Here is a 57,671-nt window from a genome sequence, read left to right on the forward strand (position 1 = left end):
ATCCTGTTTCTGGGGTAAGTGTGTCATTTTCAGTCACCGCAGGCGGCGGGAGCGTGTCTCCAACATCTGCCACCACCAACAATAACGGACGCGCACAGACGACACTCACACTCGGCGATGACCCCGGCGAGAACACCGTCCGCGCAAGCGTGACAGGCGTGTCACCCGTTACGTTCAAAGCCACGTCAGGGGCAGAGGTGCTGCTCAACGCTTCACAACGTCCCCCGATGTATTGGATTAGCAGAAACGAAGGGAAACTCTACAGGCTCGTTGACGACGAGATTGAGAGTCTCGCCCCCAATCTTACGGGGATTACGAACGTCGCTGTGGATGCGGCAAATAACGTCTTGTATCTGAGTGTGCAAACGGGTGAGAACCGCGGCGACATCCGGCGTGCGAACCTGAACGGGGGCAACGTCCGGACGCTAAAGACGATCACTGCTGTGCCACGCGGGATTACCGTTGACGCTACAGGCGATACCCTCTACTGGGCGAACTCACGCGGGCGTATCCAGAGCATGCAGACGGCGGGTAGCACGAAGTTGACGAACGTGTTGGAGAACCTTCGCAACCCGACGATCGTCGTCTCTAATGGACATCTGTATTGGACGGAGTCTATCGGCAGGATCCGTCGGATTGATCTCACAGACGCACAGTTAACGATCCAGAACATCGCTACAGGTTTAGGCGAGCCGTTAGGACTTTCCGTTGCGAAAGGGAAGGTTTACTGGATAGAACGGAACGCTGACGGCAGCGGGAGTCTGAATCGGTCGAACCTTGACGGGTCTAACGCGCAGGCGTTGAAGACCTTCGCCTCGGGTGTGCCGACCTCGCTTGCTGTGGATTCTGCGGACAACAAGATTTACTGGACGAAGGGTGCCGGTAAGATTCAACGTTCCAACCTTGCGGGTAAGTTCGTCCGAGACGTTGCTTCGGGTCTGATGGGTCCGACAGGTATTGCGTTGAGCATTGCAGTGACCGATGGCACGACTGCCGTGGCGACTCCAGGGACTCGGAATACGCAACAGACGAACAACGATCAGACGACTTTCTCGCGATATGATATCAACCGCGACGGTGCGGTGAATAACGCCGATACGCGGGCAGTTGCCGCAGCGATCGGACAGAGCGGTGCAGACATCGCGAATCCACGCACAGATGTGGATGGCAACGGCATGGTGGATGTAACCGACATTATCCTCGTTCTCGGTAACCTCGACGACGATGTCGCTGCCCCGACGCTTGCGATTGATATGAAGGCACTTGATATCGACTTTGATCGGGTGCAGGAACAGGTTGAGGTGTTGTTGGCATCAAGTGATGCGTCGATTGCGGCGCAGCGTGCGTTGTTGTATCTGCAACACTTGTTGGCATCCGCACGTCCTGACGAGACGGTGTTGTTGGCGAACTATCCGAACCCATTCAACCCGGAGACGTGGATACCGTATCACTTGGCGGAAAGCACGGATGTGAAAATCAACATCTACGATGCGCAAGGCGTGTTGGTGCGTGCGTTGACCGTGGGTCATCAATCGGCGGGTTACTATACCTCTCGGAGTCGTGCGGCGTATTGGGATGGTCGGAACGCATTCGGTGAACGCGTGGCGAGTGGAATCTATTTCTACCAGTTGGAAACCGATGAAATGTCGCCGCTGCGGAAGATGGTGATTTTGAAATAGCAAATAGCCGTCAGGGGTCAGGGCGGATTGCTACGCAATCCTTTCAGCGATCAGAAAGATAGGCGGCAACCCCAAGGGTTGCCCCTACGCAACGGTGGGTATCCACGAAGGTAGGCACAAGACCTACCCCTACTTTATAACGCTTGCGTCTTTGCTGATGGCTGACGGCTGAAAGCGAAACGAAGTGAAGCGTGCTGACGGCTAATCGGCACGTCCTGGGATGACGCTAAACTCACCCTGTCTTTTTAGGACGACATTAACCTCCTAAATTCAAACTAAATGCTGGCGGTCAGGGGGCCATGCGCGCAACGCGCGGAACTGACCAAACCTAATGTAGCGATGAGAACCGTCGACACTCTCATCGCTACGTTTTATTAAAGACCTGGGACGACACTGCCAATGGACGCGGTTCACAACGGATAACAGCCAACCGGCAAAGGCGGCTGAAGAGGAGGGGAAGATGCGTAGTAATTCAAAAGGCAGGATTCTCGCAGCCTGTGAGATGTCTTTCAAGGGGCGGAGCAATGCTGAGATTGCGTCCCACTTCAAGGTCACAGATTCGACGGTGTCTCGTTGGCGGCGGCTCGAGCTCTGGATTGATTTTGAAAAAGAGTTGGTTGCTGCGTATAAGGCGGCAGCCCTTCAGAAACATCAAGGCACCGATGCGGACACCGACCCGGCGTAACTCCCAAAAAAAGTCCTTCCGTCTTTTATAAGCATCAGGGGAGTACATATTTCGTTGAAGTTTCCTGCAAATGCCGCCCGTACGGGGACCGTGAATTTTGGGGGGGCGCATTTCTACAGAGATGTCACCCCTATAGGGTTGAAAAAATAATACCCTCCACTCCCGCTGGCGAGATTTGCGGCCTGCTCGCCCTGAGCCCTATGACATCTTTCGTCTATGGGCGGAAGAATAACCCTTGACGCAATATACCCTCTCACGTTAAAATTAGTAGCGGAGGATAACATCTATGTTGTCAAAGGGTATATCGTTCGTTGCCTGTTTTCTAATCGTTATAGTGGGTGCTGTGTGTGATGCTGTCGCGCAAACCCCACAAGACCTTTACGCCCGCGCTATGCAAGCCGCACGGCAAGGCGAATATCCACAGGCACTCCAATATCTTCATCGCGCTGTTGATTTAAACCCAGACTTTGCCAAAGCACACGCCGCTTTAGGCACAGTTTACCTCCAACTCGGTGACTTTCCCGCATCTGAGAAGGCACTTGCACACGCGATGCGTATGGCCCCTGATCTGGTTCAGGCTAAGTCCAATCTCGCCTTGCTCTACGCGAGAACCGAACGCTTTGATGACGCTATCCGGGTTTATCAAGACCTTATTCAAAAGCACCCCGAATCATTGCAAGTATGGTTGGGTATCGCCTCTGCCTATCAGCAGGCGGATCGATATAAAGAGGCGATTGAAGCCTATCAGGAAAGCCTTAAACGTTCCCCCAACCACACCGCCGCGATGAGCAATCTCGCCTCTTGTTATGAAGCCGTCAAACAGGAGGGACAAGCAATCCGCTATTACAAAGCTGCCTTAGCACAAGACCCCAACCTCTCTATGGCAAATGGGAACTTGGGTGCTATCTATCAAAAACAGGGGGAATTGGATAAGGCACTCCCGCTTTTAGAAAAGGCTGTCCGACACGATCCGCGGTTTACTGCCGCACGGTATTGCCTCGGCTTGGTTCTCACGAAAAAGCGTCAATTCCAACGTGCCGCTATGGAATACCAGCGAGTTATTGCACAACAGAACGATCACGTCGGTGCCTACTATAACCTCGCCCAAGCACTCTTCCGACTCAAACGACCTGAAGAGGGAAAGCAGGCGATGGAAATCTACTGTCGCCTCAACGCGATCGCACAGGAGATTGAAGACCGCGAACGCGCCATTCTCATTGAACCGAATAACCCGCTGAAACAGTATCAACTTGGGCTTGTTTATGCGAAATACGGGAAGTTTCCGAAGGCGATCTCGGCGTTTCAGACAGCCTTAGCGTTGGATGCCAAGGCGCACTATGCACTGAACGCCTTAGCGCGACTTTACATTCTGCAAGGGATCGAGTCGCAGGATGCTATCGCACACGCTGAAAAAGCGTTTCACCTTACACAATCACCGCAGTATATGCACACACTCGCTTTGGCTTATTTTCAAGCAGGCAAGCGTGAAAACGCCCTAAAAGCAATTCAGACTGCAATCGAAATGGATCCTGAAAACGATGCCTTTCGACAGACCTTGACCAAAATGAAGGAGGCAGATGAAAAGACAAAATAAAGGTATAAATATCTGTCTACTTGTCCTCATCGCGATTTTTGCACCAAGTGATGCAACTTCACCTGCAGCAGCGGACACAGGTATTCAGTTTGTTGATGTAACACAGGCGGCGGGTATCCACTGGAAGCACACAGATGGACGAAGTGGACGGAAATATTTTATGGAGACGCTCGGTTCGGGTGCCGCTTTTTTTGATTATGATGCTGATGGTGATGCCGATTTGTATTTCGTTGACGGCGCGCCACTCCCCGGATATGTCCCTCCAGAAATTCCAACCAATCGACTCTATCGCAATAACGGTGATGCCACCTTTACGGATGTTACCAAAATAGCCGGAGTCGGAGATACCGGTTACGGACACGGATGTGCTGTCGGCGATTACAATAACGATAGTCACCTGGATCTCTATGTCACGAACTACGGCATGAATCGGCTCTATCGCAACAACGGGGACGGCACGTTCACGGAGGTCGCCGAAACCGCAGGCGTGACCGAGCCGCGTTGGAGTACCAGTTGTGCATTCGCTGATTATGACCGTGATGGCAACCTTGATCTCTACGTCGTCAACTACATCGTTTTTGATATCGCCGAGAATCCATGGTGTGGACTGAAAGAGAAGGGGATTCGTGCCTATTGTGAACCCGATAATTTCCCTGCCCAATCCGATACGCTTTATCGCAATAATGGTGATGGCACGTTTACTGACGTTACCAAATCTGTCGGAATTTACAATACGACTGGCAAGGGGTTAGGCGTTGTCTGGGGCGACTATGATAACGACGGGGCACTTGATATTTACGTCGCAAATGATTCTACAGAGAACCTTTTCTACCGCAATAACGGTGATGGCACTTTTGAGGAGATCGGTTTCATGGTGGGTATTGCGCTCAGTGAGGATGGTGCCCCTGAAAACGGTATGGGAACCGCATTTGGCGATTGGAATAACGATGGATGGTTTGATCTCACTGTCACCAATTATGCTGACCAGACAAATACCCTCTATCGTAACGATGCAGACGGTTTTTTCACAGACGCAACTACCACCACAAAAACAGCACAGATTACCTATCCATACCTCGGTTGGGCAACCGCCTTCATTGATTATGATAACGATGGGTATCAAGATCTCTTTGTCGCTAACGGGCATCTGCACGAAAATCTTGCAGAACTCGGACAAGAAGGCACCTACGGGCAGCGTAATCTCCTTTTCAAAAATAACCGGGACGGCACTTTTACTGAGGCCTCTGAAGCCCTCGGTACTGGTATGAAGTTGGAAGACGTAAGCCGTGGGGCTACTTTTGCAGACTACGATTTAGATGGCGATATTGATATTGTTGTAACAAATTCCAACGCGCCCCCTCGACTGCTCCGTAACGACGGTGGTAACCGAAAGAACTATCTACAGATTCGCTTGATCGCAGCGAACGGTTCTACGGATGCAATTGGCACACGTGTTAAGGTAACGACCGGCGAACTTACACAGGTACGTGAGGTACAGAGTGGAGATGGTTATCTCTCGCAACGGGATCTCACGCTTCATTTCGGAATAGGTGATTATGAACATGTAGACAGTGTTGTAGTTCGTTGGCAAAACGGGGTCGAACAGTTAATCAGCGGTGTCGCTGCGAATCAGATACTTCTTCTTGAGGAAAGCGGAGATGAATAGCGTGGAAGATGCTCTTGAACGCCATTATTGGAAAGCGGTGACTTTACTCGTGATACTGATTTTGGCTGGAACTGGCTTTTGGGGAGTGCGGCGGTTCGCACCAGCCGTATTTCTCGGAGAACCGGATCTAATTGCTGTGCCGAACACGGAACACCCGCAAGATCGCACAACAAAATCTGCTATATCGAACAAACCCGTGCTTCTCAATATCAATACTGCCTCTACGGAAGAACTCCAAACCCTTCCTAACATCGGTGAGCGACTGGCGGAAAGAATTATTGACCATCGCACACAGCACGGTGATTTCACCAGTGTGGATGCCCTCCAAAATGTCAAAGGTATCGGACCGAAGACTATAGAGAAACTCAGACCCTTTGTTGATGCCATGGTGGATCCTGAAAATAAATAAACATCCTCTCCTCCCCGGTAGGGTCTTTGCGAATCAACACGGAATGCGCGTGTGGCATTCCGTGGGGTGTTTCTGCGGATTTCTTCAAGGTTTCCTAACTTCGCCGGGGCAGAGCGTCCAATTAATTCTAAAATCTACCATAAATAGTTATCATAAAGCCGAAAAATATGGTGAATTGTTACGTGGAAACCTCTTAACTGACTGCTGATGGCTGATCGCTGCCATCTATTATACCCTTCTCTGTGAAAATGTAGTGTACGGGGAGGTCCCACGTTTGCGGGCATGTATCTTCAACAATCTGCACCTGATACGCCAATCCTACCCTAACAGCATCTGGACACTTCGTGAGGAACCTGTCATAGAAACCCTTACCGTATCCGAGGCGATAGCCGTTAGCATCGAAAGCGATACCGGGGACAATGATGAGCTGTAGCTGCGAGACTGGGAGAATTGGACAGGCCGCATTCGGTTCTAACAGACCGTAGCGGTGCTGAACGAGTTCTGTTTTGGGGTTCCGAATCTGGCGAGGCGTGAGTTCTAACTGGTGTGTATCTACTACAGGTGCACAGACTATCTTCTCTTGGTGAAGCAAGATATCCAACAAACTGAACGTTTCCACTTCACTTTTCATGCTCAGATAGAGCATTACAGTATCGAAATCTTCGTTCTGTATCCAACTGACAAGGAAGTTGATGATCCTTCGGCTAAGTACCGATCGGACTTCTTGCGCGAGTCCATCGCGACGTTGGAGGGTTTCGGCGCGGATACGTTCCCGTTCCATCTCTCGTTCCATTTACTACTTGTGATACCGCACTTTTCCGCAAACTTCTATGGTATCAACAATTGCCATGATGACGGCATCAACCGGTTTGTTGCTGGTCACATTGGTCTGCCGTGCTGAGCTACCCGTTGCAACAAGCACAATCTCACCAATACCCGCACCGACCGCATCCACGGCGACCGTATATTTTCGGTCGACTTCGCCATTTAAATCTACGTCTTGGACAACCATCAACTTACTGCCAATCAATTTTTCATCTTTCTGCGTCGCGACGACTGTCCCTGTAACTTTTCCAAGGATCATTTAAAAACCTTTCACATTAGGCGTGCCTTTTTATTTTTCCCATCACCGAATTTGAGATAGTTCACTTTGGTCTGTCTATGATAATTATACACGAAATTCGTTGAAATTTCAAACCATAATCTAAAGTCTATCTCATAACGCTGTTTTTTTCGAGGTTCTCTGTGTCTCAGAAAAGTGCATCCGAAAATATGTATAAACAGTTGAGTGGTTTTTGGTTATTAGTTGTTGGTTGTTAGTATTTTACGAAGGCGTTTTCCTTAAAAGGAAACATATATCGTCCAAAAACTGAAGCCAAGTCCAATTGAAAACGGGCACATAATGTGTTAAACTATTAATTATTGTCGTCTTTGCGAGTTTCTTTCCGAATACAACACTTCCCCAAATCGGAGGACTAACTTGAGTCGAAATCATGCGGATGTCATCGTTATCGGCGGGGGCATTATCGGGTGTGCTATCGCTTACAACCTCGCTAAACGAGATATCCAACCGCTTCTCATTGACAAAGCTGCTGCCGTCGGCACAGAAGCCTCATGGGCAGGTGCAGGGATTCTCACCTCACACGCCTCAACACATGAGCCGTATCCAGAACTCTGTCGCGCCAGTCTTGCCCTCTACCCGGCGTTAGCGGAAGAACTCCGCGCAGAGACGCAGATAGATATTGAATTCATTCGGGCTGGAACGCTCTCAGTATTCTTCAATCCAACTGAAGCAGCAGGACTCATCGGTCTCGCGGACCGCCGTGTAAAAAACGGTTTTTCAACCGAAGTCTTGACATCCGAGCAAGCGTGGGAATTAGAGCCAGCACTTTCGCGATCAATTGTCGGTGGGGTGCTGTTTCCCGAAGATGCACAGGTACGCAACCCGAAGATGGTGACCGCACTCGCAAAGGGTGCAGCGAAATTTGGGGCGAAATTCCAATTGGGAAATCCTGTCACCGGCTTTGTCCGAGAAAGTGACCGTGTTGTTGGGGTTGTTGTGAACGGTGAAACCTTATACGCTGACACATTTGTGATTGCTAACGGATGTTGGGCAGGTGAACTTACTGCGGACCTTGGTGTTCCAATGCAGATTGGACCCGCGAAGGGACAAATAGTCCTCATTGAAGCGATGCCACCGCTTTTCGAGCGGACAATTGATGGACTCGGCATCTACATCGTTCCGAGAGCAGACGGCAAGGTCCTGCTCGGTGCAACAGTCGAATTCGTCGGCTATGACAAAAGCACAACGGTTGAGGGCACCAAGCAGATGATTGATGCAGCGCTCGCTATTGCACCTCAGTTGGCACAGGCTACCTTTGTCCAAACGTGGGCAGGTTTGCGTCCGTACGCCAGAAAAGGTCCCCTTCTCGGCTATCTACCCGGATACGACAACGTCGTCTTGGCGTCCGGACATTTCAAAAACGGGATTCTTCTCGCACCCATTACTGGGCAGGTTATAGCGGAACTCCTCACGACTGGGAAACCTTCATTGTCACTGGAACCGTTTCATCCAATTCGGGTGTAAGGAATATCTCTACACATATCTCCGAACGTGGCAGCAGCGGTCTAAGTATTTTTTTTAATTTTAAATGAATTTTTTCCGAATCTATGGATTAAACTCTTAATAGTTTTTTATGGTGAAATAAAAAAGGCGGTTAAATACTGTCCCTATCTGATGATTTAACCTAAAAAGGAGAGGTTACAAAATGCGTCAATACGTTTTATGTTTAGCAGAGGCAATGCCTCACGATTGGAGAATTGGAAAGAGTGTATGGAGTAGCGGGACCGGAGGAAAAGTGCGAGATTGTAATTTAGGAGACCGCACCTCCTTGAAAGCGCGGGCATTTAACACTGCCAGTGCGTTCCGTTGTTGGATTAAGACTCGATTATGGAGAAGGCACAGACCGAGGAGTGAACAAGCAGGCATCCTCCACTATGGAAGGAAGGGAGGGTTGCGCGCCTTCGCTTGATACGCTCCTCTTTGAGGAGACAAGCATGTTACAGACTGATGAGCAGTTGATGCTCTCTGTGAAAGACGGAAACAGAGACGCATTCCGAATTCTAACCGAACGTCATTACGCAAACACTTTAAACTTTATCTATCGGTTCGTTAAGAACCGGCCGCTTGCGGAAGATCTTTGTCAAGAGACGTTTCTACGGTTATGGCGCTGCGTACCAACGTACCGCCCAATCGCAAAATTCAGAACCTTCCTTTATCACATTGCCAAAAACCTCTGTTTGAAGCAGTTGGCAAAAGAGAAAAGGAAACCTCAAATAGAATCATTGGATGTACACTATGGAGATGATGATGAAAACTTTCACCCAATCGTTGTTGCTACCGCAGACACACACTGTTCACCAGAGGCACTGCTCATTGCCAAAGAGACTTATGAGGCGATTCAGACTGCAATCAATAAACTGTCGAAAGAACACCAAGTCGTGTTTCGGCTAACAGAACTTCAAGGATTATCTTATCAAGAAGTTGCTGAGATCGTCCAATGTCCGATTGGCACCGTTGCCTCCCGCAAAAATGCTGCGATTCGGCAGCTTCAAAAGTTTTTGGCACCTTATCGGGCAGCCTATGACTGATAATCTTTAGGCTTGAAATATATAATCTTTTTTGCACTCTGGCGTCCAATCTCACGCCAGAGTGCTTTTTTATAAAACAATTCAGTGGACAATTGGGATAAATTGGTGTATGATGTGAGATGGATTAAACAGGAGAACCAGCCACTTTGTTTTCAAACCTTCAGATCACGCATAGGGACATAACACAATGCAAAGCACTCCCTTTGAAGTCAAGGCACTTACTTTCGATGTCTTCGGCACAGTTGTAGACTGGTATGGTTCAATTGTCGCTGAGGGTGAAAAATTTGGAGAGACCCACGGTATTGATATTGATTGGGCACAATTTGCTCTGAAATGGCGTGCCGGATACGGACCCGCAATGAATAAGGTGCGACAGGGTGAATTACCGTGGCAGAACATTGACACACTGCATCGGTTGATTTTGGATGATCTTCTTGATGAGTTTAATATTACTGGCTTGACTGAAGCCGATACAGACCATCTGAATCGGGTCTGGCATCGGCTCAAGCCGTGGCCCGATGCTGTCAGTGGCTTAACGCGGTTACGCAGGCGATATGTTGTTGCTACACTCTCTAACGGCAACGTCGCACTGCTAACGAATATGGCAAAATTTGGGGAACTTCCGTGGGACTGTATCCTTTCTGCCGAATTAACGGGGCATTATAAACCAGACCCCGAAGTTTACGAGACCGCTGCTGCCCTACTTGGCTTATCTCCGAATGAAGTCATGATGGTCGCCGCACATCCTGGTGATCTCCGTGCCTCCCAAGCCGTCGGTTTTCAAACGGCACTCGTCCCACGTCCATTGGAGTATGGACCCGGTAGGGTTCAGGAAGTGACTGCGCATCCATCTGACTTGGTTGCCAATGATTTTAACGAGTTGGCAGACCTATTAGGCATAGCATAGTTTGTAAGGAGGATTAAAAAGCCGAAGTCGTCTCGCCAACAGATGTTCAATGGCGCGTCTCCGAAAAGGTCCAAGCCTATCTGGATGCCGGCACCCAAATGGTATGGGTTGTTGAATCTGTCATGAAAACAGTAACAGTATATCGTTCTAAAACAGACATTAAGGTGTTTAGGGGTACCGATACACTTACCGGTGAGGATGTTGTGCCGGGGTTTTCTTGTCGAGTTGCCCAACTTTTTGAATAGGATACAGTGGGAGGTCGCGAGCTGGGGCTCACTCCTACGAAAGAATTGGAGAATATATACATTATGGATAAAATCCGAATTGCTTTTATCGGTTGTGGTGGCATGTCTTCGCAATTGCAGCAGTGTATACCGATGGTGCCGGCGTTTGAATTCGTCGCTACCTGTGACCTCGTTAAAGAAAAAGCAGAATCCAATGCCCGAAAGTTCGGGGCACTCCGTCATTATACGGATTACAACGAGATGTTTGCAAATGAGGATCTCTACGCAGTCGCTGTTGTCGGTAGACCCGAGGATAAACTCCATCGAGACATCGGTATTGCTTGTCTCCGCCGCGGGTATCACATCTACACTGAGAAACCTCCTGCGACTACTGCTGAAGGCGCGAAAATGCTTGTTGATGCGTCAAATGAAACCGGTAAGACAGGCATGGTAGGCACAATGTGGCGGCATGCACCCGCACACCAGATTGCCAAGCAGCTGATGGACGAAGAAGAGTTCGGTGCGGCATGCCAGTATCATACACGCTATCTCGCCCCAGGTCCGCGGCTTCAGGAGGCGGGGTCCCCGTTTGCGTGGCCCTTCATGCTTGATCAAGTAATCCATCCGACCGATTGTATGCGTTTCTTTATGGGACAAGTCAGTGAAGTTTATGCGACGGGGACGGTTGATACAGCATCCAGCACTGTGTCGTTATCTGTGAACCTCCGCTACGAGAACGGCGGCATCGGGACGATGACCCTCGGCACTGGTCCCGTTTTAGAAGCGATGGTTTTCATCAAAGGCACTGGCAATCAAGCAATTCAGGTGTTGGAAACGCGCCAATTGCGCCGTTACCGTATGCCGACATGGCTCGGTGAGGGGGGCGGTTACGCTGATACACCGACTGAAACGTGGGATCTCAACACCGCATATCATGGTATTGGTAGACCCGGCTATCTCGAAGAGATGCAACATTGGGCAAAGTCGTTGCAAGAAGGGACGCAACCGCATTCCAGCCTTGAGGATTCCTATCAGAATATGCGCGTTTTGGAGGCGATTAGCCGTAGCGTTGAAACAGGAGAGGTTGTTCAAATTTCTGCCTGACTTGTAGAGAAAATACCTACTATGGACTGGGCACCGCGGGTCAAACCCATTAAAATCCGTCAACTTTACCGATATGCTCGACTCGGCATCTATGAAGATACACTGCTACACGATGTCGGTTGGGAACTCTACGCTCGCTGTGCAGACATCGCCACAGTCGCCGATGTTTATCGCGAGGGACGTGTGCCATGTCCAAAATGCAGAACGAAGATCACGCGCCGGATTGACCCGCTCTTTAGTAAAGGCGAGGGGGGAACCCACGAACACTGGTTTCACTGCCCCCACTGCACCGGACGACTCCTCTGGCGCGACTGCCGTCAAGCCCTCCGAGACACCCCGCGATGTTTTGATTGTCGCGCCGTTCTACAGAAAGAAGTTGTGTTGCGATGCACCTGTGGTAAAACATGGTCCCAGGAAGCCTATAAGCAGTCGGTGAGAACCCGTGTCCTCTTACCCTGTCCTCACTGTCTTGAGCTCGTCCGTAGACCGGATCCACCGCCAGTGGAGCGAACCTCCAGAAATTGGCGATCCGATCCTGAGTTGCAATGTCCCAAATGTCAAAGCGTCGCACTCCATCAGCACGGTAATATTGAATGTACCGTCTGCGGCTACAAACGGCGATGGCGGGATTACCGAAAGAGTCTAAAAAAGAAGGATGAAAAACTCGAATGTCCGAATTGTGAACATGCCTTCAGGTGGCAGGAGTGGCGCAAAAGTGTTCGGTCCCTACGGACTGGGAATCCACAACCCGCTCGTGAGTTCGTTAAAAAATGGCGCAAGTGCCGCACACCACAACAACGTATGATACAAATTGACACGCTACTCCAAACCCTGCACGGTAGAGGTCCATTGGCTCCGTTATTTATTGATAGTGGTGAACAGAAAATTCGCCAAATGCTTGACGACTTGGCATCATAGTTTTAAACGTTACCCAGAGATATATGTTATGCAAGATTCTATTACTAAACCGCAATGGGCAGAGGAAAATTCCCAAGATTTCATTGACTACGGCAAATACTTCGTCCCTGACCGAGAGATCCAAATTGATTGCATTTGTGAAGTGATTCCATCTCCATCGAAACCCACTTATATTCTCGATCTCTGTTGCGGTGCTGGACTCCTTACGCGGGCACTGTTGGATAGGTTTCCTGAATGCCACGTCTACGGTTTAGACGGTTCTCCGACAATGCTTGCTCACGCCGAAAAGGCACTTGCTGCTTATGGAGAGCGTTTTAAGACACACCTCTTCGATTTAGCTGCAAGCGATTGGCGCGAATTGCTTGTCCCCGTCCATGCTATTGTATCTTCTCTGGCGATCCATCACTTAGATGCTGTTGAGAAACAAACACTGTTCAAAGATATGGCATCGCTCCTGATGCCGGGTGGCAGTTTCATTATCGCTGATCTGACTGAGCCGATGGATCCTTTTGGACAAAGGCTTGCAGCGAAGGCTTGGAACGAAGCCGTGCGTCAACGTTCACTGGATTTGGATGATGATTTGAGAGGATATGAACAGTTTTGTGAACTGGGTTGGAACCATTACGCACAACCCGAACCCGACCCAGATTCGATTGATAAACCGTCATCTTTGTTTGATCAACTTAAATGGCTTGATGAAGCCGGATTTGTTGATGTTGATGTTTTCTGGATGAAGGCTGGGCATGCTATCTTCGGAGGTCGCAAGCCGAACCCAGAATCAAAATGAACGATTGCTAATCGAAATCGACAACTCAGGAGGAAGACCATGAAAGTTCTGTTTCTTATAACTTGCATTATGAGTTTGATAATGCCTACTGGTACGCTTGGGGCACAGAATCTGGCACTGGAATTAGATGGGGCAACAGCTATCGAAGTGCCAAACAGCGACAGTTTAAATCCCAAAACCGCGATAACGATAGAGGCGTGGATGAACATGAGTAAACCGGTCGGTGAGTGTCTTGCAAAGGACTGGGGCGGTCAAAGGGATTACATTTTTCCAGAGATTGTCCAAAACGGGACGGGATTACGATTTGTCCTTTGGCCCGGCACAAAAATCCTTGATGTCCCTGGATTGAAGCCGAACGAATGGCAACATGTCGCGGGTGTCTGGGATGGTAAGGAGATGCGGACATATATTGATGGCGAAGAGAAGGGGGCCGCAGCTTTTGGAGCAAAGGAATTAGCGGCAACCGATGCTTCCCTGTATATCGGGGTCGGTGATAGTCAAAATTGGTTCTGTACAGGTGCCATTGATGAAATCCGTATCTGGGAAGTTGCTCGCACCGAAGAAGAGATTAATGAATTTATGATGAAAGTCCTCAACGGTGATGAAAAGAGTCTAAACGCGCACTATACTTTCGATGCGGGTGATGCTAACGATAATACCAAAAACGGAAATGATGGCAAGGGTGGATTTGGAAAGCCAAATTATATTGATGTCACCAATGATCTTGACCTTGAGCCACTTTCTGTTGAGCCAGGTGATAAGTTGGCGACAACGTGGGCATGGGTGAAACGGACCCAGTAACTAATTTCACTAAGGAATAAAAATTGTATCAACTTTCAGATAAGATTCTTTCGTTTTATAGACAGACACAAGAGGCAAACAGACTTACAACTAGTGTCAAAGGGCAACTGGAGTTCGTACGCACCCAAGAGATTATCACACGCTATCTACCCGCACCACCGGCAGTGATCCTGGACATCGGAGGTGGTTCGGGACCCTATGCCTGTTGGTTAGCAAAGGAGGGCTACGAGGTCCACCTCGTAGATCCTGTAGATACACACATTGAGCAGGCGAAAGCAGCATCAAATCAACAATCCGAACACCCAATTGTGAGCATATCGCTTGGCGACGCGCGGGCACTGCGTTTTTCGTCTATGTCTGCGGATGCTGTGCTATTATTGGGACCGCTTTATCACCTCATTGATAAGAACGAGCGGTTGCTCGTACTCAGCGAGGCATACCGCGTATTGCAAGAGGGTGGGGTTATGATTGCTGCCGGTATCTCACGCTTTGCGTCCATGCTCGACAGTTTTTTTGAGGGTCGATTCAGGAATCCTATTCACGTGGACATTGTTCAAAACGACCTTGAAACGGGTTACCATCAGAACCTGACCGAGGACCTTAAGTACTTCACAGATGCGTATCTTCACCGTCCCGAAGCACTCAATTCTGAAGTGGTTGCAGCCGGTTTTCAACATCAAGCGACGCTTGCTGTAGAAGGACCAGCGTGGCTTTTTGAATCGTTTAAAGATTATTGGACAGATCCTGAGATGCGTTCTGTTGTTTTGGATCTAATTCGCAGGATTGAAGCGGAACCGTCGATACTCGGCATGAGTGCGCATATCCTTGCAATAGGAACCAAATAGGACGATATAATTTACCGCTATCCGCTGGTGAGGTTTCCTAACCTCACCTTATAGTGTATAAGTTAAGGTGATTAATAATGCCTGAAGGTCAGGTTGTTGAGAAAACAAAAACACTCGCTACAGTTGAGTCGCTGCAGGTGGATTTTAAAGCACTCGGTATTGAAAGGGGAATGGTCTTATTAGTCCACTCATCCTTGAGTGCGATGGGATGGGTTTGCGGCGGTGCTGTCGCTGTTATCCTCGCACTTCAGGAAGTCTTAGGCGAAGTGGGAACACTCGTAATGCCGACCCACTCAACCGACCTGAGCGATCCGAGCCAGTGGGAAAACCCCCCTGTACCGGAATCGTGGTGGCAAACCATACGCCAGACGCTGCCCGCCTACGATCCCGATTTGACTCCGACCCGTTCAATGGGCAAAATCGCCGAAACCTTCCGAAAACAAAAGAACGTTCTTCGCAGTGTGCATCCGCAGAGCTCCTTTTGCGCAAGTGGGCCCCAAGCATCTTACATCATAAGCAACCACTCCTTGGCGTTTGGCATGGGCGAGAATTCACCGCTTGCCAGAATCTACGATTTGGAGGGTTCTGTCCTGCTTCTCGGTGTCGGGCATTCGAGCAATACCTCTATACATCTTGCAGAATACCGAGCGGACTTTCCAACCAAGCGCGTTGTGCAGGAGGGTGCCCCGATCTCGCAAGAAGGTTCAAGAACCTGGACTACCTTTGAAGATATTGATGTAGACGATTCAGATTTCCATCGCCTCGGTGAAGATTTTTTGCGTTCTGACGCGGGCAAAGTAGTTCGGCGTGGCAAGGTCGGCATCGCAAATTGCCAACTCATGCCACAACGTACTATTGTGGACTTCGCTGTTGATTGGCTTGTGGGAAATAGGAAGAACCGATAACTAACAAAAAATTGAACTTTTCTTTTTGTATGTGTTATACTATGAATACGGAAAAAAGAGAAGTACCCCATCTACGGAGACCGACACGAATAGATGCGAGGAGAAATTCAGATGGAAAAAATAAAAGAACTTCGCATATCCAACGATGCGATGAACGATCCAGAAGAGTTGCGGCACCGGATCTCAGAAGAAGGGTATCTCTTCTTCAAGTGCCTACAAGATCCCGACAAACTCTGGGCGTTACGGCGAGAGATGCTAACGACAATGCAGAAGGGCGGTTGGCTCGTCGCGGGGACCGACCCGATGGACGGCATCGCTGATATTTCGACCCAATGTACCGAAGGCGATCCCGAATATACAGACGTGTACCATGAAGTCTATAAATTAGAAGCGTTCCACCGTTCCGGTCACTGGCACGAAGTCGTCGATATGGTGGAAAAGATTGTCGGTAGAGAGGTGCTACCGCATCCGCAAAAGATTGCGCGCCTCTGGTTCCCGAAGTACACGGCACATACAACCCCGATCCATCAAGATTTCGTCCACTTCCAAGGCAATTTCCAGACCTATACCTGTTGGGCACCCGTCGGAGATTGTCCGATTGAGTTAGGTGGCTTAGCAGTCCTACCCGGATCACATAAGATCAACAAGGTCATGGAACACCACTTTTCGCTCGGTGCTGGCAGTCTCTGCGTTAATGAGGACGAATTGTCGGGTGAATGGCACTCCACGAACTATGAAGTTGGCGATACCCTTATTTTCCCGGCTTTGACGATCCACAAGGCACTGCCAAATTTGACCGAAGACCGACTTCGCGTGTCGCTCGACAACCGCTATCAGGCTGTCGATGACCCGATCGCTGAGCACATGCTTGAACCGCACCTGAATATTTTCAACTCCCTTACGTGGGAACATGTCTATCAGAATTGGGAGTCCGATGCGTTCCAGTATTATTGGAAAGACCTTGACTTGACGGTCATCCCAAGAGATTTCAGTTACGGAAACAAAGGATTTGAGGAAGCTTTAGAACTGGCAAAAGGTGGAGACGAACGCGCTATCTTACACTTAAATCGGGCACTCAAGCGGGATACTACAACTGAGTTGGCACAACGGGCAGCAGCAGTTTTGCAGGAGGTTGAGATCGGGGCAGCCGATTAAAGACGGACATTATCCCATGGCTTATAGTAATTTCACCTTACAAACAGTCCGGGAGAAATTCCAGTTAGAAACGGTCGAATCCGCAAACATCTTTTCTGACATAGAACCCGCGCCACCGAGCGAGGCACTTATTGCGGAATTGGAGAAAAAGGTGCAGCTGGCGGTCGCTATAAGAACAGAAAAGGCGCGCTCGGAACTTATTGTGACCAATGTTCTCGTTGAACTCCGTGAGCAATTCGATCGTCGTATCAGCCTGTTTTCTGGTATCGACTTCAGCGTTGACCCCGAACAGGGATTAACAGGCACTTGCGATTTTTTGATAAGTCTGTCGCCAGAGCAATTTTATTTAGAAGCACCTATCGTTGTGCTTGTTGAGGCAAAGAATGCCGATCCAACGCTTGGCATCGGGCAATGCGTTGCTGAAATGATCGCAGCGCAACACTTTAATCACCAGAAAGACAATAATATTCCTTGCATCTATGGGGCTACTACTACTGGGACAGAATGGTTGTTCCTCAAATTGGAAGGGCAGAAACTTTACATTGACATGGCAGTGTATCCAATTGAACGGTGCGACAAAATCCTTGGTATCCTCTCGAGCATGGTTAATCAAACGGCATGAGGTATTAGTGAACTTCCATTACAAAGACATCGTGCCGTGGGGTAGGTCGTTCGACGAATACCTTGACATGTTTAACCTCTCCGAAGAAGACTTGACGCTGGACATCGTAGGTGTAGGCGACGGTCCCGCTTCATTTAATGTTCGGATGTACCAACGTGGCACACCGATAATCTCCGTAGACCCAATCTATCGATATTCAGAGGCGGAATTGCGCCAACGCATTCAGGAAACCCACGAGGATGTCATCGCCCAAGCCCGCCGAAATCAGGACAAATTTGTCTGGACAAGATTCTCGTCTGTTGATGAATTAGCGGAAATCAGGATGCAGGCAATGGACGAATTTTGCCAAGATTTTGAATGTGGCAAGCAACAGGGACGATATATCAACGCATCCCTCCCGAATTTATCCTTTCCCGATCGACACTTTGACCTCGTACTCTCCGCACATTTCCTCTTTTTCTACTCCGCAAACAGAGATCTGACGTTTCACCTTGATGCCGTGCGAGAACTACTTCGCATCGGAACCGAGGTGAGAATTTTTCCTATCGTTGATGTCAACAGCAACCCTTCCCCTTTCTTATCACCCGTTATCCACGAACTTGAAAAAGATGGGATTACGTGCTCGGTTGCGCGCGTCCCGTATCACTTCCAAAAAACAGGGAATGAAATGCTGCGAGTAAAATCGTACTGATAGACTACCACTTGTGTGTCGGCGTTTCCGAGAGGTTTTTCATGAATTCATACGTCCAATCCACAGTCCGATAACCGCAGTTGCTGTAAAAGAGGAATGCGCGATGGTTATCCCAGGCAGTACTAATCGCTGCATGCCGGTATCCGATCTTCTTCATCTCTTGCAGCGCGTATTGGAGCAGGTAACGCCCTAAACCTTGCCCTTGAAAATCGTCTTCAACACCGAGCCAAACCGTATGAAACCAATCTTGGGCATCCGGATGGCTTGAAAACTCACCGCCACAAATAGACTCACAGATTCCAACTTGTTCACTATCTTGGTGGGCAAGCACGGTACAATTCGGATGCTGTCCGCGTCCGTCCTGCCAGTTGATAGAAAGCGTTACTGGTAGACTTGAAGGGACGGGCGTAACGGAATAGTCTTCCCAATCCAAAAAAACCTCACCTTCAGAACGACGGTATCCATTGAATCCAAGGAGTCCTTGAACTTGATCAAGCGCATCCGATAGATAGGCGTGTCCAAAATGATAGAAACGATATCGACAATCTTGAGGGAAAGCGGAAATTTGGGAAACGTTGAACGCTTTCAGATAGTCTTCCGCCTTTTCAAGTACGGCTTGTCCAACCGCTCGCGCCCCGCGTTCATAACCCAAGAACCGAATAACACCTAAGTTTTCTTTCCTATGTTCCCGAGATGGACTAATACCGACGTGAATAAACGCTTGGATAACACCGTTGACTATTGCCACAAAGGCGGTTTCGGAATCGAGTCCATCCCCCTTTAAATCGGCTTTATCGGTAGTTACTCGGCTTATCGCGATAGCGAATTCTTCTTCCGCTACTGGATAGCAATGCGGAACGTTGGAGGTTATGTGGTTGTAAAATTGTGTCACCAATGTTTGCAGATCGGATGTATATTGGCGTATTTCCATGTATCACTCCTATTGCTCACCTTTAGCGTTTCTCGACTTGGAAGTTGGCATCTAACGCCTTCGCAATTCGGACTTGAGACTCTTGGAGGTGTGCCAAGCTATAATCGTCAAGTCTGCCTTGCGCGGTTTGGAGCACGCGCTGTATGCGAGTGTTGATTTGCCCGAGATGGCGACGGGCGAGGGATCTTGCGTCCTCAGGTGTGCCACTGTCGGCATCTAATACCAGTTTGATAAGCCGCTTGAGATGTTCGCGTTGTAAACCGCGCCGGAAACTGGAGATGAACGCATCCGTATTCGACCACTGCTTTTCTCCTATATTCCGATCCAATTCAGTCCAGACCGCATCCGTAATGCCTGAAAAAAGTTCAGGGAGTGTGAACGCATCCGCACCTTTAGGGAACTTTAACTCTGTGTCTTGAATCCGTGCGAGAATGTTCGGGTAGAGCAAGCGTTCCAGAATGCGATTTTGATAGCGCAGAATGATCTCATGTACCGGGTAATCGAAACGTGTGGAATCCCAACTGGCGGCTCCCCAATCGCTCCAACGGGTGATTGCCAGACTGTTAAGCAAGTCCGGCGGGAAATTGAAGGCTTTGTCCGAGAGGGCGTGTTCTTTGAGGAATTCGAGTGCTTCGCGTTGTTTCGCTGCGGGGACCGGCACGAAGGGCAACCGTCCATTTTCATCGCCGCGATGATCGCGGTGGTGGTACTGCCCACCGATGTAACGACTTGCGAGGTACATGGTATAACCGTGTTCAACAATGAGTGTACGGAAAGCCCGCCTGGTCCGTTGATAGCCTTCGCCTTCTTTTGTAACTTTGTTTGCAATCTTATCCCAGAGTCCAACAACAATCTCACGACGTTGTTTGGCAAATTCAAGTGGATCGTTGCCGAGGTCCCAACGGTTGACCAATGGGTCAATATCTCGATGTTGATACCCATAAGCATCGCTATCTGTAGCATACGTCAGTTCCGGCGTTGGCGCACGGGTAGCGATTTTGCGCAACGCCTCTAATTCATCTTCTGGCTTGCTCGCATTAGTGGGTTTATAGGCATATTCAATCACCCAGTAGTCCCAGGGTCCGATTGTCGGCGTATAGTAATGCCCTTGTTTTTCACCTTCGGGTGCGATGTTCACAGCATCGTATTCCATGACAGAACCGAGGATGGCTTCTCCATTCTTTTTGTTCAAGTCGTCGAGAGAGAAAATTGTACTCGCTTTAAAGTTATGGCGCAATCCCAATGTATGCCCCACTTCATGCATCGTCAGTGCTTTGAGTGCCTCTCCGAGAAACTCTTCTGGGAGTTCACCGCCTTCGCCAGTCAGATCCCGCGCATCCAAGACACTTGCCATGAACCCCATCTGATGCACCAACCCAGATCCCATCTGACACTGAAATTGTGAAGATGGGTCCATCGGATGATCACGCTCATGCGCTAACTCATCAAAGAACGTTGTATATTCTCGCCGCCAAGACCTGATAAAACCATCGGTAATAAGGATGTCGGCATCCAGTATCTGTCCTGTCAGTGGATTCACGCGAGAGGGACCGGTGGCGAATCCTGCGTCAACCACCCAACGGATCGTGTTATACCGTGCGTCTTCGGGGTCCCAGTCCTCATAGTCCTGTTGAATGCGTGCTTCAATCGCATCGACAAAACCCGCCTTTTCAAACGCCTTGTTCCATTCGAGGATCCCCTGCCGGATGTAAGGACGGAAGCGGTGCGGTACGGTTTTTTCAATGTAGAAGATGATCGGATCTTTTGGGGGTGAAAGTTTTGCATCCTTGTCGGCTTTCTCCAGATGCCAGCGATTGACGTAACGAGCGAAGGGTTCCTCGCTAACTTGAGCCGAATAGTCTTTGATCGTTGTCATGAAGTGTCCGAGCCTGTCGTCAGCCGGTCGGGGTTGATAGTTGTTGGATGGAAGTGCAGCGAGGCTGTAATGCACCGTCAACTGGATGCCACGACTGTCGGGGACGGTTTCTATGTAACTTTGCGATGTATAGACCGCTTTGACTCTCAATTCGACGTTCTTTGGGAACGCCTTGATTGTTCCCCAAGTGCTGCGTGTTTTATCAAAGCGGGCATCAGCGGCAATACGACGTGCCAGTGGCGGCAAATCGGACATAAAAACCGGAGAAATATCGACCAATAGACTCTTTCGTTGTGGATGTACACTTTCAATCTTAAGAGAAAATAATACAGAGTCGCTGTAACTATAGTCAACTGCTTGGGCAGTCGGTGTTCCCTTTTCAGCACGGTATCGCACATTTTTTCGCACGAGATGCACGTTATCGCCAACGCGCCGCCAAACGAGCAACCATTCATCCATTATTATTCCTGAGATAAGCCGTCCTCTCGCTAAGCCGCGTGCAAGACTGGTCATGCATAGAAAAGGCTGATCCAATTGTGAGGGTTGGATTTCACAATAGAGTTTTTCTTTTTTCTGGTATAGTTTGAAGAAGCCGTCGTAGTTTTTACTATCTTCAATCACTTTTGCGAAATCTGCAAACTCTTGTTTTTTTTCTGTTGTTTCTTGTGCAGATACTGAAAGACAGTAACCGCTTATTGTGATGAGACAGATCCAAAAGGTCAATAGATGCCGCATCGTTTCTTCTCCTTAGTGAACGATACACTTGGTTATACATCAGAAGATTGGCGGGGTTTCAACCCCGCCAGTAGATATATGGACTTTATAAAAATCCTAATCGGAAATATAGGATCCTTTAGCGTTCCTCGACTTGGAAGTTGGCATCCAACGCCTTCGTAACTCGAACTTGTGACTCTTCAAGGTGCGCCACGCTATAATCGTCAAGTCTTCCTTGCGCATTTTGAAGCACCTGTTGTATCCGAGTATTGATTTGCTCAAGATGAAGGCGTGCAAGCGATCTCGCATCCTCAGGTGTACCACTGTCGGCATCCAACACCAGTTTGATGAGTTGCTTGAGGTGTTCACGTTGCAAACCGCGCCGGAAACTGGAGATAAACGCCTCTGTATTCGACCACTGCATTTCTCCGAGATTCCGTTCAAGGTCCACCCAAACCGCATCTGTAATGCCAGAAAAGAGTTCTGGGAGTGTGAACGCATCTTCACCTTTCGGGAACTTGAGTTCTGTGTCCTGAACGCGCGCAAGGACATTCGGATAGAGCAACCGTTCCAAGATACGGGTTTGATTCGTCAAAATGACATCATGGACGGGATAATCGAAACGTGTGGAATTCCAACTGGCGGCTCCCCAGTCGCTCCAACGGGTGATTGCCAGGCTGTTCAACAGATCCGGTGGGAAATCGAAAGTACTATCTGAGAGGGCGTGTTCTTTGAGGAATTCGAGTGCTTCGCGTTGTTTCGCTGCGGGGACCGGCACGAACGGTAAACGTCCGTTTTCATCGCCGCGGTGATCGCGGTGGTGATACTGTCCACCGATATAACGGCTTGCGAGGTACATGGTATAGCCGTGTTCATAAAGCAACCTTCCAAATGCCTGTCTGACGCGTTGATAGCCTTTTCCCTCTTTTGTGACCTTATCTGCGATTTTATCCCAGAGTTCGACGACAATCTCTCGCCGCCGTTTCGCAAACTCAAGCGGGTCGGCACCGAGGTCCCCTCGATTGACTAATGGATCAAGATCTCGGTAGCGATACCAAGACGCATCTTCATCCGTAGCGTACGTGAGTTCTGGCATCGCAGAACGGGAAGCGATTTTGCCCAATTCTTCTAATTCGCCTTCCGGTTTGCTTGCACTAATGGGTTTATAGGCATACTCGACCACCCAATGGTCCCAAGGCCCAATTGTTGGTGTGTAGTAATGTCCCTGTTTCTCGCCTTCAGGAGCGATGTTGACAGCGTCGTACTCCATAACGGAGCCGATAAGTGCTTCACCCTCTTTCTTATTCAGATCGTCAAGGGAAAATATCGTACTCGCTTTAAAGTTGTGACGCAGTCCCAGTGTATGTCCCACTTCGTGCATCGTCAAGGTTTTGAGAGCTTGCCCGATAAACTCTTCTGGGAGTTCACCCCCCTCATCAATTAGGTCTCGCGCTTGCAAAACGCTCGTCATGAGCCCCACCTGATGTGCCAATCCTGATGCCATCTGGCACCGATAGCGTGAAGCAGGATCCATCGGATGATCGCGCTCATGCTCCAACTCATCAAAGAAGGTCGTATATTGTCGCTGCCACCCCCTGATGAAGACATCGCTGATAAGAATATCGGCATCCAGTATTTGCCCTGTCAGTGGGTTCACACGAGAGGGACCAATGGCGAAGCCCGCATCAACCACCCAGCGGATCGTGTTATACCGCGCGTCTTCGGGGTCCCAGTCTTCGTAATCTTGCTGAATCCGTGCTTCAATCGCATCGGCAAATCCGATTTTTTCAAACGCCTTGTTCCATTCCAAAATGCCCTGCCGGATATAAGGACGGAAGCGATGTGGCACTGTTTTCTCAATGTAGAAAATGATCGGATCCATCGGCGGCGAGAGTTTCGCATCTTTATCCGCTTTCTCCAAATGCCACCGTTGGACGTACCGCGCAAACGGTTCTTCGCTGACGCGAGCAGAATAATCTTTGATCGTTGTCATGAAGTGCCCGAGTCTGTCGTCAGCCAATCGCGGCTGATAGCTGTTCGATGGGAGTGCAGCGAGGCTATAGTGTAGCGTCAACTGGATGCCACGACTGTCAGGGACAGTTTCTATATAGCTTTGCGATGTGTAGACCGCTTCGACCCTCAACTCTACGTTCTTTGGAAATGCCTTGACTGTTCCCCAAGTGCTACGCGTTTTGTCGAAGCGTGCGTCGGAGGCAATACTGCGCGCCAGAGGTAGCAGATCAGATATAAAGACCGGAGAAATGTCCACTAACAGACTCTTTCGTTGTGGATGGATACTTTCAATCTTAAGAGAAAATAGGATGGAATCGCTGTAACTGTAGTCAACCGCTTGGGCAGTCGGTGTCCCCTTCTCAGCGCGGTAGCGTACATTTTTTCGCACGAGATGCACGTTGTCGCCGACGCGTCGCCAGACGAGGAGCCAATCGTCCATTATCATTCCTGAGATAAGGAATCCTCTTCCTAAGCCGCGCGAAAGGCTAATCATGCATAGAAAAGGCTGCTCCAGTTGTGATGGCTGAATTTCGCAGTAGAGTTTTTCTTTTTTTTGGTACAGTTTGAAAAAGCCGTCGTAGTTTTTACTGTCCGCAATCACTTTGGCAAAATCTTCAAACTCTTTTTTCTTTTCTGTGGGTGCTGCCTGTGCCGTAGGCTTTGCAGGTTGTGCCGCTTCTTGTGCAGCTGCTGAAAAGCAATAACCGATGATGACGGTTAAACAGATCCAAAAAGTCAATTGGTATCGCACTGTATTTTCTCCTATGTGAGAGGTCAGTTTCTATCTTCAGCCTGGAGGCGTTCAAGCGTTGCCAAAGCCTTCGCCAGTTCAGACTCGGCGTGTTCACGAGCAAGGGCTTCCTGTTCAGCACGTTCTTCAGCCTGTTCAGCACGTTCTTGGGGAGGTTCCAACCACTGCTCTATCGCGGGATCATACAAGCCCAACACCCCATCGCGCTCACCGAGTTCTAAGTTCAGCACCGATGACGGAAGACGCTCATTCACAAATGCAATTTCCTCATACGCGCCATTAACCAAATGAAAACCTATGAAATGTGGCTGTATTTGATGGCGTGGGTCATAGATGTAATATTCCTGCACTTTCAGAACAGACGCATATAAATCTTTCTTCCGGGTTAGATCATGCTGAACTGTGCTCGGACTTGCAAGTTCTATCACAAAATCGGGTGTGTGAGATTCCTCCCAGGTCAGATAGGTGCCACGCTGCTTTTTCGCGACTCCCCGAACGACAAAAACATCGGGGGCAACCGATTTCGTTGCATCGCCCATTTCGTAATAGATTAACAGATCTCCAGAAACATAAACATCATCATGTTCCCGAAAGTGATGTTCAATCATTTGAAGGAGGTCCATAAGTAATTTACGATGCCAATCAGTTTCTGCCATAGGTTTACCGTCTGAAGAGGGATAGAAGGGTATTGGAGCAGACACGACTTTTTGCTGCATGGTTCCACCTCCTAAAAGGGTTATCAAATTGCTAAGGGGTTAGTCATTAAGAATAACATACAAGTTGTGATATGTCAATTTTCAATGCTTTTTTTACGAGTTGCTACGCTCATTTTATTCATAATGAATTCGCTGACTTCCATCAAATGAGAATCGCGGCCAATCGCGTTCCCAGTTTTCGGAGGCGTAAGGGATATAATGGCACGCTAACGCATGTCTACGGGTACCGGGCTGCAGAATTTCTGCACCGCCGTGGATTAATTTGCCGTCAAAGAGAATCACATCTCCAGCGTTCACCATAACTTGAACCGCATCCACGCCATTTTCTTCAAAAACTTGTTTGACTGCTGGAAAATAGCGATTGTGCTGTTGTTGCTCGTAGGTTTCTCCCGGTAGAAAGGTCATCGGCACGTCCTTTTTCGTAACTAATTGACCTTTATGTGAACCCGGTTGTACGATGAGGGGACCGTTATTCTCATCAACACTGACCATCGCGATCCACGCAGACATGCAGTCGGGCAGATAGTATTGGTCTTGATGGAATGGATGCTCTGAACCTTCGTAAAAGTGCATTGTCTGGATGCCTTCCGGTTCCCCGCCAAAGCAGTCTGTGAGTGGCTTGTGTAAGCGCGAATCGATCAGCAAGTCCAATACACGTTGGTCATATAGATGCTGATTAAAGGTACGAGCCCCATATTTATCCTGTTGAAAGAATCCTTCGAGATGTTTATGCCCTGTGTGAAGGTCTTCCATGTGCGCTACAAAACTTTGACATTCTTCCGCTGAGAAGACGCTTTCAAGGACGAGATACCCGTTTTCCTGATAGAACGCTTTTTGCGTAGGTGTTAAGCCTCTCTTTTCGGATGTCATTTTTCCCCCTCAAGAAGTTGCGGATACTGTTTATGCTTCTCTGCTTTTATTTTAACACAGTTGTTGATGAAATTGCAGTTAAATTTCCGAAGGTTTTTTGACAATGTTTGTTGAATCTGCTATTATTATTCTTATTCTCGAAATAAAAGGATAAGAAGGTTTAGGAGACGATTGATGAAAACAGTTCCTAAGATCGTCGCAGTCGGTGGCGGGGAAATCAGTGAGCAAGAAACCGCTACGATTGACAGGCGTATCATTGAATTAACAGGTAAAACACAGCCCAAGGCACTCTTTATTCCAACTGCCAGTAGCGATGCCCCTGGATACATTGACACCTTTGAAGCGTATTACGGTGGACATTTTGGATGTCAAACGCGCATTCTCACACTCACTCAAAATCCGCCAGGGTTTGAGGAGATGTCCGCATTGGTATTGGACTCAGACCTCGTCTATGTTGGGGGCGGGAATACCTATCGGATGATGAAACTGTGGCGGCGATTGGGATTAGATGCCGTGTTGACAGAAGCTGCATCCCGCGGGACTGTGCTATCGGGTCTCAGTGCTGGTGCGATCTGCTGGTTTAAATACGGACATAGCGATTCTCGCTCTTTCTCGAGTAATCCGAAGTGGGACTATATCCGCGTCAGAGGACTCGGGTTCATTAATGCAATATACTGTCCGCATTATCATTTTGAAGGGCGTGAACCTTCTTTTTTCGAGATGATCGCAAAACGCGGGGGCATCGGAATCGCTTGTGATAACAACGCCGCGATTGAAATCGTCGGTGAGCAGTATCGTGTTCTCACCTCTGCACCTACTGGAAAGGCATACAAGTTCTTCAAACGTAACGGAAACGTCGTTCCTGTGGAATTATCTCAGGATAGTGAGTATAGACCTTTAGCTAACCTTTTAAGGCGGCAATAACATTGAATCTTATTTCGCGCCGCGTCAGGGGAACCCGAATCTAAAATTAGGCTTGATTGATCATAGCCACTGTGTTATCCTATTTCCACTAAATATTTTTATCAGGAGGCACCTTTTCTTTCCGTGGTAAGAACCCCATCGGTCTTTTGGGGATGCGGGAAGCCTGGGTTGTTAGAGTTTTTATGCAGGTCGCAGCAATGTTTGGTGAAGGTAAAGGCGGTGTCGTTGAGAAGCCGGATCCTCGGGCAGCTGGGGATGTCGTCGTTGTCAAGATTCATGCCGTTCCGATGTGTACGGAGTATAAAGGATTTATAGGCGGAGGTACTGGCGAACACTTTGGACACGAAGCCGCGGGTGAAGTCGTTGAAGTCGCACAACCCGGTCGTGTCAAAGTCGGAGACCGCGTCGTCGTGCAACCTCAGAGCGGTTGCGGTAAGTGTTCGCTGTGTGTTGTCGGGGAACATATCCACTGCCAGAGTCCGCGTCGCGTCAGCGAAACCCTCGGTACAGAAGCGGCTTCGGCAACTTACGCGCAATATCTCCACAAAATGGACGAATTGCTGTCTCCAATCCCAGACAGTGTGAGTTATGAACACGCAGGAATGGCGTGTTGTGGACTCGGACCGACATTCGGGGCAATGGAACAGATGCAAGTCAACGCCTTGGATACCGTCATGGTTACCGGCTTAGGTCCGGTTGGGTTAGGCGGTATTATCAACGCACACTATCGCGGGGCGCGTGTCATCGGCGTGGACAGCCATCCCTATCGGGCAGAACTCGCCAAGAAGTTAGGCGCAGAGGCGGTGTTCAACCCAACGGATTCGGATGTCCTTGAACAAATTCTCGACTTCACAGATGGGGTCGGTGTTGACAAAGCTGTGGATTGCTCAGGTGCGTCCGCCGCGCATCGGTTAATGGTCGATGCAGCACGCAGGAAGGGACAGGTTACATTCGTCGGTGAAGGTGGAGAGTTTCCGCTCGGTGCGAGTCGGGATATGATTCGGAAGGGGATTGTCCTCCGCGGGAATTGGCACTACAACCTTGGGGATTATCCCAAATTAATGCAGGTCATTCAATCTGTATCCGACCAGATAGACACCTTTATCACACACACCTTCCCGATGCGTGACGTGCAACAGGCATGGGAACTCCAAGCCACCGGAGAGTGCGGTAAGGTCGTGCTGCATCCTTGGGAATAGTTGACGAAGAGCCAGCACGAAAAGGTTACCAGACGGTCGCGTCTTGGAGACGACGCAGTTTGAGAACGAAGGAATCCTCGTTGAGTTCTATCATATCGTAAGAGATCGCTTCCCCTTGGGAGATATCGCGTTTGAGTTTGACATCATAAGCCAGACCGAGGGGAAGTAGATTCTCAGCACGCGCAATCTCTGCCTTCTCAATCAGACCGTTAACGGTATACCCACCGCTGCCATCAAGCACCTCTCCGACTTTCAGGTTGCGTTTGGCAACCGTTATGACATCGGCGACCGGTGTCGGCAACGGTGTCCCCGTTGGTTGTCCGTAAAGCGCAGCTTTCGCAATCGAAATTGGAGCTTCAACGGCTACAAGGTGGTACGGACGATAGAGAAGGTAGTTCTGACCGTCGCCACCCGGATGTAGGTTGTAACTGGCGAGGTCTTCTTGTGTAAACGGGTGATCCGTCCGAATCACAACGAACACGCCCATCCGAAGTGGATCGTCTAACATCGTCTTGCCATCGGTTGCGATGCTGTTTGCGAGTTCGACGACACCGTGGCGGCTCAAAATGCCGCCTGCTTCTTTTGTGCTGAAGACTTGGGCGATGTCGGAAATGTTCACTGAAGGTTCGTGCATCCCGCGAATATCGGGTGGGAGTCCAGCCATGTTCGCCAACGAGGTCATCTCAATCTGCGCCTTTGAACCATCTCGGAACGAGTTGAACATCTTGAAGTTAATCGTGCGCCGTTCAATGAGTTCTTCACTAAACCCGAACCGTTGCGGAACGGTATCGGGTATTCCAGCGCGGTCGTCATCATAAAAGACTGTGCCTCGCCCCGCAGCGACAATCTCGAAACCAAGCGTTTTTGCCCACTCAACGATGTTCATCGTCACACCGGGCTGGTCACCGTCAACGAGGGTATAGACAACACCAGCATTATCCGCCAAGCGTCTCAGGAACGAACCGACGGTAACATCTGTCTCGACGTTAACCATCACGAGATGCTTTTTGTGCATCAGGGTGTGGTAAGCCATTTCTGCCCCGACTTCCGGGATACCGGTTGCTTCGACAACGACATCGATGAGATCCGATTGGATAATATGCATTCCGTCCACAGTAATTGCTCGTTTCCAACTGCGGATGGTGTCGTTCAAGGTGTTCGTATCCTGAACGCGTGAGATTTCATCAACTGGGACATTGCTGGCAGTATATGCGTTCGTGGCGTGTGCCAGATTGATGTCGGCAATCGCGCTCGCTACGATACCTTCCATTTGTGAAAGCTGCGCGACCAACCCCGCACCGAATTTCCCGGCACCAATGATACCCACACGAATCGGATTGTTTGTCGCTGCACGCTCGGCGAGTTGTCTACTGAACATATAAGGTTGTTCCTTTGATTGCGGACGCTATTCAAGTGTCCCTTGAGTTGATTTTTCGTATGCTGCGCGTGTAATTTCAAAGTCCAACGTCTTTCCATCGTCCACTTCTCGTACAACCGTGAATCCAAGCGATTCCCACAACCTTTTTGAGCGGGGGTTGTCAACGTTGACATCTACTGGACAGAAACGATCAATCCCTAATTTTTCAAAAGCGTGCGCCATCAAGCACCGGATAACCTCTTTTCCATAGCCTTTACCCCACAATGTCTTATCCCAGATTCCGATGGGTGACCGCATCACTTTTTCACCCTCAATTTTCGCTCGTTCCAAGTTCATCCACTGTAAACATACCTCGCCAATCGTTCTGCCGCTCGTCTTTTCTACGATCGCAAACAGAAATCCATCTTTCCTCATGTATTTGCCCGCACTTTTGAGGTATTCCTTTGTTATAGGTTCGTCGGGTGGCTCTCCCTCCATTGCTTCCAGAAACTCAGGTTCGTTGTAAAAAGGTACCGCAATGTCAAAATCGGCTTCCTTAAAGGGTCTCAGTATCAGACGCTCCGTTTCCAAGTGAATATTATGTTCTGCAAAATTATCTGGTTGTGTCATATTTGAAATTTCCGTATCAGTTGTTAGAGAATTTCTATAATCCATTTGCCATCGTGTGCGGGATTATAGATAAGTCCCTCTTTTATATCAAGACAGAGATCGAGATGTTCCAATACCATGTGTCCAACGAGAACAGGGGACCCCTCAGGCAGATCGGTAACTTGTATTGACCTTGTGCGTCCCAGAATCGTAAATTGAACTTCTGAATAGAGGATGGGCTCAACAATGCCGGTAGCTGCACGAGCTCGCGTCATTTCAATAGGCGTGAGACCGAGTTGTTCAATGAGAGAAGTCGGTAAGCAAAGACCCGTCGCACCGGTATCAACAAGGGCATCTGGGACGGTAAGCCGCCGCACGTCTTCCGGCTTCATAACACCCAGCTTTACGGCTACCAAGTCATATAGATTTTCGAGTTCAATTTGTGTGGTGGGTCTCATTTCTTTCCCTCCTATTTTAGTGTTGATTTTTGATGTTGATTGTCGTATTGGCACTCACAATTATAGCAGTCTAAACAGGAAATATCAAGATAAACAAAGTCTGCTACAATGTAACTATCACACCTACAAATCCTACAGACTGAATAGATAGGTAAACTTACTCAAAACCGTCCATTCGTGTCCGTTGAGACCTTCCGATGTGTTCCATGCCTGATCGTACACGAGATAGAAATCGCTACCGGGACGATAGATGTAATTAATCAAAAAGTTCGCGCTCGCACGTTGGGCATCGTCATTCCACTGTGCGTACAGTTTGGTAAAGAAACGGGTGTTCAACGCGTAACTAATGCGGGTACCAATGACGTTTGTTGTAAAGCGTTCGCTTTCAGGCAATTTAATCCAATTGCGCTGGTATCGCGTTTCGATCGCCAGTTGATAGGTCATCCGCCACTGGCTATCTATGTCGAAACCGACACGGTTGCCGTTAAAGTAATCCCCAAAGTCTATTCCACCGAATACGCTAAACGGACGGCTGGTCTGGGTGAAAACAGTGAGCGAGACCTCGTTCATCTCGTAATCGCCAGCCGGAATCTCAACATCACTGATTGTGAAAGGTTCGTTAACACGATCAAAGACCCGTTTGAAATCAAGATTGAATCCGTCATCAGAGTCCCAGAGCATACTCCCACCGGTGGATAGGTCCCAACCGATGAGACTGTTATCGTGGTCCAACAGATAGCTGCCAGAGAAAAGCGCGCCAACGTCTCGTATGCTGTACTGTCTGATTTGGCGTTCGTAACTGGTATTCAACATCAACGAGCGGATGTCTGTCCGATTTACGAATCCCATTTTGCTTGTAAATTCAGGACCGATGTCGAGATAAGAGGCGTTAATGCGGAATTGGTCGTTGCGCCAATCATTTGAGAGATACCATGCGAAATCGCTTTCGTCGGGCTCTGGAGACCAACTGCCGACGGTCATTGCGCGCATCCGCCACTGATCGTGTGGTCGAAAAAATAAATCTACTCCACCGTTGCGATGGTAGTTGCCGGTAACGTCACTTTGTCGGTTAGTGAGAATGAAACCCATACTTGAATCGCTGAGTATATCGCGCTGCATTCTTAGCACAGAGAAATTCGTCAACGGTACGTCCGATGTAGCATCGGTCGTCATATTGAGCGCACCGATACTGTAGGGTCCGACTTTCCCTGTGAGTTTACCACCACCAAGGAGTCGAACCTGTTGTTCGTTTTCGATACCGATCCGACGGCTGTAAAAAACCGACAACGGGGGTGGACCGAAATCTCCGATACCTGCACCGAAGGCGAACAGTCCGCTGCCCTCAAGAAAAAATTCGCGGCGTTCGGGGAAAAAGAGATCGAATCGTGTGAGGTTGACCTCTTCCTGGTCTGCCTCTACCTGCGCGAAATCGGTGTTTACAGTCAAGTCCAGTGTCAGGTTTGATGTTATTCCGTATTTCATATCAAGCCCGAGGTCGCCTTCGGTTGTCCGCTTCCAAATTGTATCGTCGAGATTCCTCGCCAACCCGCCGAGGAGGTACGGTTTGACATCAAAATAGGATGGCGATGTGATGCCTTGGAGTCCAATCACTTTGCCTTGATAGGTAGGGTGATAGGTGCCGGGCCAACTCTCGCTGCGAGGCACTTGTATCCATTGCGATGTTTCGTTCTTTCGCGCGATGTTCCGTCCAAAATTCACGCCCCATACCATCGAGTCGCTCTTTTTGAACCGCAGCTGGTTAAAGGGAATCGCGATTTCGACCGTCCATCCTTTATCGTGTCGCTGTCCGCCCGCTTCCCAGATACAATCCCAGCTCCCGTTAAGGTTCTCCCCACCATCCGTGACTGCGGTATCTGACATCGCACCAAGGGCATTCATCCGAAAAAAGAAGCACTGCCGTTTATCGCCATAGGTGTCGAGCATTACGTAAACATTATCATTTTGCCAAAGCTGCCCGTCGCGCCGCATCTCGTTGGCAACGACTTTTTCGGGTTCGGAGTCGTAGCATTCAAATCCGATATAAAGTTTCTCTGTGTCGTACAACATCCGCACCTCAGTGCGTTCGCTAATGGGTTGCCCTTCATCGGGTGATTGTTGCGTAAAGTCGTCGATAACTTGTGCCTCTGTCCAAGCCTCTTCATTGAGATGTCCGTCAATTTCGATTGTTTCTTGTGTTAGCAAGGGTCTAATTTCTTTGCTGGCTCTGGCGTTTAAATTTATTGCTGCAACCACTACCAATACCAATAAAGCTATTCTGGAACGCATTTTTCCTCCTCTTTTAGAGTTTTTCTTCCTTACAAACGTAATGCCTTTGGTTGTCGTCTTAAAAAAGAAACACCCCCACCGAAATCTCCATTTTGTGATGTCCAGTGATGGGCGTTGTATTGTGTAACTTCAAAAATCTATTATCTGCTACTCATAAGCCCACCCCTGTCTGGTACATAGAAATAGCGCACAGCACAGCACCAATACCAACTGATGTGCAAAGGCGGTTTTTATGTATCAACGTGGTAAGCGGCAGATAAAGCATTTGATGATCCTGTTTTGGAATTTTATGTATGTTAAGTATTATGGCACATTTTGCCCTTGAATGTCAAAGTTTTTTAAATTCCTGATAGAATTCTATAAGAACCTTTAACCTTCAGTTTTCTGAAAAATTCACATTTTTTTCACGAAATCGGAATGATTTACAACTTTGGTGGAAAGATTTAAATCGGTAGGGTGATTACTAAATGCGAAAAGCATAAAGTCTCGCCCGATTCAGCACAAATCGGAGGCGCAACGGTTGTTCTGCATCTGCTAACGTCGCCGACTTCCATTGCACCGAATGTCGGACATCGTCCGTTGTCGATGGAACGCAATCATCAACCGAAAATCCAGGTTGAACCTTTCCATCGGCTGTCAGCACTTCAACATTAACCTGACCACCACTCGCATCGATGTTAATCTCAAGCCCTCCGTTCGGAATCTGCAACGGCACGGTTTCAACAATACCACCCTCCGCATCGGCATCAAGCGAAACAAAACCGTCTAACCGCCACTTCGCAAGCCCGATTTCCTTATGTCTGTCCTTCATCTGGGCACCGTGCGTGTGAACCGTTCCTGTATAATACCAGTGAATTTCATCGTCGGTGATGATTGGTTCAATAGCCGTTCCCATAATCATACCGCAATCAAATGTGCCGCGCTCACCGCGTGGAATAAGTGGAGTCCGGTCCGAATCAGTGTAATCCCAGTTAAATCCGTCTCGGCTACAAACGAGTTGCGCGTCAATCGGTCCGTCAACAGGGATTTCATGCTCCGCTGCACCCGGTCCTGTCACATACAACACCCCAGCGAGACCGATGTAAATGTTATGATAAAGAAAGCCAGACATATTGTGGATTTCGGCACGATCCGCGCCGTACCGCTGCACGCCAACTTCGTCATCCGCATCAGTAGCACCGAACATCGGCACAAGCGGCTTCCACGGTCCCTCTAAGCGCGGGCTTTCGGTATATGCGATCATGCGTCGGGCATCTTTATCGTTCGCACGGATTAGCGCATACGCTCGGAACATCTCTATTTTTTTATCCCAAATAACATTGAACGCGCCTTCATTATCCCGATCTGCGACCGGTTCCAAATAATCTGAGTCGTCCCATCGGATACCATCCGGGGACGTGAGCAGGAAGACGTTGCGATACCGTCTGCAGAAACCGATCATCTTATACCGTCTCTGCGAATCCGGTTCATCATCATCACGGAAGACACACGCCCCGTGGAGGTCCCACACGATATTATTGTTCGGGTTGCCGTTGAATTCAAAGAGTCCGAGATTCGGTTTCGTCCATGTCAATCCGTCGTCACTCTCAGCATAGCACGTGAGATCACCGCGGTCATTTTCGACAAACTTCCGTCCATAAGCGTCGTGTGTTTGTCCTCTGTATGTTGACGGATTACGGTCGGGACGTGGAACGTAAAGTCCGGGAATCTCATTCGCTTCAAACCGCCAATGCGGTCCCATACGACACATGTACCACATGCGATATTTTCCATACGCAGCGTCGTACAGCGTGGTGCCGTAGAGGTGGACACGTCTTGACTGGTCAGGTCCCCCGTGTTCCCATGGGTTTTCAGGATCGGGTTTAAGGACGGAGACATCGTGCTTTACGCATGGATGCAGCGTGCGTTTTACGCCGCGTTTAGAAGCAATCAGGGCATCGTCGATAAACAGTTCTGTGCCGACGTTAAGTGTCTGAACGGTATTTGAATTCACGTTATTTTCCTCAATAGTGGTGCGGTTTTTGCTATAGGAAAACTCAGAAAAATGCTATACTTTAACGGAAACGGTGGAAAAAATAAAATCTGTCTTTGTAAACCGTTATGATATAGTAGAAGGGTGTTTCGCGCAAGAGAAATCGCATAACCCATTTTAGTATGAGGACCTTTGAATGCTCAATCCCGACAGGTGTCCTATCATCATACTGGGTGTAGAACGCAGTGGGACTTCTGTCGTTGCTGAGATGTTGCACAAATGGGGCGCGTATGCGGGACCTCCCGAAAAGTTGCATAGTGCTGATATGCACGCCCCCAGAGGGTATTGGGAGTACGAACCTTTGTGGGATTTACTCGCCGAGTTAGGGGATTTTGATACTGGCGCGACTTGGTGGGATCCTGATTTCCAACACCGAATGAGGAAAAAAGCTGCTATCCCTGTGTATAGGAAGAAAGCCACTGAACTAATGGCTGAAATGCACAACGGAGGTCCTTGGTTCTGGAAAGACCCTGCACTCAGCCATTTTTTGCCGTTTTGGAAACAGATATGGGACGACGCGATTTACATAATCACAGTTCGCAATCCACTTGACACAGCAGTCTCATGGCAGAAGTTCATTATGCCACCGAATGTGAAAGGCAATATCTCTTTCGTTGCAATGAATTTACTACGTTGGCAGCATATAATGACGCTAATCCTCCAACACACGGAAGACGCACAACACCGCCTCTTTCTGGGTTACGAAGATATTGTCCGTTATCCATACAGTCAGACTGAAAGACTGGCTGCTTTCTTGAACGCAAAGTTTGGAAATCGAGTCTCACTGGTTCAAGCGATGGTTGATGCGGTTGATCCTCACCTATGGCGAAATGATTGTGGTGTTTCGTTTGAACAGGCGACTGAAGCAACAGACGAACAGAAAGCACTCTATACTTTTGTCAGACAGAAAATTGACAATCCACTTAAACCTTTTGACGTCGCAAAATATCCACTACCACCCGGCTATCTTGAGTTTCTAAACATTCAAGAGGCATTGCTGAAAGTTTATCGCGAGCTTGAACACCAATGAACACCCACAGCACAACTCCAGCATGGAGGAGACTGGAGCCTCAACTTGATGCAGTCTTGGCTCGATTTGATATTCCTGCGTCTTTTTGGATTCAAGCGTGGTCACCGAACTACTTTGACGCTATGTGTGCCCTTTCGAGTGGCGAGGGGTGGACGACTCCTGAACAGAGACCTAAGGAGACGTTGGTCGCTTGGGAGAATTCGTGGCCCACTCTTGTTGCTGTGGATACTGGTGGGAAGTTGGTGGGTTTTCTACGGGCAATCACGGACACACAGATCACGACCTACCTGTGCGAGGTTCTGGTCGCTCGCGAATTCCGGCGGCTTGGGTTGGGCAGACTACTTATTGATGTCTGTCAGGGGCTTGTGCCAACGACGAGACTTGACCTGCTGTCAACGGACGAGTCGGATGACTTCTATCGAGTTATTGATTGTGTCGATTTTCAAGGTTTTAGACGACGGTCTAAAGTGACAGGTCGTTAAGTCATAGTATTCACGTCCTATAGCACAACGGTTTTTGTCAGAGTGTGAGGTTAGGTTTTGTACATTGATACAGTCCCAGCACAAAATCATATACCTGATCATTATAGCGATTATCTTCAGGGTTATCGTGCGGTTCGTTTGCTGAAAGAAAACGGAACAATCCTTGGTGAATGCGTTTGGCGTGTGGGATCAGGACATAATATCGAGATTACGGAATTCGGTATCTTTGAAGAAGAGAATAGACGAAAGGGTTGGGGGACTCGGTTATTAGAGGCTGCATTTGAAGATATGCGCCAGTACTTTGCGAAAATTGACCGTCCTTTGTGGAAGGTATATTTGTTTTGTGAGGAAAACAACGAGGAAGGTCGCGGTTTCTATGAATCGCGAGGGTTTCGATTAGATGTTGTTTTGAATGATTTTTGGGCAGATGGCAATGCGGTCATGTATAGTCAAATTCTAAAATTTTAACCCGATCAAGGAGTTGTGAATGTCACGTGCGCAGTGCCTTGTTCATAAACAGAAAAGAATTCTAATGGTCAAACACCGTCATAAAGGGGAAGAGTGGTGGTGTCTCCCCGGTGGAGGTATTGAAGAGGATGAAACGCCGGAACAAGCTGCGCTGAGGGAACTTCGGGAAGAGTGCCGTGTCGAAGGCACTATAATCCGCCCAATATCTGTTATTACTTTTGCACCTGGTGATCAATATTATACCTACTTGATAGAAATAGGTGCGCAAGCAGTATCTTTGGGAAATGACCCTGAACTAAAAGATGACCAGATTCTTGTGGACGTTGCGTGGATGTCTCTGAACGAACTCACAGAACGAGATAGAGTGTTTCTATGGACTGCTGGCTTGCTGACGATCCCTGAATTTTCTGAGGAAATCTGGCACTTGTCTAACGCGCCGCCGTAATCAGTCAATTTCCTGTGTCTATACTTTCAGGATTCTAAAGCTCAACCACCTGAAAATTGTGCTAATTATATGCCAAGGAGGGACTTTATGGAGCGAGCTATTCGTGTGATGGAACGTCTGAAAGGTCCTATCGTGCCGGTGAACGCCTGCTTTGGCGATGATGATTCATTAGATGTCAGCGCAATGCGGAAGTATGTCAATTGGTTGTGTGAGCAGAACATTCCGGTGATCCTCCTCACCTACGGCAGTAGCGAATTTTGTAGCCTAACAGACGAGGAAATCTGGCTATTGACTTCTGAACTTACGGAAGAAATATCGGGCCGCTCGCTGTTTATTGCTTCGACAGGTTGGTGGCACCCCGGGCAATGCCGAGAGTTTTTGAAACACTGCGATAGCGACGGTGTGGATGCTGTCAAGATCCAGATTCATCCCGGTTTAGGTGTCAAGCGCGATGTCATTGTCGGCTATTTTGATAGTGTTCAGGACACCGCACCGATCCCTTTATTGGTTTGGGGCGCGTGGCAAGATCCTTATCCTGTAGACATCGTTGCGGAATTAGCAAAACGTCCGCAAGTAGCCGGTATCAAAAACGACGGGCCTCCGTTCTACGCTTACTACGACATCATTCGCGCCACTGCTGACGAAAACTTTGCAGTCATCAGTGGTGGGCAGATGCGTAATTTCATGTTCGGGTACCCGATCGGTTCAACAGCATATCTGTGCACCATCGCTCCGTTCCGACCCGACATTGCATTGGAATTTTACAATGCTCTGACCATAGGACGTAGTGATGATGCACAGGAGATTGTATTTCGTTATGAAGAACCTTGGCTCAAGGTAGCAACAAGATTGGAATGGTTGCCAAGCATCAAATCAGCACTGCATCTTCACGGACTCTATCCAAACCACCGCCTCCGAACCCCTGCTATTTCACATACCGACGAAAAACATCAGGAAGTGCGAAGGGTGTTAGATCGAATCTTTGGGAACATCAAGCCTGTTGAACTCTAATTGATGGACGGAAATGGTTAAACTTCGTAAGGTTCGCCTTCATTCAAACGCGAGCTCAACTGTCATTCTCGCTTATTCGATGTAAAGGTGTTCTAATGCATCAAATAACTAAGATTACAGCAGACAACGTGTGCGATTTTCTTAAAAGATTCGCTCCAAATATATCTATTGAAGATCTAAAACCTATATCCAACCGCCACCGTGGTGGCGATAGTTTTACCTTCTACTACCGCGACGATGCTATCCTCAAGATTGCGCGCAACGCCTACCGAGCCAGACTTCTAAAAGAAGTTAAACTCACAAAATACCTGCACGCATTATCAATGCCTTTCACTGTAGCGAAACCGATCATGGTACACGACGAGGGATTCTATGCGATGTTTTCAAGAATCAACGGTTCTTCACTACCCATAGAAGCACTTAAGACATTTACCGCCAGAGAATTAGAAGCCTTTGGCAAATCTCTCGGCACCGCTCTCACCTTTCTGCACAGGCACAGATTCTCAGATGCGGTTTTAGACCATATCCCACATGCTACCGATCCTTTCGCAGTGGCAATTCGTGACACAAGGCAAAAACTCGCGTTTATTGCAGAAAATACCACGGAAATCTATACAAGCCGATGGCGTGAAAAGCTGGAAAACCTACAAGAGCATCTAAACCAGAGATGGACTGTCGTTCACACAGATCTCCAAATAAACCATCTGTTTTTTGTACAGGAAAATCTTGAACACCCCGCCATTATTGATTGGGCTGATGCCTTGCTGCACGATCCAGCGATAGATCTATCTGAGTTCGCTATAGAGATGTACTCAGATTTACCGCCTGATGGCATTGTTGCCAAAAAGGTTATTGATGTGGTTCTGAAGTACTATCAGACAGACGACCCTGCGATTACAGAGAAGATTGAGTTTGGAGTTCTCGTTTTTCAAATTGGGCGCGCCTACCAATGGGTAAAGAACTCGGTAGATCAATCCTAATTTACCTGATTCGCCTAAACATCATAGGTCTGATCGCTCCAATCTATTTGTGGATATTGAGGCAAGTAAACTTCCTGATCGCAAATTTCTCCATTGCGATTTCTCCAATGGTGGTGTATATTATATTAAACTTGGATATTTCAGAATCGTACCCTTAAGTCCTAAGTTGCCATATATGTAACAGAATTGCTAAGTTTATAATCCTGTCCATGTAGCAAGGAGATTCTATGAACATTAAAGAAATTCGCGCCGTAGAAATTGAACTGAACCCAAAACCGACAACAACGCCGCGCACACTCAGTCGCGCCAGACAATTTCCAATGAATCGTCCGGTAACCCGTTATGCCGCAGCCGACAGAAGAGGCGAACATGTCTCCGGTTCGGGATGGAGCCGACCTGCCTGCATTGTAACAGCAGAAGACGGCACGTGGGGTTTCGGTCTCTCGCTTTATGGCGGTCCTGTAACCCGAATCATTAACGATCATTTTGCTCCGCGGCTCGTTGGTGAAAATTGCATGGCGACTGAAAAATTGTGGGACTTGATGGTGCGATCTTGCGCTGCCTTCGGTGCCACCGGCTTGACGAGTTACGCCATCAGTGCTGTTGATTGTGCCCTCTGGGACCTCAAAGGCAAAATCCTAAAGAGACCGGTTTATGAGCTGCTCGGCGGCCCCCAAAAGGAAAAGATTTTCTGCTACGCCTCCGGTTTCGATCAGGAATGGTATATGGAGCTCGGCTTCAAAGCGACAAAACTCTTCACACCGTGGGGGCCGATACACGGATTAGAAGGCTTGCGGAAACTCGAAGAATTGGTCGCAACCACACGGGAAGCAATTGGCGATAAGGTTGATTTAATGTTGGATTCTTGGACAGGGTTTGATTTGGAACATACCGTGCGCGTCTGTGAGACTCTGAAGCCTTACGGTCTGAAGTGGATGGAGGATTACATTCCACCTGATGATTTTGTCGGTTATGAAACAGTCCGTCAACGACTTCCGTGGCAGACGCTCGCGACGGGAGAACACTGGTATCTACCAACCGTTTTTGCGGCAGCAGCAGGGAGACGACTCGTTGACATCTTTCAACCCGATGTTTTGTGGTGTGGTGGGATTACTGCTGCAGCGAAAATCTGTCACATCGCAGAGGCGAATGGGATTAACGTAATTACACACGCTGGAATGAATTATCCTTACGGTCAGCATCTCGCACTTGCGATGCCTGCGATCACGTGGGGTGAACGTTCTGAAGGCGTTTCGGCTCCGGGGGTTCCTCTCGAAGAGATGGTTAAATTGCCCGGAACTTCTGTCATCAAAGACGGTTATGTCGCTCCGTCGGATGCCCCCGGTTTCGGTCTCGAAATTGACGAAACATGGATAGAAAATGTGATGGTATGAATGACGAAATTACGATTGCCAATCGAGCGCGTTGGGAAGCTGAAGTCCGAAAAAAGGGAGGCTTTACTGTTCCCTGGCTCGATCTGGATAGAGACGATATTCTAAAATATGCTGAGGGTCGGCTTGACCCGATTTCTTATGAACTCTACCAAATCTACCCGGCGTATCTACTCAAGGATGTTGCCGACAAAGACGTGTTGTGTCTCGCGGCGGGTGGTGGGCAGCAGTCGGCGGTATTCGGTCTGCTCGATGCCAATGTAACTGTGATTGACTTTACACAAGGGCAGCTTGATGGAGATATTACCGCTGCGAAGCATTACGGCTATCCGGTAAAAACGCTTCGCCTCAACATGCGGGACCTGTCTGCAATTGAGGACGCATCGTTTGATTTCGTCTATCAGGGTCCTTCTATGAGTTGGGTGCCGTCGGTTCATGAAATCTATACAGGCGTATCAAGAATCATCCGTCCAGGGGGTTGGTATCGCGTAGATTTTGGCAACCCTGCCAATCATTCCTTGGAATGGGATGGTGAATACTATCGTGTCACGGAGCCGTATTCTGAACGGATTTATAGGTATTCAGACGGCGCATTCGATTTCCGGCACTACCTGAGTGATATATTCAACGGACTCTTGGAGAACGGATTTCGGATTGAGCATGTTGAGGAACGTCCTTGGACCCAACCAGATATTGAAGCGACACCGGGGAGTTGGACGCATCAAATGGCTTACAACGTGAGCTTTGCCGTTATCGCGAAGAAAGAGATTTGAGTCTTATGTCTATAAACTTCATTGAAGCACTCTCTACAGATAACTTGACCGCTATAAAGGCAGCCCCTAAAACTGACCTTCACTCTCACGCTTTCTTAAGTACACGATTAGAAAATCTGGAACATTGGTTAGGGCATTCCTTAGAACATCCCCCTCCTAAGATGAAAGGACTGGAGGGGATGATGGCATACGTAAACGCAGTTTTAAGCGATCACATAATAACTCCCAAAAGTTTTAAGTTTGTCGCATCGTCAGGGATAAAGGACGCAATACAAGATGGCGTTGTTGTGCTTGAGATGAGTTTCGACATTCGGTTGGCTGAATACTATCCCGATGAGTTAGTTGGGGTGCGGCCCTTTCTTGAGGCATTGGTTGAGCAATATCGGATACAAGTTGATCTACGTCCGGAACTCGGTTTTCCTCGGACACACGCTGATGATCCAAAATTGATGGCATTGGCGCATGAAGCCGTCGAATTGGGGTTGTTTCGATCCATTGATCTGTATAGTTATGAAGAAGCATGTACGCCTGAAGCCGTCCAGTCTTTATATGCCAAGGCACGTGCTGCCGGAATGAAACTGAAAGCACACGTCGGTGAGTTCGGGGATGCGGAAGAGGTACGACGAACCGTCGAAGTCCTCGACTTAGACGAGGTCCAACACGGTATTGCTGCCGCTGAATCGATTGAAGTGATGCGGTGGCTTTCGCAGAATCAGATTCAGTTAAATGTCTGTCCAACGAGCAACGTGATGTTAGATGGCGTGTCAGATCTCGCCTCACACCCCATTCGCATTTTATTTGATAACGGCGTGCCAGTGACGATCAACACAGACGACCTGATGATATTCGGGCAGAGCGTCTCCGAAGAGTATCAGAACCTCTACCGCGCAGGCGTTTTCAGTGCGGAAGAGTTAGATAGCATTCGGCATGCATCCCTTGAAAGTCTTGATTGATGCCAAAATGGTTACTCAACCCGTGGTTGTCTGGCAGTTGGATTTCTTTGTAAACGAACTTTTGAGTCTGTCAGCGGGAGTTCAACACGCGCGCCATTGTGTAGATGTGATTCAATGATACCAAAAATCAGTTCAGTGCTGGCATACGCGCACCGAACACCGCCTCGGGTCGGTTCTCCAGTATCTAATGCGTGAACGAGGTCTTTAATCAAATTTGCTGTGCTACTGGTCCGTTCAAATTCAGGAAAAGTTTCGGGAACCTGACAGTTCCGCCACCCGGGTACATCTTGTTGTTTGCGGAGATGCCACTGCCAACCGTTGTTCCAGCAGGTAACCGTTCCTCTATCACAAATCGCTTCCCATTCACTACCCCGTGGCGTTAGTAGTGCGTGTGCCGTCACACCATTTTCAAACTGGATTGTTCCTCCACCGGACGGATCGGCTCGCAGCGCATTCCCATCAAAAACCGAATCGCCTTGTGGCAGATAGCCTGTGATCCAACTCGCAGGCGCGTCGCTATTCAAACGTAAAATTAAGTCAAAGTGATGGCTGGCTGAGTTGAAAAGTGTACCGTTTGAATAGATAATCAAGGTGCGTAGTTTACCAATTTCGCCACTGTCAATAATCTCTTTCATCTTGTCAAAGCCTGTATGCCACCGGCGATTTGTACCGAGGTTAAAGGCGACATTGTTTTGTTCTACCGCAGACACCATTGCTGCTGCCTCGTCCATAGAAGCCGCCATCGCCTTTTCCGCATAAATGGCTTTCACACCGTGTTCTGCTGCGTAAACAACAATTTCTGCGCGATGCTCTGGTTGTGTGGCAACGCTGACGATATCGGGCTGTTCTTTTTCCAGCATCTCACGATAATCGGTATACTGATTCGCTTTTGGGACATTGTATCGGTTTCCGAAATGTTCCATGACTTCGGGGCGCAGATCGGCACATGCGACAAGGTCGGTTCGTTCTTCGGCAAAAAAGCCTGCAGCGTGGGAATACGGCAACTTAATCGCTTCGTAATCGGGGACTTCGTTGTCAATAAATGCCCCCATCCGGCTACAACCAATAACAGCGGCACGATACGTTTTCATGGATATTCTCCTTATCCTGAATAAAATGATTCGATGGATCCTTCTACCGCATTCGATCAATTGCTCATTTAGTAAGAGAATAACCAATTTCGTGAAACACGTCAAGAAAAAAGAACTTTGGATTGTTCACGTGATGCCTCCTAAAGTGCATCCAAAATTGTATGTAGGTGAAGGATTATCACGTTTTATCATATCTTAATGCCTTTATTGAGGGAACTGCAACCTATGGCAATGTCCGTTTACGCAGGTACAACTTTAAGTGAAGCACAAAAGATTATCACGGGCGATTACGCGGCTTTTGATTGGCGGGAGTGTGTTACCTATCGCCGGGTTTATATTGGTATGAACCCAGCGATTCGGGATGCTGAGAATGCACTCGACAACGACACGGATAAACCCGTCGTTGTTGCTTTGCTGCTCAAATCAGAGAAGATGCTTGTCAAAGATCGGGTCAGGCGTCTCAGCGCGATCAAAGGCGCACGCATTATACCGGACGAAGAGCTTCTCAAACGGACGGGTTACCTCTTCGATAATGAAAAGTTGGTTGGACTTCCCGAAGGTATTGTGACGCGAGCAAGCAACGGTGTTTACATTGTGCAGTGCGATACAGATCAATATCAATGTTCGCTGCGCGGAAAACGGGATGCATTTAGCACAAATCAACAGGTTTATGTTGGGGACCGCGTCAAAATTCAGGTGATTGATGAAACCCATGGTACGATTGCAGCCGTCATGCGGCGCAAAAGCGAATATAAACGCAAAGGAACACAATCTAAAGGGGTTATTCGCATTCCAAATCTCGATGGATTGGTTATTGTTTCTTCTGTAAAAGAACCTCCAATCTGGCAGCGAATGCTGGACAAATTCCTTGTTATTGCCGAAGCGTCGGGGATTGAGCCACTTATCTGTTTCAATAAAATTGATATGCTTAAAGACCGAGCGGAAGTGGATTCGATAACCGCAGTCTACGAGAGAATCGGGTATCGAACAATCCTTACAAGTGCAACGACTGGCGCGGGAATAGAGGATTTGAAAGCGTGGATGAAAGGAAAGATTTCGGCACTCACTGGATTATCGGGGGTCGGGAAATCTTCGCTTTTGAATGCTATTCAACCCGGTTTGAAATTGAAGACGAACGCGGTGAACCCGAGACGAGGCGGAAGACACACGACCGTTTCAACCCAACTTTACAATTTGGATTTCGGCGGTTTTATCGCCGATACACCGGGGCTTCGCGAGTTGCACTTTTGGGACATCGAATCTCGTTTAATGGACCGCTATTTCCCAGAAATAAATTCACTCCGAGAACGTTGCGTCAAAGGTGCCTGCACGCATGTTCATGAGGAAGGTTGTGCGGTGCAGGCTGCCCTGAAAACAGGAGACATCTCAGAGTTTCGGTATCAGAGTTACTGTGAATTTCAAGAGTATAAGAGATGAGTATTCATCAAACCGATATTGAACTCATGAAAATGCAAGTTGAAGTGCTATTCACGCAGGACGAGAATGGGTGTCTTCAACATATCAACGAACCTACCGGTGCTGCAGAACCAGCACCTCGTTTCTTCTTTGGATACACCAACGAAGGTTCAATATGTAAGTTCCGGCACAATCTTCCCGACCACGTAGTTACACAACTCAAAGAAGTTGCCGCTGCTGAACCGCTGCCCATGAATCCGCAGAAGATTCCAAAGAACCGTAGGCAATTCGAGGATATTCTTCAAAGTCACGCACCGATTGAACGGGTCTGGGTTGGGCCCGCCTATCGCTTTCCTGAACACATTGCCCCACCGACAAATGTTATCCACTTATTATCAAGTAAAGATGCAAGACTTCTAAAGGGAGATTTAGCCGACATAAGGCCGGAATTAAATAGTCCGCACCCGTGTTTAGCAATCATAGAGGATTCGCAGGTAGTGTCAATTTGCCGAAGTGTCCGTGCCTCGGCACGCGCCCATGAAGCAGGCGTTGAGACTCTGGCTGGTTATCGGCGGCGTGGGCATGCAACATCGGTTGTCGCAGCGTGGGCTTTGGCTGTTCGTACCTTAAACCTTATTCCGCTCTACAGCACTTCGTGGGCCAATATCGCTTCTCAAGGTGTAGCACGGCGATTGGGCTTGGTGCAGTATGGTGTGGATTATCACGTGACATGATGTATGGAAACGTCCTACAACTGTGAACTTGACATCTACCGCACATTATGGTAGACTACGGCATTCGTAATAGAAACCAATCAACGATTAGGAGGAACACACTATGCAACGAATGACAAATCGATATAGCACTCCGCTAAGAAAAGGATCCAACAGACATTTTCATTTCCTATGTATCGGCTGCCTATTGCTCATCACTTTCACTTCAGTCGGGTTCACTGCTGAACTGGACCTCGTCCGTGAAGTAGAATTTCAACCGCTCGTGTCAGCAACCCAACGGCTCATTGAAGCACTCGATTATCTCGGTTCACCCCTATCTGAAGGCGACCTCTCAGCAATCGAGGAAGCCTTGGTCTCCGAGGATCACCAACAAGCAATTGCTGACATTCAGAAGGTGCTTGACCTATATTGTCTGGTCGGTGTCAACATCAATCCTGAGAGCCGTGTGAAGGTTAAGGAAGGTCCGGTAAATAAGGAGCTGATGCAGCAGGGGTGGCGGACTTTTTTGGTGAAAGTTCACAACGAGGCTGGCGTGACGGCACCCTTAGCCGCAGAAAGCGCGAATGCCGCACCCCTTTATAAACGTTCTACCGGCAGTCCTGATCCGGAGACAACCGTGCCGAAAAGCGATATTCCACATCGTTTTTTGGATATTGAAGTCTATACCAATCCACCTTTGAAAGCGAGTCTTTCGGGATTAGAACTGGAGTATCGTATCGTTCAACTCTACAGTCGCGATGCGGGAAAGCGAGAAGCGACCCTTAGTTTCAACGTTGGTCAAGGGACACAGGACCTCGGCTTCCGAAGCGAAGTACCTATCCTATTCGACTGTGTAACAGCGGTGGCGGTAACCTTGGAAGTGTTGGACTTCGACGGGAAACCAACAACAGCGGGTTTTATCATTCGCGACGCATTAAATCGGGTGTATCCGTCACGTGGACGCAGACTTGCACCCGATTTCTTCTTTCACAATCAAATTTATCGGCACAGTGGTGAATCTGTTCTCCTACCACCCGGTAACTATACCGTTGAATACACACGCGGACCCGAATATAAGATAAAGACCCAAACCATTACCGTTCCGAATGCCGAGACGCATCAAGAAACCTTTCATCTGGAAAGATGGATCCATATAGCAGCAGAGGGTTGGCGTTCCGGCGACCATCACGTACACGCCGCTGGGTGTTCACACTATGAAAGTCCGACGGAGGGGGTTACGCCTGAGGACATGATGCGCCATATTCTCGGTGAAGACCTTAATGTAGGGTGTGTACTCTCTTGGGGACCGTGCTGGTATTACCAAAAGCAGTTTTTTGATGGCAAGGTTCACGAACTCTCGACCGACGACTATGTGATGCGCTACGATGTGGAGGTTTCAGGATTCCCGTCCTCGCACGCCGGACATCTCTCCATACTCCGACTCACTGAGGACGACTACAACGGTGTTGAACGCATAGAGGAGTGGCCGAGTTGGGATCTGCCTGTCCTCCAGTGGGCAAAGGAACAGGGCGCGGTGACAGGCTTCAGTCACAGTGGTTGGGGCTTAAAAGTGGATGGAGACGAACTCCCTAATTACAACATGCCGCCTTTTGATGGTATCGGTGCGAACGAGTACATCGTGGATGTCGTTCATGATGCTGTCGATTTCATCTCTACGGTAGACACACCGGCTATTTGGGAACTGAGTATCTGGTATCACACTCTCAATTGTGGTTTCCGCACGAGAATCAGCGGCGAGACGGATTTTCCTTGCATTTACGGTGAACGCGTTGGGTTGGGTCGTATCTATGTAAAAATGCCCCCCGGTCCTCTTAATTTCGATGCATGGGTAGACGGATTGAAGGATGGTCGCTCCTACGTCGGGGATGGCAAAAGTCATCTGTTGAACTTCACTGTTGGCGGTGTACCCGTGGGAGAAAAATCGCCAACCGGAGAGATTAGCCAGTTGGATTTGGAAGAGCCCGGCACGGTAACTGTCACTGCACGTATTGCTGCACGCCTTAACGAGACACCGAATCTTGAGATAAAGAATCGTCCATTGGAACAGCAACCCTATTGGGACGTGGAACGCGCTCGCATTGCGGAAAGCCAGAAGGTGCCTGTTGAACTCATCGTCAACGGGCAATCGGTTGAGACGCAAGAAGTCGTGGCTAATGGTGAAGTCGTTCCCGTTCAATTTGAGGCATCCATTGACAGGTCGAGTTGGGTTGCACTACGCATCTTCCCGTCGTCTCATACGAATCCGGTTTTTGTTATTGTGGACGGCAAACCAATCCGTGCAAGTCGCAGGAGTGCACAGTGGTGCTTGGAGGCTGTAGAAGTCTGCTGGAACGCAAAGGTTGACCGTATTCGAGAGGAGGAACGCGATGCCGCCCGCGAGGCGTATAACGTAGCATCGCAGACCTATCAGAAGATTCTTGGAGAATCCGATGTGGATTGAAATAAACTTTTAAGGAGCTGTGTTATGAAACTTACACCACAAGAGGTCGAACAATTCAGACAGGTAGGCTATCTCAACATAGAAAAACGACTCATTGATGACAAACACCTTGCCGTGCTACGTGAACATTACGACGCACTCTTTGCACAGAAACGCCACACAATCGGTGAGGGGTTGCGTAACCTCGCAGTCGTCGGGGACTCGGAAAGCGATGAAGACGCTGATCGTGACGAAGAAATGTTACAGATCATGGAGATGTGGCGTTTGGATGAGGAATATCGGAAACTGCTCTACCACGAACCGTTGTTAGACATCGCCGAGAGTTTGATCGGTCCCGATATCCAGTTATTCCACGATCAGGCTCTCTACAAACCCGCCTATCACGGGGGTGAAGTCTATTGGCATCAGGACAATGCGTATTGGCAATGCGACCCGCCGAATCTTGTGAGCATCTGGATAGCACTCGACGATGCCGACGAAGAGAACGGTTGTATGAACGTTATCCCCGGCAGTTACTTGGAAGGATTAGCGGCACACGGACGCGCACAGTCAGAGAAAGGTAAGTTGCCAGCGTTGTTGGAGGTGAATGCTGATGTGAATCGTGCTATACCCGTGCCAGTTAAAGCTGGATGTGGGATGGTGCATCACTGCATGACACTCCACCAGACGGATCCGAACCGCTCATCCCGAGACCGCCGAGCGATGGTCCTTCATTACATGCAATCGGGTACGCGGAATCGCGATGGCGAAGTGATGAAAGACAACCCACTGCTACGCGGTAAGTTGGCGTAGCGCATCTTGATACAATACCTTTCGCGGTCTATCACTATTCTTGTAGGAGCCAGACAATGCGAATTCAGCTGACGGATGAAGAGCAAGCAGACGGAAAAATGTGTGCTGCGAATCTCGATTTGGCGGTTCGGTTACTCCGAGAGGTCGGTGCTGTTATCCTTGAGAACGCTGTGCCGCTTGCGCTTGTCAGGGAGGCACAGACCGCCTATTTCGAGATTGTTCGACAGGGAAAGGAACGGAAAGCGCGGCATGTCGTCAAGATGCCGTTTCTCCATCACCAATTTATCACCAATCCGTTCTCGCTTCAAGTGATTGAGGCTGCTATGGGCAAGAAGATCGCACTATTCCGTTGCGGAATTCATAATATACCGCCAGATGTAGATGGCAAGCAAGTGGAAAAAGCACCGCATCGTGACGGCAATCACCTGTTTCCTGAATTGCCGTGTGTGCTACCGGTTACGGGTATTTATGTTGATATTCCGTTAGTTGATTTCTTAGAGGAGAATGGTGCTACAAAAATCTGGCCCGGCTCGCATCTGATTATGGATTCTCCACCTGAGGATGTTCGGTATCTCGGTGAACGGAGTAAGCACTTACCCGCGCTACAAGCGGTCATGCCTATAGGTTCTCTCATCCTTCGTGATATGCGATTGTGGCATGTCGGCATGCCGAATAAGACCGGCACCCACCGACCCATGCTGGACATCGGCTATGGACGTGTCCTGCCCCATACCGGTGAACGCCTTCGGGTGCCTCAAGAGATTAAGCAGCACTGGTCCCAAGCAGCCAAGAAACTTCTCAGAACTGGCTAAACCTTCCTCATAGCCGAATTCCTAATTTTACCCCTTACTACCTTTCTGTCTTAGACAATCCCTTTCGGCGCGACGTACGAATTCTAACCTGAAGCACGCTCTATCCTCTATAAGATCCACTCCTTGATAAATAGGAACCCTTCTGCGCGCCTTAATAGGGGCATTTATGGTGGCGAGGTTTCCGAACCTCGCCAGATGCACAAACTAACAGTTTATGCTACAAGGTAGAGGTTATGAGATTGGTGTGATTTTTTTTCTACAGTCCCGTCGCGGCGACATTTCTGTAGCCATAGGGAATCAACGGTATTCATGCCTTATGGCATGAACCGGGGTTCAGCGGCGTTGGGATTCATAGTTTTCATAGTTTTCATAGTAACGTTTTGAAAATTGTGCTTTTAAAACCCGCATAAAGTCAGGTGTGGCGTGGGTTTGTCGGCTGTCTATGAAAGGGGCGTTTTTTTTCTGTTACTATGAATCTGAATTTTTCATCTCTCGGAATTACCTTTGTAACACCAATGGTGGCGTGGGTTTAGGCGGGTTTCTCCTTTTAAGGATTTTTGGGGGTTACTATGAAAGTGGTGTGTCTCTGTTTTGATGTTGAATCAGCCTATTCTTGGTGAAAACAGGCGTGAATATAGTATTAACTTAACGATATATTTCTTCGTAATTCCCCTTAAAAATGTTACACTGGTGTAACATTTTGTGTGTGGTGTGTAACGTTAGAGAACATAGTGGCCATAGGGGTTCGTTGGTGTTTAATTTTTCTGTTGTAAAAAAATAATTTGGCGAAAAGTGTAACATTTTTGAGTTAGCGGTCAGCGGTTAGCAGCCAGTAAGAAACTTATATAACCGCTGAAAATGTTGTGTCGGTTTTCGTGCCGGCGTTTTGTAGACTGATACAATATTCCCTCTTTGGAAAGGATTATGATATATTATACTGTTTTTATTAACGGATATCAAGTTAAAAATGGTATTTGACTGTTCAATAAACGAATTTCTGATGAATTTCTCCGCGTATGTGTTAAACTATTTGGAAGATAATTGAGGGTGATACATAAAAATGCTAACAAACTATGGTAGATTTTAGAATTACTTTTACATTGGGACGGGTGAGGTTACGGGCACCCACAAGGGGTGCCCCTACAAGATGTAAACTTATTTTCATAATTCACCATAAGTAGGTCTATCATCACAAGGAAATAAAATGAACCAAAAACGCATTGAACGCTGGCGGACAGAATTTGAAACAGCAGATGCAGAGACAGTTCGACAAATGCTTGCTGAAGCACCGGAACTCGTAAACGTAAAAGTGAATCGAACATCACCGCTTTTTACTGCAAGCATTAAGATCAAAGATCTCGATAAAGTCAAGGCACTTGTAGAGGCAGGTGCCGATGTAAACAATAGTGACCTCGGTACGCATTGGCCAAGCTCTGATTATGAAATTAACCGGTATCTCATCAGTCAGGGAACCGAGGTCAATCAACCCTCCTATCTTGGGTTTCACGGCGTTGGTGTCACTAACTTCGATTCCTTTCTGCTCATGGTGGAAAACGGATTGGATCCGAATTTCGCATGGCCCTACAACGGCGAAACCGTACTCCATGTGCAATCCCGGCACGATGACGATACGCATCTTGCACAAGCCTATATCCTGATTAAATCAGGCGCGGATGTCAATGCACAGGCACTGAGCGGACTTGATGAAGAACCCATCATGGATAACGAGCATTTCGTTGAATACGGTAAGGAAACACCGCTACATTTCGCCGCCCGGTTGGGCAATTTACGGATGGTTCGGTTATTGTTAGACCACGGTGCCGACCCATCGCTGAAAACAGTCAGTCGAATGTATCGTCCCAAACAGTTCACCGAATGGACAGATGAGGTCACATCACTGGTCTGGCCCCTACGTGAATTCAAGAGGGTTGTGTTTCAACCCTATGAGGGAGAGACACCTCTCGACATGGCATTGCGTGAGGGCAACGAAGAAATTGTCAACACACTCAAGCGATAACGGCGTTTAACATTTTTGTGGAAGGTAAGTCAGTGAACATTGTATCAATTGACCCAGATAAACGAAGTTTACTTATTCCGCTCTTTGCCAATTATCTTCCGCAGTGCATCTTTGTCAACAGCGTTCTTGAAGGGCATAGTGGTATTGCGCTTGCGGATTCAAAAACAAATCCACGGGTTGCCCAGTTAACGCATCCCGGTTGGGCGATACTCGGCGGCGATGTGACACATCCGATAGCGCAAAAATTGGTCCAACAATTATCAGAAATGTGGGTTATTCCTACCTCAGAGGTATGGCGTGAGTTGATATTTCAAGTCCATGGTCATCATCTCAAACAAATGCAAGGCATTACATTTTCTTCGGAATCACTCAATCTCAGACATCTGCAGAACCTCCAAAAACGAATCCTTCTTGATTACCACATTGAACAAGTTGACATCCCCTTGGCGACCCGACTGAAAAATGAAGGGCTTTCCAGTTTCCCAGGTTTCAGTTCATCGGCTGATTTTGCTGAACGGGGAATCGGCTTCTGTGCAACAATCGAGGGGCGCATTGTTAGTCACGCTGTCTCATTGATGCAATGTCGCGAAGGGATTCATATTGGGATTGAAACGCATCCTGACTTTCGCAACAAGGGATTCGCGACGGCTGTCGGTGCTACATTGCTTGTACACTGCTTGGAGCAAGGCATTTATCCGCATTGGTCTGCCAGTTGTGAGAATGCCCCTTCTATTCATTTGGCTGAGAAACTCGGATACGTCCGCGATGAGGCGTATGAGGCACTCGGTGTGCCTATAAAAACTTCGTAATTTTTGTGTCTCAAATACGTCCGAAAGCAGTATAATTTAGATAAAACAAAAATACTTTTACCACGAACACCTGGCGGATTATGCCGAGTTGAAGGCAAAAGGCCTCATGTCAAGGGGAGAACTCTAATGCTATCTGTGTCCATCAAGATGTCTGTCTCGCAATTTCAGATACCAGCATCAATAATCACTAACATAGGAATTTAGAATTGGTTAGATATAAGGTAATCATCTTCGATTTATTTGAAACGCTCGTCTCAGAATTCGACGCGGGTCACCCTTCAATCATTGAAGTCGCGCAGACCTTACAGTTGCCTGTAGAGGACTTTCAGCAAGAATATGTGAAGCATCGACCGGCACGAACTACGGGACAATTAGACTATGCAACGTCTCTCCGTTATATCGTTGGGAAGCTTGATGGAAAATCTCCTGAAAGTACGATTAAGACACTCGCTGAACGCCGCCAATCTGCTTTTACCGCACATCTGCGTTGTATAGAGCCCGAAATCCTTGATATGCTCAATGAAATTACCACTTCAGATATTAGGATCGGTCTCATCAGTAATACCGATGGTTCTGAAGTCTTAGATTGGCAAAGTAGTCCTTTGTCCGGCTTCTTTGAGGTGACCATATTTTCCCATGCGGTCAGGATGGTCAAGCCTGACCCTCGCATCTATCAACATGCATGTAAAAATTTGGACGTTGCGCCTTCAGACTGCGTATTCATAGGGGACGGCAATAGCGACGAACTTCGAGGCGCAGCCCAAGTTGGGATGTCCCCATTTTGTGCCGCGTGGTTCCTCCGTCAGCATACAGACTTGCTCGGAGAGGATATTGTGATCCAGCGAGCGGCAGGCTATCCAGTATTGACCCATCCATCAGAGTTGGCGGATCGGGTGTGAGGCATTTGTGTCGCCTGTTAATAATGTTGTTTGCGTCAGTTTTTTCTCTCTTCCCACAATCCTTTCTTTTTCTGAAAAATTATGCAACCATTTTCCGCCAACGCGCGCCATATATAATGCAAGTTGGTTCGTTGGGTTTCTGTCTAAAGATATAGAAACACGAACGGAGGTAATATATGAGAAGCAAACCTTACACGATGCTGATGCCAATTTTGAAAGTGAAAGACTTGGATGCTGAAGTAGCATTTTATTTATCGTTGGGATTTGAACTCTCTTACGATGATGAAGACTTCAAGGCAATACAGTATGGGGATGATATTGAGTTTGGGCTTGGTCGCAAAAGCGATGTCAACGTTGAAGTCGTCTCTCAACACTTTACTTGGCAGATTGCCGTAAACAGTGTCCAAGAAATTTTAGATATTTGTGGTGAGAAAAATCTTGAGATAGTGCAAGGTCTAAAAAAGTACACCTACGATTTTGGTGATGTCTGTACAATTATAGTGAGGTCCCCTAATGGATATAATGTTGTTTTTGAGGGTGACTTGTAATAGATAGTCGTTTTTGGACAACGCACGCAATTATGGTGGGATATAGCTGTCATGGAAAAAGAAAATGAAGTTGAAACTGGCGAATGGAATCGACTTGTGAAAGATGCTTACAACTCACTGGAATTTTTGGTCACGATGCATTACCTTCGGGAATACCTTCCTGAAACAGGTAAGGTTTTAGATGCTGGTGGCGGACCAGGGCGTTACGCGCTCGAACTTTGTCGGGCAGGTTATGATGTTGTGCTTTTGGATATTGACCCAACATACACGGCTTTTGCTGAAGAAAAAATCAAGTCGGAACCGGAATCCGTTGCAAACCGATGGGTCGCGTCGGTCGTTGGAGATATACGCGACCTTTCACGTTTTAACACGAATGACTTTGACGCAGTGCTATGTCTCGGCGGTCCGTTAACATATATCAGTGATGAAACCGAGCGAACCCAAGCAACTTCTGAATTGGTTCGGGTCGCCAAACCTGGTGGGATTGTCTGCATCGCCGTTGTGGGATACCTCGCAATGTTGCGGACGGTTCTCAGTCGAGTCAGTGAGGAACTGATAACGCCCCGGTACTGGGAGTTAATACGGGAAGGAAGAGGAAATAATATTGTTGGCGATACGCTGTGGCATTTTTTTCGGGCTTCTGAACTTCAACAACTCGCTGAATCGTGTGGATTGACGACACTGGAGATGGTGGGCTGTGAGGGACTTTCAACGGGGTTACCCGAAGCTACCAACGCGGTGGCGGAGGATCCAACAAAGTGGGAACGTTGGGTCGAGTTAGTCTTGGAAACAGCGACGGAGCCCGCTATCGTGGATATGGCTGCGCACATTTTGTACATTGGACGGGTTGACTAATTTCATTCACTTTGTTGCAAAATTTTGAGAATCGTTAATTATTCTGAGAGGTATGGAAATTAGAAGTCAGCTGCCAACCATCGGTTTCCATCAGAACTTGGATTTGTAGGATTGGAGGGTGGGAAGATAGAGAATTGGAAGAAGATAGGGATGAAAGGTGGAATCACTAATTGCCTGAATCAGGATTTGTGGGATTTTCTGTAGATTTTATATCTGATCTCGTAGCGTATGCATGTTAAGTTCGTTCATGAGTTGTCGGGCAACGGCATCGCTGGCTTTCATACTGGCATCTGCCATTTCCGTTGGGGGTTTCAAAGGAATTTCCACTGGTATAAGATTCGATGGGTCTTGCGCAAAGCGATTAAGAGCCGGACGTTTTATTTGTAAATTATCTGCAACCCGATTAAGATCGTCTGCTTGTGCCATCGCTGGGTCACCATAGACAATTCCCACATTGGATAAAACGAACAGAGTGGCGGTCTCCCCATCAGTTCTGCTGTCTCCTCTTGTGTTGACGAGAATAACGCTCCCACCTTTTGTAAAAGAACTTTTGAGAGAAAACATCTGTCCACTGGGAAGTCTCAAATCTCCACCTTGTGCTTCTGACCCGCAGCCTTCAATTTCTATCCCAGTAGAGCGCATCAACGCTAAAGTAAAGACCTCAATAACACCGCCCACGGTAAACCTATTTTCATAGATCGCCGTGTTATATCTTTCAACAAGGTGCTTGACTCCTGTCTCGTACTCCTCCTTTGCCTCACTACTCAGATTTTCCTTCAAGTGTTTGAAGCAGTTCCTTTCCATCTCAAAGTTCATCGTTTCTCCGCTTGTTTCGGTCTCCCGGAACAAAAACATTTGCCCGTTTTGTGCCACTGTTCTACCCCTTGTATTTACGAACCGAACATCACCAATTGATCTTCAGACCTCACTTCTTGTTTTTCTACCTTTGGTAGTAGATGATATTTCCGTCGCGGTTCTTCATACAGCCGTTGACACGTTAGTTCAATATATTTGGATTCGATCTCGTATCCGATACATTTGCGTTTGAACCTCAAGGCTCCCCGAGCGGTTTGTCCGCTTCCCAGAAATGGATCGAGTATCTCATCGCCTTCTTCAGAATAGAGTAGCACTAACCGTCGGACGAGTTCATCAGGGAATGGACACGGATGGTCGATCGTTTTCGGTGGAACGGGTGCAATATGCCAAATCGAGTTGGCTATATCGCGTTTGAATACGTCGTCTATTGGGAGCGTAGGCTGTGAACCGTATCTGGGTTTATCGCCTTTACGGAATATGAGTATGTATTCGGTCATTATATTCGGGTAATAGTAACCGGGCTTTTGGTGCTGGATAAATGAACCGGCGCGTCTCACACCACCGGTTACTTTGTTCCATATTATATCTTGGTGGAAGTGCCAGTCTGTGTCGTTCAACTGACTTGTTAAATCAAATGGTGCCGGATAGTGTTTACCTTTATGAAGGATTGTCCCGATAACGATAGCACAAAACCCACCGTCAATTGTGACCCGATAGACTTCAGAGAATACTTTTTTGAGGGTCGTAAGCCAATCCTCATAAGTTTTACCGAGTCCGTCATAGTTCCGTTCCCTATACCACGCTTCATTGTCACTGGTGTGGGTATCATAGTCAATGGCGTTCCAGTATGGAGGCGAGGTAATTGTCAAGGCGATAGAATTATCCTCACATTCCGGCATATTGAGACACGAGGCGTGATAAAAACGGTAATTTTCGTCTGTGATCGCTGGGCGATTTTCAGGCATACGGACTCCTTATCTTAGAAAGGTATGGAATTCATCAAGGTTGAAGATTTTATCTCTGTGTCCCGATTTACTTGCCGTTGCCTTGATTTCCGAAAAAAGTAGGATTTATTGGTTATCAAATTTTCCAGCTCAGTCTATTTATCCGCTGCGAGGGTATGGCAAATATATCGTGTGGACGCTTTGCAGTGCCACCCAAACTGGCTTGAATAGTATAGCATATAGGTGGAAAGAAGGCAAGAAAAAATGTAAGTTTAGCAGGCACCCACAACAAATCATTGGTAGTGTTATATAGTTGGAACTATGGTAAAATATACACCAGAGGATAGGCGAGGCGTTTTTGATAGAGGGTTCTCCCAGGAAATCCTACCAGCGGTGAGAAATCTCTTTCTGATCCGCCACTCACTGAAGTGTCTATTTGTTTTCATAATTCACCAGAAAAAGAAAATTTATGTCGAACACTGCACTCAAAACTACTTTCAATACCGCCGCAACGCTCTATGAAGAGGTCCGTCCGGGATACCCTGAAGAACTCATCCAAGATGTCATAGGCCTTTCTGGTCTCAGA

At 48.2% G+C, this 57,671-nt stretch carries 54 protein-coding genes and 1 pseudogene (1 of these 55 running past the window's edge); 40 read left to right on the forward strand and 15 right to left on the reverse strand.

Annotated features, from left to right (window positions below):
• The 5 genes from OXN25_06425 to OXN25_06445 form a co-directional block, all read left to right on the forward strand.
• A partial coding sequence (locus tag OXN25_06425) for a T9SS type A sorting domain-containing protein (GenBank protein MDE0424483.1) occupies nt 1-1,679 on the forward strand: 1,679 nt, incomplete at its 5' end.
• Between the two features lie 460 nt (nt 1,680-2,139).
• Entirely contained in the window at nt 2,140-2,364 is a 225-nt protein-coding gene (locus OXN25_06430; GenBank protein ID MDE0424484.1) for a hypothetical protein, read from the forward strand.
• Nucleotides 2,365-2,650: 286 nt separating this feature from the next.
• The gene (locus tag OXN25_06435; protein MDE0424485.1) at nt 2,651-3,958 is read left to right on the forward strand and encodes a tetratricopeptide repeat protein; all 1,308 of its coding nucleotides are present in this window, start codon (nt 2,651-2,653) and stop codon (nt 3,956-3,958) included.
• Nucleotides 3,942-5,624, forward strand: coding sequence for a CRTAC1 family protein (locus OXN25_06440; protein MDE0424486.1), 1,683 nt, complete (start codon nt 3,942-3,944; stop codon nt 5,622-5,624). Before OXN25_06435 ends, OXN25_06440 begins: the two co-directional genes overlap by 17 nt.
• Nucleotides 5,617-6,033, forward strand: a complete 417-nt coding sequence (locus tag OXN25_06445) for a helix-hairpin-helix domain-containing protein (GenBank protein MDE0424487.1) — start codon at nt 5,617-5,619, stop codon at nt 6,031-6,033. The genes OXN25_06440 and OXN25_06445 overlap by 8 nt, the downstream gene beginning before the upstream one ends.
• A gap of 193 nt (nt 6,034-6,226) precedes the next feature.
• On the opposite strand, the gene OXN25_06450 is transcribed toward OXN25_06445, so the two are convergent.
• Together OXN25_06450 and OXN25_06455 are read right to left on the reverse strand one after the other, a co-directional pair.
• Complete coding sequence (locus tag OXN25_06450; protein MDE0424488.1) at nt 6,227-6,814, reverse strand: 5-formyltetrahydrofolate cyclo-ligase; 588 nt, start codon at nt 6,812-6,814, stop codon at nt 6,227-6,229.
• Between the two features lie 15 nt (nt 6,815-6,829).
• Nucleotides 6,830-7,117: a EutN/CcmL family microcompartment protein gene (locus OXN25_06455; GenBank protein MDE0424489.1), complete on the reverse strand. Its 288-nt coding sequence runs from the start codon at nt 7,115-7,117 to the stop codon at nt 6,830-6,832.
• A gap of 396 nt (nt 7,118-7,513) precedes the next feature.
• Here OXN25_06455 and thiO point away from each other — a divergent pair, with 396 nt between their 5' ends.
• From thiO to OXN25_06520, 13 genes and pseudogenes are all read left to right on the forward strand, one after another.
• A complete protein-coding gene (thiO, locus tag OXN25_06460) occupies nt 7,514-8,620 on the forward strand; it encodes a glycine oxidase ThiO (protein ID MDE0424490.1) in 1,107 nt (368 codons plus the stop codon).
• Between the two features lie 470 nt (nt 8,621-9,090).
• A complete protein-coding gene (locus OXN25_06465) occupies nt 9,091-9,684 on the forward strand; it encodes a sigma-70 family RNA polymerase sigma factor (GenBank protein MDE0424491.1) in 594 nt (197 codons plus the stop codon).
• A gap of 187 nt (nt 9,685-9,871) precedes the next feature.
• The gene (locus OXN25_06470) at nt 9,872-10,591 is read left to right on the forward strand and encodes a haloacid dehalogenase type II (GenBank protein ID MDE0424492.1); all 720 of its coding nucleotides are present in this window, start codon (nt 9,872-9,874) and stop codon (nt 10,589-10,591) included.
• A 35-nt stretch (nt 10,592-10,626) separates the two neighbouring features.
• Nucleotides 10,627-10,836, forward strand: a pseudogene (locus OXN25_06475) (Uma2 family endonuclease).
• A 63-nt stretch (nt 10,837-10,899) separates the two neighbouring features.
• Nucleotides 10,900-11,919, forward strand: coding sequence for a Gfo/Idh/MocA family oxidoreductase (locus tag OXN25_06480; protein ID MDE0424493.1), 1,020 nt, complete (start codon nt 10,900-10,902; stop codon nt 11,917-11,919).
• Nucleotides 11,920-11,940: 21 nt separating this feature from the next.
• Nucleotides 11,941-12,837, forward strand: a complete 897-nt coding sequence (locus tag OXN25_06485; GenBank protein MDE0424494.1) for a hypothetical protein — start codon at nt 11,941-11,943, stop codon at nt 12,835-12,837.
• 28 nt (nt 12,838-12,865) lie between these two features.
• Nucleotides 12,866-13,624, forward strand: coding sequence for a class I SAM-dependent methyltransferase (locus OXN25_06490; GenBank protein MDE0424495.1), 759 nt, complete (start codon nt 12,866-12,868; stop codon nt 13,622-13,624).
• Between the two features lie 39 nt (nt 13,625-13,663).
• Nucleotides 13,664-14,425 carry a LamG domain-containing protein gene (locus OXN25_06495; protein MDE0424496.1) on the forward strand — a complete coding sequence of 254 codons (762 nt, stop codon included), beginning with the start codon at nt 13,664-13,666 and terminating at the stop codon, nt 14,423-14,425.
• A 23-nt stretch (nt 14,426-14,448) separates the two neighbouring features.
• Nucleotides 14,449-15,270: a class I SAM-dependent methyltransferase gene (locus OXN25_06500; protein ID MDE0424497.1), complete on the forward strand. Its 822-nt coding sequence runs from the start codon at nt 14,449-14,451 to the stop codon at nt 15,268-15,270.
• 77 nt (nt 15,271-15,347) lie between these two features.
• Complete coding sequence (locus tag OXN25_06505) at nt 15,348-16,175, forward strand: AAC(3) family N-acetyltransferase (GenBank protein MDE0424498.1); 828 nt, start codon at nt 15,348-15,350, stop codon at nt 16,173-16,175.
• Nucleotides 16,176-16,286: 111 nt separating this feature from the next.
• Nucleotides 16,287-17,330 carry a phytanoyl-CoA dioxygenase family protein gene (locus tag OXN25_06510; protein ID MDE0424499.1) on the forward strand — a complete coding sequence of 348 codons (1,044 nt, stop codon included), beginning with the start codon at nt 16,287-16,289 and terminating at the stop codon, nt 17,328-17,330.
• Nucleotides 17,331-17,346: 16 nt separating this feature from the next.
• Nucleotides 17,347-17,952 carry a hypothetical protein gene (locus OXN25_06515; protein ID MDE0424500.1) on the forward strand — a complete coding sequence of 202 codons (606 nt, stop codon included), beginning with the start codon at nt 17,347-17,349 and terminating at the stop codon, nt 17,950-17,952.
• Between the two features lie 7 nt (nt 17,953-17,959).
• Nucleotides 17,960-18,643, forward strand: coding sequence for a class I SAM-dependent methyltransferase (locus OXN25_06520; GenBank protein ID MDE0424501.1), 684 nt, complete (start codon nt 17,960-17,962; stop codon nt 18,641-18,643).
• 4 nt (nt 18,644-18,647) lie between these two features.
• Here OXN25_06520 and OXN25_06525 read toward each other — a convergent pair whose 3' ends face one another.
• The 5 genes from OXN25_06525 to OXN25_06545 form a co-directional block, all read right to left on the reverse strand.
• Entirely contained in the window at nt 18,648-19,574 is a 927-nt protein-coding gene (locus OXN25_06525; GenBank protein ID MDE0424502.1) for a GNAT family N-acetyltransferase, read from the reverse strand.
• Between the two features lie 22 nt (nt 19,575-19,596).
• Nucleotides 19,597-22,185 carry a zinc-dependent metalloprotease gene (locus OXN25_06530; protein ID MDE0424503.1) on the reverse strand — a complete coding sequence of 863 codons (2,589 nt, stop codon included), beginning with the start codon at nt 22,183-22,185 and terminating at the stop codon, nt 19,597-19,599.
• Nucleotides 22,186-22,303: 118 nt separating this feature from the next.
• Nucleotides 22,304-24,928: a zinc-dependent metalloprotease gene (locus OXN25_06535; protein ID MDE0424504.1), complete on the reverse strand. Its 2,625-nt coding sequence runs from the start codon at nt 24,926-24,928 to the stop codon at nt 22,304-22,306.
• A gap of 23 nt (nt 24,929-24,951) precedes the next feature.
• A complete protein-coding gene (locus tag OXN25_06540; protein MDE0424505.1) occupies nt 24,952-25,644 on the reverse strand; it encodes a Uma2 family endonuclease in 693 nt (230 codons plus the stop codon).
• Between the two features lie 114 nt (nt 25,645-25,758).
• On the reverse strand, nt 25,759-26,514 hold the full coding sequence (locus OXN25_06545; GenBank protein MDE0424506.1) for a phytanoyl-CoA dioxygenase family protein: 756 nt from the start codon (nt 26,512-26,514) through the stop codon (nt 25,759-25,761).
• A 174-nt stretch (nt 26,515-26,688) separates the two neighbouring features.
• On the opposite strand from OXN25_06545, the gene OXN25_06550 reads away from it, so the two are divergent.
• Together OXN25_06550 and OXN25_06555 are read left to right on the forward strand one after the other, a co-directional pair.
• Nucleotides 26,689-27,438 carry a peptidase E gene (locus tag OXN25_06550; GenBank protein ID MDE0424507.1) on the forward strand — a complete coding sequence of 250 codons (750 nt, stop codon included), beginning with the start codon at nt 26,689-26,691 and terminating at the stop codon, nt 27,436-27,438.
• Nucleotides 27,439-27,620: 182 nt separating this feature from the next.
• Nucleotides 27,621-28,637, forward strand: a complete 1,017-nt coding sequence (locus OXN25_06555) for a zinc-binding dehydrogenase (GenBank protein ID MDE0424508.1) — start codon at nt 27,621-27,623, stop codon at nt 28,635-28,637.
• A gap of 25 nt (nt 28,638-28,662) precedes the next feature.
• Here OXN25_06555 and OXN25_06560 read toward each other — a convergent pair whose 3' ends face one another.
• The 5 genes from OXN25_06560 to OXN25_06580 all read right to left on the reverse strand — a co-directional run bounded on the left by OXN25_06560 (nt 28,663) and on the right by OXN25_06580 (nt 35,340).
• Nucleotides 28,663-30,015 carry an NAD(P)-dependent oxidoreductase gene (locus OXN25_06560; protein ID MDE0424509.1) on the reverse strand — a complete coding sequence of 451 codons (1,353 nt, stop codon included), beginning with the start codon at nt 30,013-30,015 and terminating at the stop codon, nt 28,663-28,665.
• Between the two features lie 27 nt (nt 30,016-30,042).
• Complete coding sequence (locus tag OXN25_06565) at nt 30,043-30,624, reverse strand: GNAT family N-acetyltransferase (GenBank protein MDE0424510.1); 582 nt, start codon at nt 30,622-30,624, stop codon at nt 30,043-30,045.
• 23 nt (nt 30,625-30,647) lie between these two features.
• Complete coding sequence (locus tag OXN25_06570; GenBank protein MDE0424511.1) at nt 30,648-31,061, reverse strand: aspartyl protease family protein; 414 nt, start codon at nt 31,059-31,061, stop codon at nt 30,648-30,650.
• Between the two features lie 132 nt (nt 31,062-31,193).
• Nucleotides 31,194-33,347 (reverse strand): DUF5916 domain-containing protein, encoded by a 2,154-nt coding sequence (locus tag OXN25_06575; protein ID MDE0424512.1) that lies wholly within the window; start codon nt 33,345-33,347, stop codon nt 31,194-31,196.
• 463 nt (nt 33,348-33,810) lie between these two features.
• Nucleotides 33,811-35,340, reverse strand: a complete 1,530-nt coding sequence (locus OXN25_06580; GenBank protein MDE0424513.1) for a hypothetical protein — start codon at nt 35,338-35,340, stop codon at nt 33,811-33,813.
• 175 nt (nt 35,341-35,515) lie between these two features.
• On the opposite strand from OXN25_06580, the gene OXN25_06585 reads away from it, so the two are divergent.
• From OXN25_06585 to OXN25_06625, 9 genes are all read left to right on the forward strand, one after another.
• On the forward strand, nt 35,516-36,409 hold the full coding sequence (locus OXN25_06585; GenBank protein MDE0424514.1) for a sulfotransferase: 894 nt from the start codon (nt 35,516-35,518) through the stop codon (nt 36,407-36,409).
• Complete coding sequence (locus OXN25_06590) at nt 36,406-36,891, forward strand: GNAT family N-acetyltransferase (GenBank protein ID MDE0424515.1); 486 nt, start codon at nt 36,406-36,408, stop codon at nt 36,889-36,891. The genes OXN25_06585 and OXN25_06590 overlap by 4 nt, the downstream gene beginning before the upstream one ends.
• A 57-nt stretch (nt 36,892-36,948) precedes the next feature.
• The gene (locus OXN25_06595) at nt 36,949-37,359 is read left to right on the forward strand and encodes a GNAT family N-acetyltransferase (protein MDE0424516.1); all 411 of its coding nucleotides are present in this window, start codon (nt 36,949-36,951) and stop codon (nt 37,357-37,359) included.
• Between the two features lie 19 nt (nt 37,360-37,378).
• Complete coding sequence (locus tag OXN25_06600) at nt 37,379-37,804, forward strand: NUDIX domain-containing protein (protein ID MDE0424517.1); 426 nt, start codon at nt 37,379-37,381, stop codon at nt 37,802-37,804.
• Between the two features lie 87 nt (nt 37,805-37,891).
• On the forward strand, nt 37,892-38,815 hold the full coding sequence (locus OXN25_06605) for a dihydrodipicolinate synthase family protein (GenBank protein MDE0424518.1): 924 nt from the start codon (nt 37,892-37,894) through the stop codon (nt 38,813-38,815).
• 95 nt (nt 38,816-38,910) lie between these two features.
• Nucleotides 38,911-39,795, forward strand: a complete 885-nt coding sequence (locus OXN25_06610; protein MDE0424519.1) for an aminoglycoside phosphotransferase family protein — start codon at nt 38,911-38,913, stop codon at nt 39,793-39,795.
• A gap of 227 nt (nt 39,796-40,022) precedes the next feature.
• A complete protein-coding gene (locus tag OXN25_06615) occupies nt 40,023-41,189 on the forward strand; it encodes a hypothetical protein (GenBank protein MDE0424520.1) in 1,167 nt (388 codons plus the stop codon).
• Complete coding sequence (locus OXN25_06620) at nt 41,186-41,959, forward strand: methyltransferase domain-containing protein (protein MDE0424521.1); 774 nt, start codon at nt 41,186-41,188, stop codon at nt 41,957-41,959. The genes OXN25_06615 and OXN25_06620 overlap by 4 nt, the downstream gene beginning before the upstream one ends.
• A gap of 5 nt (nt 41,960-41,964) precedes the next feature.
• A complete protein-coding gene (locus tag OXN25_06625; protein MDE0424522.1) occupies nt 41,965-42,912 on the forward strand; it encodes an adenosine deaminase in 948 nt (315 codons plus the stop codon).
• 11 nt (nt 42,913-42,923) lie between these two features.
• Here the strand turns inward: OXN25_06625 and OXN25_06630 are convergent, their stop codons facing one another.
• Nucleotides 42,924-44,003: a Gfo/Idh/MocA family oxidoreductase gene (locus OXN25_06630; GenBank protein ID MDE0424523.1), complete on the reverse strand. Its 1,080-nt coding sequence runs from the start codon at nt 44,001-44,003 to the stop codon at nt 42,924-42,926.
• A 225-nt stretch (nt 44,004-44,228) separates the two neighbouring features.
• Here OXN25_06630 and rsgA point away from each other — a divergent pair, with 225 nt between their 5' ends.
• The 10 genes from rsgA (at nt 44,229) to OXN25_06680 (ending at nt 55,325) form a co-directional block, all read left to right on the forward strand.
• On the forward strand, nt 44,229-45,440 hold the full coding sequence (rsgA, locus tag OXN25_06635) for a ribosome small subunit-dependent GTPase A (GenBank protein ID MDE0424524.1): 1,212 nt from the start codon (nt 44,229-44,231) through the stop codon (nt 45,438-45,440).
• A complete protein-coding gene (locus OXN25_06640) occupies nt 45,437-46,153 on the forward strand; it encodes a GNAT family N-acetyltransferase (GenBank protein ID MDE0424525.1) in 717 nt (238 codons plus the stop codon). The genes rsgA and OXN25_06640 overlap by 4 nt, the downstream gene beginning before the upstream one ends.
• Nucleotides 46,154-46,256: 103 nt before the next feature.
• Complete coding sequence (locus OXN25_06645; protein ID MDE0424526.1) at nt 46,257-48,593, forward strand: CehA/McbA family metallohydrolase; 2,337 nt, start codon at nt 46,257-46,259, stop codon at nt 48,591-48,593.
• Between the two features lie 24 nt (nt 48,594-48,617).
• Nucleotides 48,618-49,385, forward strand: coding sequence for a phytanoyl-CoA dioxygenase family protein (locus tag OXN25_06650; GenBank protein ID MDE0424527.1), 768 nt, complete (start codon nt 48,618-48,620; stop codon nt 49,383-49,385).
• Nucleotides 49,386-49,441: 56 nt separating this feature from the next.
• On the forward strand, nt 49,442-50,197 hold the full coding sequence (locus OXN25_06655; protein MDE0424528.1) for a phytanoyl-CoA dioxygenase family protein: 756 nt from the start codon (nt 49,442-49,444) through the stop codon (nt 50,195-50,197).
• Nucleotides 50,198-51,401: 1,204 nt separating this feature from the next.
• The gene (locus tag OXN25_06660; protein ID MDE0424529.1) at nt 51,402-52,214 is read left to right on the forward strand and encodes an ankyrin repeat domain-containing protein; all 813 of its coding nucleotides are present in this window, start codon (nt 51,402-51,404) and stop codon (nt 52,212-52,214) included.
• A gap of 32 nt (nt 52,215-52,246) precedes the next feature.
• Nucleotides 52,247-53,023, forward strand: a complete 777-nt coding sequence (locus tag OXN25_06665) for a GNAT family N-acetyltransferase (GenBank protein ID MDE0424530.1) — start codon at nt 52,247-52,249, stop codon at nt 53,021-53,023.
• Nucleotides 53,024-53,229: 206 nt separating this feature from the next.
• Nucleotides 53,230-53,922, forward strand: coding sequence for an HAD family hydrolase (locus OXN25_06670; GenBank protein ID MDE0424531.1), 693 nt, complete (start codon nt 53,230-53,232; stop codon nt 53,920-53,922).
• A 176-nt stretch (nt 53,923-54,098) separates the two neighbouring features.
• A complete protein-coding gene (locus tag OXN25_06675) occupies nt 54,099-54,470 on the forward strand; it encodes a VOC family protein (protein MDE0424532.1) in 372 nt (123 codons plus the stop codon).
• A gap of 51 nt (nt 54,471-54,521) precedes the next feature.
• On the forward strand, nt 54,522-55,325 hold the full coding sequence (locus tag OXN25_06680) for a class I SAM-dependent methyltransferase (protein ID MDE0424533.1): 804 nt from the start codon (nt 54,522-54,524) through the stop codon (nt 55,323-55,325).
• A 207-nt stretch (nt 55,326-55,532) separates the two neighbouring features.
• Here OXN25_06680 and OXN25_06685 read toward each other — a convergent pair whose 3' ends face one another.
• Entirely contained in the window at nt 55,533-56,141 is a 609-nt protein-coding gene (locus tag OXN25_06685) for a hypothetical protein (protein ID MDE0424534.1), read from the reverse strand.
• 74 nt (nt 56,142-56,215) lie between these two features.
• Nucleotides 56,216-57,106 carry a site-specific DNA-methyltransferase gene (locus OXN25_06690; GenBank protein ID MDE0424535.1) on the reverse strand — a complete coding sequence of 297 codons (891 nt, stop codon included), beginning with the start codon at nt 57,104-57,106 and terminating at the stop codon, nt 56,216-56,218.
• Between the two features lie 448 nt (nt 57,107-57,554).
• On the opposite strand from OXN25_06690, the gene OXN25_06695 reads away from it, so the two are divergent.
• Nucleotides 57,555-57,671, forward strand: the start of a protein-coding gene (locus OXN25_06695; GenBank protein MDE0424536.1) for a class I SAM-dependent methyltransferase. It continues 639 nt past the right edge of the window; only the first 117 of its 756 coding nucleotides appear in the window; its start codon is at nt 57,555-57,557; the stop codon falls past the right edge of the window.

Source organism: Candidatus Poribacteria bacterium, from assembly GCA_028820845.1.
GTDB lineage: Bacteria > Poribacteria > WGA-4E > WGA-4E > WGA-3G > WGA-3G.

Bases quoted from the DNA above. Each gene is read 5' to 3' on its own strand.
- OXN25_06590 (MDE0424515.1), top strand. From the start codon at position 36,406: ATGAACACCCACAGCACAACTCCAGCATGGAGGAGACTGGAGCCTCAA.
- OXN25_06495 (MDE0424496.1), top strand. From the start codon at position 13,664: ATGAAAGTTCTGTTTCTTATAACTTGCATTATGAGTTTGATAATGCCT.
- OXN25_06585 (MDE0424514.1), top strand. From the start codon at position 35,516: ATGCTCAATCCCGACAGGTGTCCTATCATCATACTGGGTGTAGAACGC.
- OXN25_06660 (MDE0424529.1), top strand. From the start codon at position 51,402: ATGAACCAAAAACGCATTGAACGCTGGCGGACAGAATTTGAAACAGCA.
- OXN25_06430 (MDE0424484.1), top strand. From the start codon at position 2,140: ATGCGTAGTAATTCAAAAGGCAGGATTCTCGCAGCCTGTGAGATGTCT.
- OXN25_06690 (MDE0424535.1), bottom strand. From the start codon at position 57,106: ATGCCTGAAAATCGCCCAGCGATCACAGACGAAAATTACCGTTTTTAT.
- OXN25_06560 (MDE0424509.1), bottom strand. From the start codon at position 30,015: ATGTTCAGTAGACAACTCGCCGAGCGTGCAGCGACAAACAATCCGATT.
- OXN25_06470 (MDE0424492.1), top strand. From the start codon at position 9,872: ATGCAAAGCACTCCCTTTGAAGTCAAGGCACTTACTTTCGATGTCTTC.
- OXN25_06615 (MDE0424520.1), top strand. From the start codon at position 40,023: ATGAACATTAAAGAAATTCGCGCCGTAGAAATTGAACTGAACCCAAAA.
- OXN25_06655 (MDE0424528.1), top strand. From the start codon at position 49,442: ATGCGAATTCAGCTGACGGATGAAGAGCAAGCAGACGGAAAAATGTGT.
- OXN25_06465 (MDE0424491.1), top strand. From the start codon at position 9,091: ATGTTACAGACTGATGAGCAGTTGATGCTCTCTGTGAAAGACGGAAAC.
- OXN25_06630 (MDE0424523.1), bottom strand. From the start codon at position 44,003: ATGAAAACGTATCGTGCCGCTGTTATTGGTTGTAGCCGGATGGGGGCA.
- OXN25_06530 (MDE0424503.1), bottom strand. From the start codon at position 22,185: ATGCGGCATCTATTGACCTTTTGGATCTGTCTCATCACAATAAGCGGT.
- OXN25_06605 (MDE0424518.1), top strand. From the start codon at position 37,892: ATGGAGCGAGCTATTCGTGTGATGGAACGTCTGAAAGGTCCTATCGTG.
- OXN25_06645 (MDE0424526.1), top strand. From the start codon at position 46,257: ATGCAACGAATGACAAATCGATATAGCACTCCGCTAAGAAAAGGATCC.
- OXN25_06565 (MDE0424510.1), bottom strand. From the start codon at position 30,624: ATGACACAACCAGATAATTTTGCAGAACATAATATTCACTTGGAAACG.
- OXN25_06570 (MDE0424511.1), bottom strand. From the start codon at position 31,061: ATGAGACCCACCACACAAATTGAACTCGAAAATCTATATGACTTGGTA.
- OXN25_06480 (MDE0424493.1), top strand. From the start codon at position 10,900: ATGGATAAAATCCGAATTGCTTTTATCGGTTGTGGTGGCATGTCTTCG.
- OXN25_06555 (MDE0424508.1), top strand. From the start codon at position 27,621: ATGCAGGTCGCAGCAATGTTTGGTGAAGGTAAAGGCGGTGTCGTTGAG.
- OXN25_06550 (MDE0424507.1), top strand. From the start codon at position 26,689: ATGAAAACAGTTCCTAAGATCGTCGCAGTCGGTGGCGGGGAAATCAGT.
- OXN25_06525 (MDE0424502.1), bottom strand. From the start codon at position 19,574: ATGGAAATACGCCAATATACATCCGATCTGCAAACATTGGTGACACAA.
- OXN25_06450 (MDE0424488.1), bottom strand. From the start codon at position 6,814: ATGGAACGGGAACGTATCCGCGCCGAAACCCTCCAACGTCGCGATGGA.
- OXN25_06440 (MDE0424486.1), top strand. From the start codon at position 3,942: ATGAAAAGACAAAATAAAGGTATAAATATCTGTCTACTTGTCCTCATC.
- OXN25_06620 (MDE0424521.1), top strand. From the start codon at position 41,186: ATGAATGACGAAATTACGATTGCCAATCGAGCGCGTTGGGAAGCTGAA.
- OXN25_06455 (MDE0424489.1), bottom strand. From the start codon at position 7,117: ATGATCCTTGGAAAAGTTACAGGGACAGTCGTCGCGACGCAGAAAGAT.
- OXN25_06640 (MDE0424525.1), top strand. From the start codon at position 45,437: ATGAGTATTCATCAAACCGATATTGAACTCATGAAAATGCAAGTTGAA.
- rsgA (MDE0424524.1), top strand. From the start codon at position 44,229: ATGGCAATGTCCGTTTACGCAGGTACAACTTTAAGTGAAGCACAAAAG.
- OXN25_06680 (MDE0424533.1), top strand. From the start codon at position 54,522: ATGGAAAAAGAAAATGAAGTTGAAACTGGCGAATGGAATCGACTTGTG.
- OXN25_06485 (MDE0424494.1), top strand. From the start codon at position 11,941: ATGGACTGGGCACCGCGGGTCAAACCCATTAAAATCCGTCAACTTTAC.
- OXN25_06575 (MDE0424512.1), bottom strand. From the start codon at position 33,347: ATGCGTTCCAGAATAGCTTTATTGGTATTGGTAGTGGTTGCAGCAATA.
- OXN25_06540 (MDE0424505.1), bottom strand. From the start codon at position 25,644: ATGCAGCAAAAAGTCGTGTCTGCTCCAATACCCTTCTATCCCTCTTCA.
- OXN25_06435 (MDE0424485.1), top strand. From the start codon at position 2,651: ATGTTGTCAAAGGGTATATCGTTCGTTGCCTGTTTTCTAATCGTTATA.
- OXN25_06490 (MDE0424495.1), top strand. From the start codon at position 12,866: ATGCAAGATTCTATTACTAAACCGCAATGGGCAGAGGAAAATTCCCAA.
- OXN25_06510 (MDE0424499.1), top strand. From the start codon at position 16,287: ATGGAAAAAATAAAAGAACTTCGCATATCCAACGATGCGATGAACGAT.
- OXN25_06625 (MDE0424522.1), top strand. From the start codon at position 41,965: ATGTCTATAAACTTCATTGAAGCACTCTCTACAGATAACTTGACCGCT.
- OXN25_06445 (MDE0424487.1), top strand. From the start codon at position 5,617: ATGAATAGCGTGGAAGATGCTCTTGAACGCCATTATTGGAAAGCGGTG.
- OXN25_06545 (MDE0424506.1), bottom strand. From the start codon at position 26,514: ATGACATCCGAAAAGAGAGGCTTAACACCTACGCAAAAAGCGTTCTAT.
- OXN25_06505 (MDE0424498.1), top strand. From the start codon at position 15,348: ATGCCTGAAGGTCAGGTTGTTGAGAAAACAAAAACACTCGCTACAGTT.
- OXN25_06515 (MDE0424500.1), top strand. From the start codon at position 17,347: ATGGCTTATAGTAATTTCACCTTACAAACAGTCCGGGAGAAATTCCAG.
- OXN25_06600 (MDE0424517.1), top strand. From the start codon at position 37,379: ATGTCACGTGCGCAGTGCCTTGTTCATAAACAGAAAAGAATTCTAATG.
- OXN25_06685 (MDE0424534.1), bottom strand. From the start codon at position 56,141: ATGAACTTTGAGATGGAAAGGAACTGCTTCAAACACTTGAAGGAAAAT.
- OXN25_06610 (MDE0424519.1), top strand. From the start codon at position 38,911: ATGCATCAAATAACTAAGATTACAGCAGACAACGTGTGCGATTTTCTT.
- OXN25_06675 (MDE0424532.1), top strand. From the start codon at position 54,099: ATGAGAAGCAAACCTTACACGATGCTGATGCCAATTTTGAAAGTGAAA.
- OXN25_06650 (MDE0424527.1), top strand. From the start codon at position 48,618: ATGAAACTTACACCACAAGAGGTCGAACAATTCAGACAGGTAGGCTAT.